Consider the following 57,671-nt stretch of genomic DNA (forward strand, 5'->3'; position numbering starts at 1 on the left):
GTGAGACGGTGAGCCGTCATCTGAAGGCGGCCGGGATCGAAGTCCGGGGGCGGCGTCAGCGGCGCCTGGAGGCCGATTCAAATGCGGCCGGTTGCCCGACCACCGACTCCGAGGCCGATTCAAATGCGGCCAGTTACCCGATCACCGACCCCGGGCCGGATCCAAGAGCGGCCAGTCAGGTGACCACCGACCTCGAGCGGGCGCCGGCTCCAGGCTGGAGTCCGATGGCGAGCCGGTGCGAGGCCTTCCGCGAGCAGATCGAAGCGGCTGTGGCGAGGGGCCGTAATGCGAAATCGATCTGGCAGGAGCTGGTGGACGAGCACGGCTTCGAGGCCGGCTACCAGAGCGTACGGCGCTTCGTGCACAAGCTACGGGGCAGCGTCGCTCGCGAAGCCCACCCCACGATCGTGACCGCGGCGGGCGAGGAAGCACAGGTGGACTACGGCACGGGCCCGATGGTGCGTCACCCCGAGACGGGCAAGTACCGCCGGACACGGCTCTTCGCGCTGACGCTCGGGTGCAGCCGCAAGGCGGTTTGGCTCTTGTGCTTCAAGTCGAGCTCGCAGACGTGGTGCGAGCTGCACGAAGACGCCTTCCGCCGTCTCGGCGGCACGACGAGGACGGTCGTGCTCGACAACCTGAAGGAAGGCGTGCTGAAGCCCGACGTGTACGACCCCGATCTGAACCCGCTATACCGCGACATGCTCGCGCACTACGGCGTCGTCGCGCTGCCTGCGCGCGTGCGGCATCCCGATCGCAAGGGCAAGGTCGAGCGCTCAGTCGGCTACGCCCAGGACACGGCGCTCAAGGGGATGCGCTTCGAGAGCTTGAAGGACGCTCAGGCTCATCTCGATCGCTGGACGGAACGCTGGGCCGACACGCGCATCCACGGTACGACCAAGCGTCAGGTCGCCGCGATGTTTGCCGAGGAGCAGCCGACGCTGCAAGCACTGCCAGTCGAGCCCTTTGGCTACTTCCAGTACGGCGCACGCACGGTCCACCTGGACGGCTGCGTCGAAGTCGATGCCGCTTACTACGGAGCGCCGCCCGGCTGGATCGGTCGCGAGGTCGCGGTGCAGTGGAGCGGTAACTGGGTGCGTCTGCTCGACCTCGGGACCGGCGAGCTCCTGCGCGAGCATCGCAAGAAGCCTCGAGGATGGCGCTCGGTCCATCCGTCGGATCGTCCGGCGAAGACGCCTGTCACGACGCTGCAACTGCTTGCCAGGTCTCGCGGCGCGGGTGCGTCCGTGGGCGCGCTGTGCGAGGAGATCCACAAGAGGCGCGAGCAGGGCGGCGTGCGCCAGATCCAGGGCGTGCTGTCCCTCGTAAAGAAGTACGGCGACGCACCGATCGAGAAGGCGTGCGCCGTCGCCCTCGAGGTCGGCGCTCCCAACTACCGCTTCGTCAAGAAGTGGATCGACCGCAAGCCACCGGCGCCGCTCTCGCTGCGGCAGGTGGATCCGCTGATCCGCGAACTCTCGCTGTACCGCGACCTGATCGACTCCAGAACCGAAACCGGAACCCAATGAACAGGATCGAGATCGACAAGGCCCTGAGGAAGCTGCGGCTCTCGGGCATGGCTAACACCCTGGAGACACGACTGCTCGAAGCCCAGACCGAGCGCATGCCTCCGATCGACTTCCTCTCCCAGCTCGTCTCGGACGAGCTCGAGCGGCGAGGGGATCGACTGATCGAGCGCCGCATCAAGTACGCCCGCTTCCGAGATGCGGATCGAAGGCTCGACGACTTCGACTTCGACTTCAACAAGAAGATGAATCGCCGGCTGGTCTTCGACCTCGCGACCGCTCGCTTCGTCTCGAAGGCTGAGGACGCTCTCTTCCTGGGCCCCCCCGGCACCGGCAAGAGCCATCTCGCCCAGGCGATCGGGCAGGCTGCGATCTTGCAAGGCTGGGCCGTCGCCTACCGCGAGGCCCACGTCCTGATCGAGGAGATGGCCGACGCGACGCTCGACGGCGCCCGCAGCGAGTACCTGGCCAAGATGGAGAAGGTCCCACTGCTCATCGTCGACGACCTGGGCATGCGCAAGCTGCCGCATACCGCGGCCGAGGATCTGCTCGAGCTCATCATCCGGCGCTACGAGCGGACCAGCACCATCCTGACCTCGAACCGGCCTGTCGACGACTGGGGCAAGCTCCTCGGAGACACCGCGGCTGTCACAGCACTGCTCGATCGGCTGCTGCACCACGCGCACGTCCTGAAGTGTGGACCCAAGAGCTGGCGCACTCAGAAGCGGGCCAGCGCAAGAACGGATCAACCCGTGCTTGCCTTGAACGACTGAAATCCGCTAAACCGACACCCGTCCCGGTCGCTCCAACTGGCCGCATTTGACCCGATCACAACTGGCCGGTTTTGACCCGATCCCCGAGGCAATGCCAAACCGGGCTATCGTCTCTCGATTTGTCGGACCGACGCTCTTCACGGCCTCCTCAACGGTGCCGCGCCATGGCCGCACTTCCCGTGCGTCAGACTTCGTGTAGCGCTTCGTCATTGCGTCGGAGGTAGCCGAAAGGCCCTGGACTCCACGTATGGTGTAAAGGGTTCGGACATCGAGATGTCGCTCCTCTTGACCATCGAAGATGCCATCAGATTGGCGCAGCGAGATGGTGACCGACAGGAGTTCGAACGGCCTTTCTATCTCAACCCGACCTGACCCAAAGCCGAGCGTTTGGCCGATCCCCTCCCAACCCACAACCTTGACGCAAACGTAAGCCGCAGCCAACGCGATCGCGCACACTGTCACGACTTTCGGATGCCGAGCAAAGAAACGCCAAAGGAGTGCAGGCCAGGACTCGGGGTCTTGGCCCGGGCCAGGTTTTGGTTTTTTAGCAGCCTTCGCCATCGGTATTGACTCGTTCGGCTAACGCCTTGCCGATCAGCGGCGGCCGAAGGCCGTCCGCTGCATCGGCTTGTTAGCCGACCAGCAGTCACTTTCTCGGACCCCACTTGTAGCGAAACGCGACGAGTTCGTCTTCTCGCACGTCACGCCAACTTGCCCAGATTGCCTCCGTTCCAGCACTCGCAACAGGCGGGCCGACGGAGGCCTTCTTATGATCGACACTTCCATCGGCTAGTACGCGAAAGGCGGGACGTTCTCCCGTGAGTTCTAGATCGTTCGTCGGCGACTCAATGATTATCGTTACCACGGGAATTGTCATTCCGTGATGGTTTGGGTAGCCCCACCAAGCCTCGCCTGGCCCGAGCGTCACGATGTCACGTATCGCCCGGCGCGTATCCCCTGCCGTGAATGGCAGATCAAAAACAACCTCGGACCCGAACACGAGGGACTTGACTTCCCCGGGCTCAATGCCAAACCGGGCTATCGTCTCTCGATTTGTCGGACCGACGCTCTTCACGGCCTCCTCAACGGTGCCGCGCCATGGCCGCACTTCCCGTGCGTCAGACTTCGTGTAGCGCTTCGTCATTGCGTCGGAGGTAGCCGAAAGGCCCTGGACTCCACGTATGGTGTAAAGGGTTCGGACATCGAGATGTCGCTCCTCTTGACCATCGAAGATGCCATCAGATTGGCGCAGCGAGATGGTGACCGACAGGAGTTCGAACGGCCTTTCTATCTCAACCCGACCTGACCCAAAGCCGAGCGTTTGGCCGATCCCCTCCCAACCCACAACCTTGACGCAAACGTAAGCCGCAGCCAACGCGATCGCGCACACTGTCACGACTTTCGGATGCCGAGCAAAGAAACGCCAAAGGAGTGCAGGCCAGGACTCGGGGTCTTGGCCCGGGCCAGGTTTTGGTTTTTTAGCAGCCTTCGCCATCGGTATTGACTCGTTCGGCTAACGTTTTGGCGATCACCTGCGGCGCGAAGCGCCGTCAGGTGCATCGCCTTGTTAGGCGCCATCACTCACCTTGGTAGGCCTCGGGTAGTAACGATATCTCGAGCATGACGACGAATCGAACGTTCCATACGTGTACGTTGAAGTCTCCACGGGGCCCTTCAAGCCCGCCAACACGATGCTGATCGGCGATCGATGCTAGCTGTTCGAACTGTCGGTTCCACTCGCCGATGCGACACCCCACAAACTGATTCACCAATAGGTCCGTTAGCGATGTCGAGTGGCGTACTGCGGATGGGCGGCAGATCTCCGATGTCTTCCCACCGGCCACCAAGCCCTTGACTGTGAGCGCCTGGATGCACGGCAGCGTCATGTGAGGGAGGGGATGATCGTAGAACAGGTAGTATGAACTCGCGATCTGGAGCAGCTCGTCCAGCTGCTTCTGGTCGATCGGAAAATCGCCGAGGGGAGTGTCTTCGCCAAAGGCGAAACCCAAGCCGGGCCAGAAGAGCCAGGGGAATCGGGATCTCCGCAGGCGGGGCGGCCGAAACGGCCCCGGGAGAAAGTGGGCCATCCCCTCGAGTTCCTCAGCTGACACTCCGAAACGGCGTTCTACTTCGCGGTTCAGGCGCCGAACGGTCCGGACGGAGAGAGGGCCGAGTCTCTTGGCCTGTACGAGAATTCCCCTCTCGCTCACGAATTCGTGGTCCCATCGCACCCGGAAGATGAATGCGAAGTCAGCTCCCAGGGCATCACCCTTCGGATCCCGCATGTCGCAGATCGAGAAGTCGAACTTGGAGACCGCAGGTTGATTGGGTCGGGACGCGGACAGATCTCGCAGGGACCCGTTCACCGTGTCAAGACGAGATTGAAGCGTCTCGATCAAGATCGTCGTGAGTATGTCTTCGGAGCGGTCAATCTCGCCTCTCCGATCGAGTCTATCGGCGAGGAGTTTCTCGGTCCCCTCGATGGCCTCCGAAAAGAGAGGCAGGAAACTCGTTCCACCGAGCCAGTGCTTGTCTTGGGTCATACGGTTTCCTCTGTGCGCCTAACGCCTTGCCGATCAGCGGCCGGCCGAAGGCCGGTCCGCTGCATCGGCATGTTAGCCGGTGTCTCCCGGTTCTTGCCGCCGCTTCACGTCGGCGACAAGTCGATCGATCTCCACGTCATCCTCACCGAGGTAGAGATGCCTCGCCTTACCTGGGAGCGGCTCACCAGCCTCGGCCGGTCTCGCCACCTCCCAAACAGGCTCTTCTGCCGAGAGAACCTCGACGACGTCGTCTTCAGTCGCGATCACGAAGTGGCGGATTCCTGGCACTACTTCATGCAGATACACCGTGCCCCAAGAGGCGAGAGGAGGCGACTCCTCGACTGTGAACGTGAACCCGAGGCGCTGACCGGAGCTGTCGATCCAGCTCCACAGATCGGTTCGGTACGCTTCGTCGATGTTGCGGTAGGCGGGGTACTGCTTGAACCGAACGCGCCAGCGCGGCCTATCAGAACCGCGACCTGACTCGAGCAACAGCACGAGCTCCCGATCGACATCAGCGAGGGAGACCATCAGCAGTCGATCCTCATCGACGACCGGGGTCTCCCACCGACAGATGCTCCAACCATCGTACATGCTTACGTCCGGCTAACGGCTCAGTCATCAGCGGCGGCGCGCAGCGCCGTCCGCTGCATGCCGTTGTTAGCCAGCCAAGGTCGCTTCATGGCTGGCCCTCAATGCGGTCGAGGAGGCGATCGGTCCAGTCGCAGTCCTCGAGCTGCTGACGAAGCGCACCGACATAGTGCGCGGCCTTCCGCCGTGCATCCGTGTTACCGGCATCGACGGCCGCCTGCACGGCGGCAATCACTCGGTGCAGCAACGCACGCACGTTGGCATTCGCTGCGCGCTCTCGAGCTGCGTCGAATCTGTGCCCCATGTAGTCTCCAATAATGAAGGAATGGGATAGCGACTTGAAGGGAAACAAGGCCGTCAACTCGCCATCACAGTGGACCATCCGAGAGAACATCTCCCGAACACATTGGTCCCCGCAGGCGTCCACATAAGATGAGACTCTACTGTCGACCTCTACGAACGGAGTGCCGCTCCTGTCAGCCACCGTCCGGAAGATGGACACCTTCTTCTCTCGGGTGACTGCCTCGTGAAAACCGGACCCGATGAAGTGGGAGTCTGTGTGATAGATCGAGCCTCTCGTGACGTATCCGCGGCACATGAGCCCCTCATTCAAGAGACGGAGCACTACGCCGTGGCAATGGGCTAACAGGTTAGCAATGCCGGCGGGAGATACCTCACATGACACCACGACGCAGTCGGATTCTTGGGTGATGCGGAAGTCGAGGTTTGTCGCAAGCCGTGGCGCTTCGGGGCAGACGGTTGGACCATGTTCGTCAAACTGCTTGCGCTGATCGGAGGAGCCCAGGAGCGCGCACAGCCGGATCAGCTCTGGAAGCGGGCGGCCGCTTCCGGCCTCGGATTCGGCGACAAGAGCCTTGAATCCAAGAATATCGACGAAGGCAATAAACTTGTCGTCGAATTGTTGGCCTCGGGTCGATCGCTGTGCCATCACACTGTTCACGCGACGTGGCGGGGAGGTGCTGCCTGGCTAACGCGAATTCGACAGACCTGCGTAGCAAAGCCAGGTGCCGTTGGACAGGTCCGTGTAGCGCGCCGCGGACCTGCCGAATGGCGCGTCCTCGAGCCTCACGACCGATTCTCGAGCGTGCTCCGGGGTGGTCGCTCTCTCCATGGACTGGTCGGTATAGCACTGCGCCCCATTGCGGGCAAGCCGCCGGCCGGGCCGCCGCTCAGGGTCCGTCGAGCCGGTCCAGGGGGCTGCGCACGCCGAGCGGGCCGCGGTTCAGGACGTGCGTGTAGATCATCGTCGTCGACACGTCCTTGTGGCCCAGGAGCTCTTGGATCGTGCGGATGTCCTGGCCGTCCTCGAGTAAGTGCGTTGCGAAGGAGTGCCGTAGGGTGTGACAGGTCGCTCTCTTGCGGATGCCGGCGCGGAGGACGGCCTCCCGCACCGCACGCTGGATGACGGTCTCGTGCAGGTGGTGGCGGCGGATCTCGCCGGTCTCGCGATGGCGGTAGGTCCGGGTCGCCGGGAAGACCCACTGCCAGGGCACGGAGCGCGCGGCAGCGGCGTACTTCTTCGCCAACGCCTGAGGGAGTTCGACCCAGCCCGCGCCGCGCTCGAGATCCCGAGCGTGCTGGGCCACGGCAGCCTCGATCGCGACGGCGAGGTCCGGACGGGTGGACTCGGGGCACAGCGCGCGCCGGTCGCGGTCGCCCTTGCCCGAGCGAATCGTCAGCATGCGCGCATCCAGATCGACGTCCTTGATGCGGAGCTGGAGCGCCTCGAGGAGCCGCAGGCCGGCGCCGTAGAGCAGGGTGGCGACGAGGCGTGGCGGTCCGTCCATGTGGCCGAGCAGGGCGCGGACCTCGGCCCGGGTGAGGACGACCGGCACGCGCTGCGGTCGCTTGGCGCGCACGATCTCGTCGAGCCAGGGGAGCTCTTGCTCGAGCACGGCGCCGTAGAGGAACAGGATCGCGGCGAGGGCCTGGTTCTGGGTCGAAGCGCTGACGCGCCCACGCGTCGCGAGATCGGAGAGGAAGCCTGTGACCTCCGTGCGGCCGAGCTCGAGCGGGTGACGCCAGTCGTGGGCCGCCAAGTAGCGACGGACCCAGCCCCGATAGGCCTTCTCCGTTCGCGGGCTCTGGTGCCGCAGCCGCGAGGCTTGATGGAACGCGCGGCCGAGCGCAGCCCCCCAGACCGACGCTGGCTGCCCGGGCGTCTTCCAATCCTGGGTTTCCATCTGCGACTCGCACCTGGGGACGTTCCGCACCGGCCCGGCCCTGGGCGTGCAGCTCCCACGAGGAGAGACGCTTCTCACCCGCGGAGGTTACGCCCCGGATCCGGCTTCTTTCGCCCGCAGCGGATGGACTACCGGGCCATCGCCAGCGCACTGAACGACGAGGGAGTCCCCTCCCCGCGGAACGCCGAGTGGGCGCACATCGACCCGGGCGCGTGGGCGGCCTCGGCCATCCGGTCCATCCTCACCAACCCGATGGACGTCGGCGACCTGGTCTGGAACCGGCGGACCGACGAGCGCTTCGTCGAGGTGTCGCATGGGCGGGCGACCCAGCGGAGATCCGTCGTCGCGCCCGAGGATGTTGCGACCCGCGTGGCCGGTGGCTTGGCAGGCCGCAGAGACCGGTGGCTCGGGACAGACCTCGTTGAGTGCGCCGGTCGCGGTGGGGTCGGCGAAGGGTCTCGGAGAGGCAGTCGGCTGAGCCGCGGGGAGGGGAGGTCGGGCGGGGGCGGTGATACGGGGCAGGCGTCGTCGTGCGGGGGGCCGCTGGGCTCGGCTGGAGAGAGCTGAGATTTATTGTTTTTCGATATTGCCGCTTGTCGATACGCACCCACCCCCTTATCGTTCCTCGATATCATCGACGCCCGTGCCCCCTCCAAACCTCGCCGCCGCCGGGCCGCGTCGCGGATCGGCAGCGTCACCGCCCAAACCCAACCCGGAGAGGACTTCGATGTCACGAAAGACCAACGACCCGCTGCTGACCACGGCCGCCCTCCTGCTGGGCCTCTTCATCGGACTCCTCTTCTTCGCGATGATCATGGTCGCGATCGGCCTGGGGGCCGTCCTGACGGTTCAGCGCAGCGAGATCGTGTCGGACATCGCAGCCGAAGGGCTGGCTGCGGGAACCTACTGGGGAATCGTTGCCGGCCTGGTCGCGGTTGTCGCGATGCTGTTCCTGGGGCTGCGCTTCACGCTCGAGCTGAGGAGCATCGTCGCCTCGGTCAAGGACGGCGACCCGTTTGTCGCCGGGAACGCAGCGCACCTTGCCCGCATGGGTTGGCTGGCGCTGGCGATCCAGTTGATCGCCATCCCGGTCGGGATCGCCGCTGCGGCTGCGGGCGAGCTGACCGATGGCGTCCCCGCCGACGTCGGCACTTCCGGCGGCGGCGTCGTGCTGGTGCTGACCCTGTTCATCCTCGCCCGTGTCTTCCGTAGGGGGACCGAGATGCGTGAGGAGCTGGAAGGGACCGTCTGATGCCGATCCTCGTGAAACTCGACGACCGGCTCCAGGAACGCGGCATGACGCTGACCGAGCTGGCCGAACGCGTCGGCATCACCCTCGCCAACCTGTCGATCCTCAAGACCGGCAAGGCCAAGGCGATCCGCTTCTCGACGCTCGAAGCCATCTGCCGCGAGCTGGAGTGCCAGCCGGGCGACCTGCTGGGCTACGACCGCGCTGACTGAGCGATCTTCCCAGCCGTTCCCGGGTCACTCCTTGCCGGCGTCCCGCCCCATCTTCTGCCCCAACGAGAAAAGAGGATCCGGCCGGGGAGGGCCAGACCCTCTCTTGGAAGTGGTAGCGGGGGCCTCCTGAGCTCGACTGGATGTGGCCGGTGGCGATCGGCAACTGCGGCGCGCGCTGTATCGAGGAGGCCCTGGACAACCCCGGCGCGAAGTTCTGCGCCTCGCGCACGCGCGACGGTCGGTACCTGCTCGACTCCTGGAACCTGGACCTGGACTGGGTCAGCGCCGGGGTCCTCCAGGACGCCGGGCCCCCGGGCAGCCCCCGCTGAGGACTCGTCGAGGGGGTGGAGGCCGGCCTGGGGCCCCTCCGGGGCCCAAGGGGCGGCCCGGAGGGGCCCGGAAGGCCTCCAGGAGCGGATTTTTGGTTGGCCATGCAATATAGTCTGCGCTACAGAGTAGTTGGACTTGCAAGGAGGTCCCATGAGCACCACCACCACCCTCGCGTCGACCGAGTCCCGTCTCTTCCGTGCCTACTGGCAGGACGGCGTGCTGGACCTGCTCGCGGGGGCCGCACTCTCGGCCATCGGGCTAGGCTGGATCGCCGGCTACCCGCTGGCCGGCGTGGTCGTGCCGCCCGTGGCGATCGCGACGTGGCCCATCCTCCGGCAGCGCATCACTCGCCCGCGGCTGGGGCAGGTGCGGTTCAACGCCCGGCGCCGCTTCGACATGAGCCTCGGCATGATCGCGGTGCTCTCGCTCGGCGTCCTGCTGTGCGGCCTGTTCGTGTCCCGGAGCAAGGAGGGCGCGAGCTACGAAGCGCTGCGCTCGCTCGCGCCGGGGATCCCGGCGCTGCTCGTGGCCGCGCTCGGGCTCTCGGCGGCCGCCGCGCTGCGCCTGGCGCGTCTCGCTGCGTACTCCGCGGTCTTCGTCGCGGCGGCGCTCGTCGTCGCGACGCTCGACGCGGAGCCGGGCTGGGCCCTGCTCGCGGGCGGGCTGGTCATGCTCGCGAGCGGGGCGCGGCTGCTCGCCGCCTTCGTGCGCGGACACCCGCGCCTTGCGGCGGCGATGGATCCGTGAGCGCGCGGGCCGAGGCGCTCGACGCGGCCGCGATCGCGTCGCTCGACCGCACGCTGCACGAGCCCGCGCGTCTGGGCGTGGTGGCGTGCCTGTACGTCGTCGACGAGGCCGACTTCGTCTTCCTGCAGAGCCAGACGGGCATCACCGGCGGCAACCTGTCCTCGCACCTCAAGCGCCTGGCGGCCGAGGGCTACGTGCAGGTGCGCAAGGAGTTCGAGGGCTCCAAGCCGCGCACCGTGCTCGCCCTGACCGAGGCCGGGCGCAGCCGCTTCGAGAGCTACCTGGCCGCGCTTGACGGCATGCTGGCGGCGCTGCGTCCGAAGTGACGCGTGGCGCGCCGCATGTGACCTGCCCCCGAAACCGGTACCAGAGTCCATTTGAGTCACCGCGGTGCCGCCAGGACGTCAGGATGCGCCGGCGAGCTCGCCCACGGACCAAAGAAAAGAGGACCCGGCCGGGAAGGGCCAGATCCTCTCTTGGAAGTGGTAGCGGGGGCAGGATTCGAATCCGCTCCAACCGCGTCAGCGGTTGGGCCGATAGCAGGCAGGCTCGAATCCTGCCCCCGCTACCACCAACCAACGAAAAGAGCCGCCCCCAAGGGGGCGGCTCTTTTCGTTGGTTGGTGGTAGCGGGGGCAGGATTCGAACCTGCGACCTCCGGGTTATGAGCCCGACGAGCTGCCAGACTGCTCCACCCCGCGACCGGGTTCCGACACGTTTCCGCGTCGAGGCGAGGAGTATAGGGCGCCCGGTTGAGGGGATGCAACACCCCCATCCGATCCCAGGCGAATCAGTCTCGATCGGCGTCGACTTCGCTCGAGCGCTCGGCGGGCGCTTCCACCGGCGGGGTCGGGCTCGGGTCTCTCGACTGGGCCGTGGAGAGTAGCTCCTGTCGTAGGGCGAGGGCGTGACCGATGACGGGGCTCGCTGCGCGCGGCCCGGTGAGGTCGCCAGTGCCAGGCGGGCCTTCACCGTCGAAGCCCGTCGCCTGCGTCAGGTTGTCCAGCGCCAACGCCGCTCGCAGCAGCACTGCTGGACCCTTTGATGCGAGCGCGGCGCGGCCGAGACGGTCGAGGTCCGCGATCCGCACCTCGTCCGGCAGGGGGCTCCAGTCCGCGCGACCCAGGAGGTCCACGCCGATGTCGACGGCCAGGACCGCCGCCGCGTGCACTGCGTCGCCGCGGGCGGGTTCGACGTCGGACGATCCCTCGGCTCCGGAAGCGCCGGTCGCCGCGTTCGCGTCTCCGGCGCGGGGCCCATCGCCCCCACCGTCCAGGACGACCAGCAGGTCGGCCAAGGCCGCGCGAGCGTCCGTCAGCTCGAGCCGTTCGAGGTTGGCGCCGCCGTCGCTGCCGGCGACCACCTCGAGCCAATCCTGCGCCGCTTCGATCGCGCGATCGGCATCGGAGCGCAGTCGCGCCCGGTCCCGGCGCAGCCGCCAACGCTCCGCATCGGCGGCGAGTTCCTCGAGGCTCGCGGCCAACTGTGCCTCGACCAGCTCCTGGGCTCGGCCTGCGGCCGCACCGAGCAGGGCCGTGGCGCGCGCGCGCTCGAGGGGCGTCAAGCCCGTAGCGCGGGGAAGGTGCCGCTCGAGCAGGACCCCGGCCGCGCGCAGGCTCGCGCCAGCATCGACCAACTCCAAGCCCCAGCGGATCGCCTCGTCCGAGTCGGTCGAGGTGTAGTTCGCCGCCGTGGCGTCGTCGGCCGAGGTGAGCAGCTCGAGGGCCAGGGTGCGCGCGCGCAGGCTGCCGATGGCCGCGATGCGCCGCGCGCCGCGGGCTCGCAGGTCGGCGCGCTCCGGCGAGCGGACTTCGATCAAGGCGGCGATGGCCTCGCCCATGGCGTCGTCGAGGGGCAGGTTCGACAGGCCCAGCACTTGGTCCACCTGCTCCGGCCCGCCGATGTGCGCGATCAGATCCAGGAGCCCGAGTCGCAGGTCGGCGATCGGCTCGATGCCCAAGCGGGCCACGAGCTGCCCGCGGCCCTGGTCGTCGATGGCCGGTTCGATCGAGGCCAGGCCCAGCAGGGTGATCGCCCGACGGCGCAGGTCGAGGGAGGGATCCCCCAGGGTCGCTAGGGCGCCGCGCGCTGCCAGGTCGAGGCCAGGGCTGCCCGCTTCGAGGGTCGCCGCCAGGCTCGTGAGCACTTCGAGGGTCTCCACGTCGATGGGCTGGCCCGGACGCACCAGGGCGCGGGCCACCTGGGCCAGATCGGCCGGCGCCGCCAGGTCGATCAGGGCGGCCGCGGCCGCGCGCGTGACCGACAGGGCGCGACCGGAGGACGCGGCCAGTTGCAGCACCGGCTCGACCAGGGCATCGGCCCCCACCAGGGCCACCAAGCGATCACGGCCGACGTCGCGGGTGACCCGTCGCAGGGCCGCGAGCAGGGCCACGGTCGCGTCGGGATCGCGCACAGGCATCGGCCCGACGCAGCGCGCGACCCCGTCCATCAGCGCTCCGGCGACCATCGCCACCGGCGAGTCCGCGTCGGCCTCGCCCATCGCGAGGGGCAGGGACGCGATGCTGTGGGCCGCACAGGGCAGGATCGCCACGGGTCCGCCACGCAGGCCGCGCTCCAGCAGGTCGCGCGCCGCCGCCACCCGCGCGTCGGTCGGGTCGGCGTCGCGCAGCAACTCGATCAACAGCTCGAGCTGGGAGCACAGGGCGATCGCGTCGACCTCGCGCACGAGCCTGCCGGTCAGGGTCTCCGCCAGCGCCTCGGGCTCGAGGCCCGCGCCGCCGCCCTTGCGCACGAGGTCCCGCAGAGCCGCGGCCGCCGCACGTCGCACATCCGGGTTGTCGGCGTCGAGGTCGCCCACCGCGCGCGAGGGCTCGACCTGCCAACGGAAGCGGCGCAGCTCGAGCTCGCGCCGCTCGCCGTCGAGCAGCGTGTCGCGGTAGCCGGCCAGGGTCGGTCCCGCCTCCAACTCCGCGAAGGGCATGAACTCCGTCGCGCTCTGGAACCAGACGCCATAGACCGCGTGCAGAGCGCGGCGCGCGACGGCGCGGCGCCGCGAGGTCTCGGGATCGTCGAGCACCTCGGCCAGGGAGGGCGCGAGCCCGACGAGCTGCAGCTCCCCCACCGCGGCGGCCGTGGCGGTCCAACGCTCCGGATCGAGTTCGGGCGACAGCAGCCAGCCCTCGAGGATGTGCCTGCGGGATCGTCCCGCGGCGCCCACCACCAGCTCGGACAGCTCGGCCAGACGTTCACTGCGCTCCGCGTCGCGCTCCGCCCGGCGCGAGGGCGTCAGCCCCGGGGGCGCGGGTGCCGCGGCGAGGACCAGGGCCTCGAGCTGCGCGACCACGGGCACGACCGTCGAACCGTCGATCTGCCCGTCGATGGCTGCCCGCTCGACGCGCACCGCCCGGCCGCCGGCGAGCAGCGCGGAGGCTCCGGCGGGCGCGATGGGCTCTTCCTGGACCCAGGCTCCGACGAGCAGGGCCAGCGAAAGGGCGACGCGCGCGAGTGCTCGACTCCCGCCGTCCGTGCCCTTCGACCTGCTGAAGTGATTCATCCGCCGCCGCGTCCGATCCTACTCCCTGTTCGACCGATCGCGCGCGCGGGGTCGAGGGTCAGTTGGAGTCGCGCGCCAGGTACGGCTCGAGCGCCTCGACGATGGCGCGGACGGTCGATTCCGGATCGAGCTTCCCCACCCGCAACCGCAGGCGCGACACCTCGGCGAACCATGTGGCCCGCCGGGCCGCGAGCTGGGGCAGCTCCGCGATCGGGTCACCGCCGAATAGCGCCGGTCGGTCGGTCGCGTCCACGCGCATGCGCTGGGCCAAGACCTCGATCGGGGCGTCGAGCCACACGGCGACAGCCTGGTGGCGAAGGATCGCGCGCGCCGCCTCGCGCTCCACGGCGCCCCCACCGGTGGCGATCACGAGCGCGGGCCGGCGCGCACAGGCGTCGGCGAGGACCTCGCCCTCGAGGTCTCGAAAGGCCTCCTGCCCCAGGGCGCGAAACACCGCGCCGGTGTCGGAGGTGCCCGGCACCAGTCCCCGGTCGACGGCCAGTCGCACGATCTCCGCGTCCGTGTCCAGGGCGGCGCGACCCAGCCGACGGGCCACACCTGCGACCAGGGTCGACTTGCCGACGGCGCGCAGACCGATCAGGGCGATGGGAAGGGTGGCTTCGGGCACGGGGGCGTTCGGTCGGGGGCGGGGGTCGCGGGCTCGAAGGCCCGCTCCCAACTCATAGGAGTCGTCCGGAGCCCGTGGAAGTACTCGAACTGGGCTCTGGCCTGGGTCAGGAACCAATCGCGTCCGTCGGCGACCGCGCCGCCCGCCGCGCGCGCCCGCCGGGCGAGGGGCGTGGGACCCGCGGCGTAGTTGGCCTCGATCAGCGCCGAACCGGCTCTCCAGGGGCCGAGGGGCGGCTCGCCGTCGGGCGCCTGGGGTCCGCCGAGGGGCGTGGTCTGGACCACGAGCGAGGCCTCGACCGAGTCCAGCGCTCCCCAGTCGACGGTCTCGCCACCGAACTCGATGGCCAATCCCTGGGCGACGTCCGAGCGCCGGGCCGACAGGATCAACCGCAGCCCGGATTCGGTGAGCGCCGCGCAGGCCGCCCGTGCGGCGCCGCCCGCCCCCAGCACCAGCGCCGTGCGGGCGGTCGGTGCGACGCGCCGCGCCAGGGTCGCGATGGCGCTGGCGTCGGTGTTCGTGGCGCGCCAGGTCGTGCCGACTCGCACCAGGGTGTTGGCGGCCCCCGCGCGCTCGGCCAGGTCCTCGCGGGTCGCGGCTCCGCGCAGGGCGTCGAGCTTGAACGGCGCGGTGACCGCCAGGCCGTGCAGGGGCGCGAAGCGCGTCGCGAGCTCCAGGAATCGCGCGAAGTCGGACGGCTCCACCGCGGCGAACACGGCGTCGACCTCGCAGGCGCGTTGGACCGCGGCGTGGGTCCTCGGCGACAGGGAGTGCGCCACCGGGCGCCCCACCACGGCCAGGGCGCGGGTGACGGGGCCCGGTCCACCGGCGGGCCAGGCGGCGCGCAGGGCGTCCAGGTCCAGCTGCCCCGGCGCGGTGGCGACGCCAGCCGAGGCGTAGGTCGCGAGGCTACCGACCAGGGGTGCGAAGAGGCGGGTGAACGTGCCCGCCGCACCCGAGCAGAAGAAGGACCGGGGACCCGTGACCGATGAGCCCGCGAGCAAGAGGCGCAGCCCGTCCTCGGCGCAGGCGGCCTGGGTCACGAGCTTGATGCGGCCGGCAGGTCCCGCACGGGCGCGCAGGCGCGCGAAGCGGCGCTCGAGTTCCCCGTCGTCGGGGGTGCCCGCGACCAGGTGCTCGGAGACGATCAGGCGCGTGCCCGGCACGGGCTCACCAAAGCGGTCCGCCAGGTCCACGTGCACGTCGACGAGGGCCGCGCCCCGCTCCGCCGCCGCGCGCAGCAGCGCGACGCGAGCGCGCCCATCGCCCTCGAACCGGCCGAAGGCCTCGGCGCCGTGGCAGGCGACCACGAGCCTCGGCCCGAACTCGCGCGCCAGGTCCCGCATTGGATCGAGCCGGCGCGGATCTCGCGCAGCCTCGGTCAACCAGGCCCCCGGCAACAGGTCCAGCCGCAGCTCGACCACGTCCGGCCGCGCGGGGTGGGCCGCGACCTCGCGCGCCCGTTGCAACAGCGCCGGGAAGTCCGTCGCCGAGAGCGACGCGATCACCTCGTGGGCGTCGCTCACTGCCCGTCCAGAAGTCGCCGCAGCGCGTCGATCCGCGCGGGCTCCAGGTCCTCGCTGACCAGCGCGAGCAGGCGCCGCGAGAGGGCGCGATAGGTCACGGCCACCTCGGGGTCGAGGGCCGCCAGGTGCGACTCGATCCGCGCCGCCTCGCCCCGGCGCAGGGGCCCGGTCAGGGCGACCGCGGGCGCCAAGCGCGCGAGGTTGTCGGTGGTACGCAGCAGGAGCGACCGCGCCGCGGTGCGCGCACCCTCGGGGCTCGCGCCGCAGCGTTCGAACTCGTCCGTGGCCTGGGCGAAGAGCCCGACCAGGCCGTTCGAGAGCAGGGCCGCCGCCGCGTGGTAGCGCGCCTGGGCCACCCCGTCGCCGTCGAGCTCGATGCCTTCGCCGCCCAGGGCGCGGACCAGCTCCCCGCCGGCCGCCTTGGCCGCGGCGCTGCCGAAGAGCCCGAAGGCCGCGCCCTCGAAGGTGCGCTCCTCGTCGACCACGATCGAGAGCAGGGGGTGGGCGACGCCCACCTCCCAGCCGACCTCGGACAGGGGCGACAGGACCGACGGCGGCTCGGCTCCGGCGGTGTGGAGCGCGACGCGACCGCGTCCCGCGCCGGCGGTGGCGCAGCGGCCGGCGACCTCGGCCAGGGCGGCGTCGGTGACGCAGAACAGCAAGAGGTCGGCCTCGCGCGCCACGGCTTCTGGACCCTCGAGCATCTCGATGCCGGGGTGCCGGGTCCAGAACTCGCGGCGCTCGTAGCTGCGCGTCCAGGCCAGAACGGCGCGTCCGCCGCCGCGCTCCGTCAGGGCCCGCGCGCAGGCGGCCCCCACCGAGCCCAAGCCGACGATTCCGATGCGCTCGTTCATTCCGCTTCCGTCCCGACCAGCTTCGCACCGTGACCGGCCGCGCGGGCGACCGTGACCAAGCGAGTCCCGAGCCCGGCGACGACAGCGGCTGCGTGCGCTCGTTCGATCGAGCGGTGCGCCGCGGCCTCGTCGGCATGGAGCGCGAACCAGCCCGACCCGCTGCCGGCGAGGTGGTACTCGCCCGGTGCAGCGTGGTCGAGAACCGTGCGCCACTGGCCGAGTTCGGGCACGGCCTCGATGGCGGCGCGCTCGAGCCCGTTGGACAGGCCCGCGCCCTTGGAGTCGAGCGCTCCGCGCAGGGGATCCTCGAGGACGTCGCCTTCGGCCGGCGAGGTCGCGAGGTTCCCCGGTGCAAGGCCCAGGGCGCCGTAGACAGCGGCAGTCGGCGACTCGACAGCCGGCACCACCAACGCGACCCAAGGCCTGGGCTGCGGCGCTTGCAGCGGCCGCACCCGTTCGCCGCGACCGAAGCACCAGCCGTAGCCGCTCGCGCGGGTCGCGTCGAAGAAGGCCACGTCCGAGCCGAGCTCGCCCAAGAGCTCGCGGCGCTCGTCGTCGCGCAACTCGAAACCCGCCGCAGCCTCGAGGGCGAGCAGCGCGGCGGCCGCGTCGGCGCTGCCGCCGCCCAGACCCGCCCGGCTGGGGATGCGTTTGAACAGAGCCAACTCGACACCCAGCTCCGCAGGGCAGCGGCCATCGGCAGCTGCGCGCTCGAGGGCTCCGGCCGCCGCGCGCCAGACCAGATTGCGCCCGTCGACGGGCACGTCCGGGCTGGCCAGGGGTCCTTCCAGTTCGAGTGACAGGCCCGGTCTCGCGCCGAGTCGAGCGGACACGCGATCGGTCAGATCCAGGGCGAGCATGGCCGTTGCAATCTCATGGAAACCGTCTGCGCGGCGACCGAGCACATCCAGGCGCAGGTTGACCTTGGCGGGCGCGATCGCGCTGCACCAACCCTCGGTTCGCTCGACGAGTGATCGAAGCTCGGTCACGGGGCTGGCACTCACGCCTGCTCCGTCGGGCCGCAAGCACCGCCGGATCGCAGACTCGCGAGCGGGGGCCCGTCGAGGCGCAGGTTGTCGATCAGTCGCACGCGTCCGAGTCGCGCCGCTACGAGGGCTTGGGCCCGATCGAGTCGGTCGACGTCGGTGGGCACGCGCTCGAAACGCTCGGGGTCGCGCAGCTCGGCGTACTCGACCTCGAGCTCCCGCAATTCGGAGTGCATCGCCGAGCGCAGGACCCCGACGCCGCGCTCACCCGCCGCGAAGAGCGATTGGGCCCGCGCCAGGGCCCGGGAGAGGGCCACCGCGAGGGGGCGCTCGGCCGGGGTCAGGAGCAGGTTGCGGGACGAGCGCGCCAGGCCATCGGATTCGCGCGAGGTCGGACAGACCACGATCTGCGGGTAGCCGAGGCGTTCGGCGACCGCGCGCACGACCAGGGTCTGCTGGAAGTCCTTCTCGCCGAAGTAGGCCCGCCGGGGCACGACCAGCTCGAACAGGCGGCGCACGATCGTCGCCACGCCGTCGAAGTGCCCGGCGCGGCAGGCGCCCTCGAGACCCTCGGCTGCGGCGCCGGCGGGCTCGCTCTCGATCCCCTCGGCGGTGGCGGACTCGGGGAAGAAGCCGGCCAGGGTCCCCGTGAAGACCATCTGGCAACCCGCGCCCTGGAGCAGCTCCGCGTCGCGCTCGAAGTCGCGCGGGTAGCGCGAGAGGTCCGCGGGGTCGTCGAACTGCAGGGGGTTCACGAAGACACTGACGCAGGCCAGGTCGTTCTCGGCCACCGCCCGCCGCACCAACTCGAGGTGGCCCTCGTGGAGCGCCCCCATGGTCGGCACAAAGCCGAGCGTGCGCCCCTCCTGGCGACGGGCCTCGCACCAGGCGCGCGCCGCCGTCGGATCGTCGTATCTATGCATGCGGGCCCGCGGAGGAAGTCCTCCGCAGGCCCGCCGATTCTGCGCCCGGTGCCGGGGCGGTCAAGCTCCGGCTGGGAGCGCTTGCCCGCGGGCCGGCTGCCCGGGGGTCGCGGTCGGCCGACTCGGCCTCCCGCAACCCCGGGATCCGGGGCTCAGACCTTCGAGGTCTGCGACGCAGGGGCCGCGGAGCCGGAGTTCGAGCCCTGGGCCGCGGTCGGGGTGATCTCGACCTGGTGCATGTGGACGTCCCGCTGCGGGAACGGGATCGAGATGCCCTCGGCGTCGAAGCGCTCCTTCACGGCGCGGGTGAGGTCCCAGTAGACCGCCCAGTAGTCGCCGGTCTTGGTCCACGGACGCACGATGAAGTTGACCGACGAGTCGCCCAGCTCGTGCACCTTGATCACCGGAGCCGGCTCGGCCAACACGAGCTCGTGGCCGGTCACGACTTCGGTCAAGACGCGCTCGGCGTGGGCCATGTCGTCGCCGTAGCCGATGCCGAAGGTCATGTCGACGCGGCGCGTGGTGTTGGCCGTGACGTTGGTGATGACGCCGCCCCAGATGCCGCCGTTGGGCACGATCAGGCGCTGGTTGTCGGGGGTCAGGATGGTGGTCGAGACCAGGCTCATCGCGTCGACCTTGCCGGTCACACCGCCGGCGCTGACCACGTCACCGATGTCGTAGGGACGGTAGAACAGGATCATCATCCCCGCGGCGAAGTTGCCCAGGGTGTCCTGCAGCGCGAAGCCCAACACGAAACCCGCGACACCGAGGCCGGCCAACAGCGGGCCGACCGCGACGCCGAGCTGGCTCAGGATGACCAGCACCCCGACGGCCATGACGGCCTTCTGGGCCATGCCGATCAGGAACTCCTTGAGCAGGCTGGAGGCCTTGATCTTCGGCGTGCTGAGCGCCTTGCGGGTCGCCTTGCCGACGACGCCGGCGATGATCTTGAAGACCATCCAGATGACCAGGATCACGATCACTTGGACCAAGAAGCCCGGGCCATCTTCGATGACCCAGTCCTTGCCGGTCTTGATCCAACCTTCCACGAGGCCGACGCCACCGGCGAACGAGACGATCTTCCCGGTCGCCTCGGTGTAACGGCTGTCGACGTTCGTCTTGCCTTCCGCGTCGCCGGCATCGGCGAGCGCATCCGCCGCCGCCTTGTGCGCAGCGTCCAGCGCGTTGCGCGCTTCGGTCAGCGCCTTCTTCGCGTCGGCGTCGTCAGGAGCCGCGGTGGCGGCTTCGCTGGCGGCATTGAAGGCGGTCAGCGAGGCATCGAAGGCGGAGACTTCGGCCTGCTGCGAGTAGCCGACCGAAGCGAAGAAGGAGCTCGCTACCAGGGCGAGCGCTGCGATGAAGGAGTTGCGGAACATGGGGGGATCTTGGATTCGATTGACTCGTCGGCCAGCGTCGTCGCTTGCCGCGTGAGGGGGGGGGCGGGACCCGGCTCGCCCGGTCAGGGCACAGGTCCTCGGCTTCGGTCGGGCCCGATCGTAGTTGCAGGAGCATCTCGGCATGCGAATCAGGACACCGAGTTGCCTTGAATCTGCCGCCGCTGACAGAACTCGCACAGCCTATCGCGCGGGGTCCTCGACCCCTCGCCCGACGCGTCCTGGAATTGTGGGGACCGAGCGAGCGGTCCCCCGGCGCACGCGCAACCCCCTGGCCCGGCCTCCCTTCCCCGCCGCCGATATCGAGACACGCCACAGCGGATGTCGACAGGCCGGATGCGTTCCGGCGACCCGCACCGCGGACGCCGGGGGGCGCGGCGCTCGCGTGGCTCCTTGGGATCCGCACGAGGGGTTCGCGTCAGACCCGACCGCCGGCGCATCCGCCCTACCGCCCTACCGCCCTACCGACCGACGGGACCGCCGTGGCTCCGTCGCGCGATCAGGGCACCATCTGCAGCGGCGCCGGGTCCGGCGGCTGGATGGCCAGGTAGGGAATCGGCCCGACCACGATGCGGATGAAGGTGTGGTTGAAGACCAGGCCGGCCAGGAACGGGTTCTGACCCCCGGGGATCGTCAACGAGGCGATCGCGCGCCCCTGCGTGTCGAAGGCCGAGAAGGTATTCGAGAAGATCCCGACGTTGGCTTGGGAGATGGTCAGGTTGGTCCAATTGTCCGGCACCAGGGGCAGGACGAAGCCGTCGAGCGACAGGCCCGGCGAAGTCCCCGAGGCGCTGCCCAGGAGCAGGTAGATGGCTCCTGCCCCACCACTTCCCGCCAGCAGCTCGAAGGTCTGCGAGCCGCCCGCCGCGAGGGAGATCTGGCCCGGCGAACCGAGGATGGCGTCGCGTTGGCCGAGAGCCAGCTCCACCGCCGCGCGCGCGCTCGGAAGTCCGTTGCCGAACTGTTCGTCGAAACCGAGGGTCCCCAAGTCGGTGGCCGTGGCGGCGAGCATCAACTCGACCCGATCCGGTTGCAGGGTCGGATCCGCGGCCATGACCAAGGCGGCCACACCAGCGACCAAGGGCGTCGCGAAGGACGTTCCGTTCAGCGTGACGTAGTCGCCGAGGCTTCCGCCGTTGAAGCCCGAGCGGTCCGTGGTGTCGATGCCCACACCGGGCCCGACGAGTCCCAGGCCGGGTCCGGTGTTGCTGAAGCTGGCCTTGGAACCTGTGGAGTCGATCGCTCCGACGGAGACGACTGAATCCAGGCTGCTGGGATACGAGACCGACGCGGCCGAGAAGTTTCCGGACGCGGCGAAGTGGATCACTCCCTGGGTCTTGGCCAGCTGGTAGCGGGCGTCGATGGCCGCCGAGGTGAAGCCGTAGGAGTTGCTATTGACGGTGACGCGCGCACCGTTGGTCACGCCCCAGTCGAGGGCGTCGACGGTCCAACTGGCGTTGGAGGACCAGGAGCCCGAACACACGGGCGGTGTGAACTCGGAGATCATCGCACGCGCCGCGAGCACCGGTGATGCCGGCGCGCTGCCCACCACACCCGTGGCGTTGTCCGCGATCGCCGAGACGCAACCGGCCACCCACGTGCCGTGGTTGTCACAGGCGTTGAACGGCAAGCCACCAGTCCCGCCGTCGTCGGTGAAGTCCTCGCCGCCGGCCACATTCAGGTCCGGGTGCATCAGGTCGACGCCTGTGTCGATCACGAGCACCGCAACCGAAGCCGAGCCGGTCGAGAGGTCCCAGGCTTCGACGGTGTCGAGGTCGACGCCGACCTGGCCACCGTTCTGGCCGGTGTTCTGGTGTGCCCACTGCTGGGGGAAGAGCGGGTCGTTGGGCGTCGAGAGCCCGCCCTGGCCGGTGATCCACCAGTCCGGCTCGACCCAGGCCAGGCGCCCGTCGGACGCCAGAAGCTCGACGGTCTCGAGCAGGGCGTAGCCATCCCGTTCCGGCGAGGACATGACCAGGGCGCCGGGGATGCCGCCCAGTTGCGCCGACTCGAGGTTCAGCTCCGGAGCGAGGTCGGCCGCCGCGGCCAGGGCCTGTTGCATCTGCGCATCGCGACCACACAGGAGTAGCCGCGGTTGGGGAGCTCCCCAGCCGGCCGCCGGATCGAGGCGAGGGTCGCCCAGGGTCGGGCCGGCGAAGAGCACCTCGGGGGAGGTCGTGAGGATCGCAACCGCCTCGCGCAGCCCCTCGTCGGTGGTGGGCTCGACCTCGACCAGGCCCCAGCCCGCACCGGGCAGGGCGCGCACGCCGCGCGGCTCCAGCCCGGCCCAGCGCGCCAGATCCGCATGGTCGCTCGATCCCGGCGCCAGCCGCACCAGGACCTGGTCGGTCCGGACCCGGGGTCTGATGACCACCCCGGGGGCGGGCGCGGGCACCAACGTGAGGACCGAGAGGCCGAGCAGAATGGAATCGAGCATGGCTGGAGGGGGGTGGGCCGTGGCAGCGGACCACCTGACCCTACCACCACCGCCGGGACCGCGCAGGTTCGGGTGCGGTAGCCCCCTCGCAGCTGCCCGAGAAGGCCCGTTGGCCGCCCGGGAGAGGGAATCAGTGACTGGCCAGGGCCGCGGACGAGCCCAACCCCGCCAGCAGCTCCGCCACCGAGCCGGACTGACTGGGGATCCGCAGGCCGGGCTCGAGGCTGGCCAGCGGACCCAGGACGAAGGTGCGCTGGTCCATGCGCGGGTGGGGAACCGTCAGGCGGGGTCCTCGGATCCGCCGCTCCCCGAACAGGAGCAGGTCCAGGTCCAGGGTCCGGGGGCCATCCGGGACCTGCCGTTCGCGCCCGAAGCGGGCCTCCACGGCCTGCAGCAGCTCGAGCAGCGCCTCGGGCTCGCCCGCCCAGCGGACCTCGGCCACACCGTTCAGGAACCGCGGCTGGCCCGGGGGGCCGCCCACGGGGTCGGTCTCGATCAGGGTCGAGACCCGCAGCAGTTCGAGGCGCGGGTCCGCGGCGAGGGATTCCAGGGCGCCGGAGATCTGCGCTTCGGGGTCGCCGATGTTCGCCCCCAGCCCGAGCCAGGCCACCTCGCTCACGCGACCCGCCCCCGCGCCTCGTCGGACCGGGCCCGCGCGAGCCGGCGACCGCGCAGGCCGTAGTTCACCAGGCCCCAGACCACGAAGCCGTTGAAGAGCAGGAACAACGACGGGACCGGCACGAGGAAGAAGCCGAAGGCGGCGAAGACCGCCACCACCAGGGTCACGAAGGACGAGCGCTCGCGGCCCAACAGGTGCCCCAGGTGGCTGTAGCGCACGCGACTGACCATCAGCAGGCCGAGGATCGGCAACTGCACCAGGAGCATCAGCGGGATCACGGCCGAGAGGACGTTCCAGTCGTGCTCGCCCAACCAACCCATGACGCCGCCGAGGGGCGTCGGGGTGCCGTCCACGGTCTCGAGCTCGGGCCGTTGCAGCACCAGGTAGACCCAGATGGTCGAGACCACCGAGCCCGCTGCGGCCGGCGAGGGCAGGCCGAAGAACACGGCGTGCTTCTGCTTGACCTCGTCGTCCGTCTCCAAGTTGAAGCGGACCAGGCGCAGGATCGCCATCAGCGCGAAGGCGGCCGCGGCCAGGAAGTGCAAACGCGGGTTGCCGGGCCAGCCGCCCAGGGCGCCCTCGTGCTCGATCAGCACCTTGGCCAAGAGGGCCGGGGCCACGCCGAACGTCAGGGCGTCGGAGTAGGAGTCGAGCTGGGCGCCGAAGGGACTCTCCGAGCGGGTCAGCCGGGCTACCCAACCGTCGAGGAGGTCGAAGACCATCCCCAGGAAGACCAGGGAGCAGGCGGTCTGCATCTTCGCGTAGAAGACGCCGCCGTCGCCGGCATAGGCCAGCGCGTCGATCCCCTTGGCGAGGGCCAACAGACCGCAGAAGGCATTGCCCAGGGTCAGTAGATTGGGGAGTAGGTGGACCTTCCGCATGTCGGTCGATCCGGGCGGTCGCGACCGGGGATCGAGCCACGCAAGATAAGTCCAAGGGCCGTCCGCCGACCAGGGTCCCCGCCGGTCCCTGACGAGATCCGTTCCGACCGCTCCCGATCGGGGCCGGAGAGCAACCAGAAGCCTGGGCTGGAGCGGGGCCCGACGCTAGTCTCTGGACCCATGGGCGAAATCGTCAGCGTTCACGGGCGGGAGATCCTCGATTCGAGGGGTAACCCCACGGTCGAAGTCGAGGTGTTGCTGGCCAGCGGTGCCATGGGCCGGGCGGCGGTCCCGTCGGGCGCCAGCACCGGGATCCACGAGGCCTGCGAGCTGCGCGACGGCGAGGGCCGCTACGGCGGCAAGGGCGTGCTCAAGGCCGTCGAGAGCGTCAACACCGAGCTGGCCCGCGAACTGCTCGACGAGGACGCCAGCGACCAGGCCGCCGTCGACCAGTTGATGATCGACCTGGACGGCACCGCCAACAAGTCGCGCCTGGGCGCCAACGCGATCCTGGGCGTGTCCCTGGCGGTCGCCAAGGCGTCGGCCGAGGAGCACGGGCTGCCGCTCTACCGCTACATCGGCGGGGCCGGCGCGCGCACGCTGCCGGTGCCGATGATGAACATTCTCAACGGCGGCGAGCACGCGGACAACAACGTCGACCTGCAGGAGTTCATGGTGATGCCCTTCGGCGGCACCGCCTTCCGGGAGGGACTGCGCATGGGCACCGAGGTGTTCCACGCGCTGAAGTCCGTCTGCAAGTCCAAGGGCTACTCCACATCGGTCGGCGACGAAGGCGGCTTCGCACCCAACCTGCGTTCCAACGAAGAGGCCATCGAGTTGATCCTCGAGGCTTCGGAGAAGCTCGGCCTGCAGCCCGGTCGCGACGTGATGATCGCCATCGACGCCGCCTCGGCCGAGTTCCTGAAGGACGGCGCCTACCACGTCGACGGCAAGGCGCACACGGCGGAGCAGTTGGTCGACCTCTACGCGAGCTGGTGCGAGAAGTACCCGATCTACTCGATCGAGGACGGCCTCGACCAGGACGACTGGGACGGTTGGGTCAAGCTGACGGATCGACTGGGCGACAAGATCCAACTGGTCGGCGACGACCTGTTCGTGACCAACGCGGCGCGACTGCGCACGGGCATCGAGAAGGGCGCCGGCAACTCGGTGCTGATCAAGGTCAACCAGATCGGCACCCTGACCGAGACCCTGGAGACGATCGACCTCGCCCACCGCAACGGCTACACGTGCGTGATCAGCCACCGCTCGGGCGAGACCGAGGACTCGACCATCGCCGACCTCGCGGTCGCGACCAACGCCGGCCAGATCAAGACCGGTGCGCCCTGCCGCTCGGATCGGGTCGCGAAATACAACCAGCTCCTGCGGATCGAGGAGGGCCTCGGCGACTACGCCGTGTACGGCGCCCGTCGACTGCAGTCGCGTGCGGGCGGAGGCGCCTGAGGGCGATCGAATCGTGGCCAACCTGTTCGAGACCGACCTCCTCGCGCCTCCGGCGGCTCTGCCGGGCGATGTCGACGCGACCGGCGACGGTCGACGCGCGGACCTCGAGCGGGGTTTCTTCGGGCGCTTGATCGGCGGAACGGCACGACTGGCCGCGCACTGCGCGCCGCTGTTCGTCGGCGGTTGCCTGTTCGCCCACATCGCCTGGTACGGCCTGCGGCCGGCCCTGGCCGAGCGCGAGCGACTCGCGGGCGCCGCCGTCGAGGTGCACCAGCGCCAGGCAGACCTCAGCGGTGAGTTCGCGACGCTGGAACGTCGCCGCGCGGCCCTGGACGATTCCTTCTACCGCGAACGCCTGCGACGGGCCGACCGCAAGGCGCGCGCCGCCCAGACTGACAGCTTGGCGGATGCGGGCCTCACGACCGGAGTCGAGATCAGCGCTGCGGAACGATCGAACGGGGCGCTGTCGAACGGGGCGCTGTCGAACGGGGCGGCGAGCCAGCGCGCGGGTATGTCGACCGTACCGCTGCGCGGGGACGCGTCGACGGCGCTGCCCGGCGGCGGCGCCGCGACCGACGGGGCCTCTCGGCGTCGCTCACTGGTCCGCTGACCGAGTGCGCCCTGCGACGGGCGCGCGGCGGCGCAGATCCCGTCGCAGTTCCAGTCCGCTCGGGACAACCCGCGAGAGCCATGGCGACCCCTCTGCATCACGGCCTTCAGCTTCACGGCGGCGCTTCGACGCGCGCGGCGGTGAGGATCGCAACGCTGGTAGTCGCGGGATCGTCGATGTCCGGGTTCTTCGCGGCGCTCGCGCTCGCCCAGCCGGCGGCGGTAGCTGCACCGGCGGCGGTGATTGCACGAACTGCGGCGATCGGGCCCCAGGGCGCAGGCACGGCCCCCACCATCGACCTCCTCGCGGGCGAGGGTCCGCTCCGCAACCAGTGCTTCGTGCCCGTCGACGAGGCGGCCGCCGAGCGCTTCCTCGAGGGTGACCGCGCCTGGGCCGAGGAGCGGGTCGCCGACGCCCTCGACGCCTGGCGCCTGGCGGTCGGCGAGAGCCAGGTCGGTGCGGTGGTGCCGTGGATCGCGGACCTCGACGCGGCCACGACCGAGGCCAGCCAGCCGCGGGCCTTCGACGGCGTCGAGGAGGCGCTGCTCGCCCGTCTGGAACTCTCCCCCATCGCCGCCGCGGCCTGGCGCGAGCGCTTCGACGAGGCCTCCGACCTCGACCTGCGCGCCGCGCTGATCGATTCGGCCCTGGCCGGCGTCGAGCGCCGCTGGCCGGGCACCTCCGGCGGACTGCGCGCGGCCCTGGCCCTCGGCGACCGGGCCCTGGAGCGCGGCTACCCGGTCGAGGCGCGGACCTGGTACGACCGCGCGGCGCGTCACGCGCGGCTGCGCGAGGAACAGGCGAGTGCCACTGCCGTCGAGCGCCGACGGACGGCCCTCGACGGCTTGCAGCCCGCCGAACTCGTCGCGCCGCGCTACGGCGGCTTTGGCACCGGGCGCCAGGTGGCCCTGGTCGACGAGGTCGGTCCGCCGCCGCCCTTTCCGAGCCAACCCCTGGGCGCGGGCATGCGCGCCGGCATGGTCGCCTGCGGCGAGGACCTGGTCGCCGTGCAGACCGCGTCGCGGGTCCACCTGGTCGATCTGGCGCGCGGCGAGGCGATCGAGACGATCGAACCCGCGGAACTGATCGCGGAGGTCTTGGGCGTCCCGCCCCAGGCTTACTCCGCCGAGGACCCTCCCGGTTGGCCCCTGCAGCCGGCCACCGATGGCGAAGCCCTGCTCGTGGTCGCCGGGCGCGCCACGCCGTCGCGGGGACGCGGCAACGCGCTGGTCCTGATCGAGCCGACCTCCGGGCGGGGCGGGGGACCGGCCCTGGCGCGGGCGCGCTGGGCGGTGGTCGACGAGCGCTGGAGCGGCCCCGACGGCGTGGGCAGCCCCGCGCTCCTGGCCGAGCTGGACAACGTCGAGTTCCAGCCGGGACCGGCCCTGGTCGGCCGCAGCGCCCTGGCCCAGACCCGGCGGGGATCGGGCGAGATCGAAGCCCACCTGGTGGCCCTCGACAGCGTCACGGGCGAGCCGCGCTGGCGCCTGCTCCTGGCCAAGGGCGGAGAGCTGGTGCCGGACATCGGGCGCTTCGCCGGCGCGACCGGACGACGCGGATCGGGTTCGCCCCTGACGGTCTGTGGTCCGCAGGTCTTCGTCGGGACCCAGCTCGGCCTGGGGTCCCTGGTCGACGCCGTCGACGGGAGGGTGCGCTGGTCGGTCCTGAACCGCCGCAAGCCGAGCGAGGACCGGGGCTGGACCGGAAGCAGGGCGGCCTGGGACCCCGATTCCGGGCTCCTGGCCTGGGCGCCGGCGGACGGAGACTATCTCTATTGGCTGGCCGTGGGCGGCCTCCCTCGAGGGCCCGAGGGGCCCTTCGTCGAGGCGCCGGCGCCGATCGGCTCGGGCCTGTCGCTCCAGGGCCTGGTCGCGGGTCCGACGGGTCCCGTGGCCCTGATCCTCGCCCGGGCCGGCAACCGCACCGCCCTGGCCGCATGGGAGGCCCGCAGCGGAGCGCGGCGCGAGGCCCTGCACCTGCTCCCGGGCGAACCCCTGCGCGAGGGCCTGGCCGAGGACGGCGCGCGGGTGCTGGTCAGCAGCGACCGCGCCCTCTACCTCTTCGACCGCACTCGGGAGCTGCTGCTCCTCGATCGCGCCACCCTGCACCCGCCTGGCGTGACCCCCGCCGGACGCTGGGCCGGGGGCGGGGCGGTGCTGCGGATCGGCAACCGCGCCGTGGTCGCGGGGCACGACCATCTGGAGCTGTTCGAACTGCGCTGAACGCGGGCCGGCCTCGCACCCGCGACCGTGGACGATCCGTCGATCGGATCCGCGCCGCAGTGCCTGGGGCCGAAACCCGGGCGCATGGACCCATTAGTAGTGCTGGACGAGCGGTCGGTTCCGATCGCGGTACCGACCCCCGCGCGCAACTCGCGCGTGGGGAGGGAAATAGCAGTCCCGTGGTCGATACCGGGGCTGTCCGGTCGTAGAACCGGACGGGCGGCCTTTCCATCGCCCGTCCCGACTGCCGGTCGAGCTGCCGAGCGCCGGCGCGCCGCCCCTGCCGGGGCCCACCACACCCACCGGCCCCCCTCCCCGGGGCCGCCACCGACGACTCTCGAGCCACCGATGACCCAGGTCGACCAGGGAACTCTCGAGCGCTTGCGCGCCGCCCACCAGAGCATCAAGTCCGAGCTGCAGCGCACGATCGTCGGCCAGGACCAGGTCGTCGATCAGCTCCTGATCGCCATCCTCTGCCGCGGCCACTGCCTGCTCGAGGGCGTCCCCGGGCTGGCCAAGACGCTGATGATCTCGAGCCTCGCGCAGACGATGCATCTGTCGTTCAACCGCATCCAGTTCACCCCGGACCTGATGCCCTCGGACATCACCGGGACCGAGCTCCTGCAGATCGACCCTGAGTCCGGCGCGCGCTCGTTCCAGTTCGCCAAGGGCCCGATCTTCGCCAACGTGGTCCTGGCCGACGAGATCAACCGCACCCCGCCCAAGACCCAGGCCGCCCTGCTGGAGTCGATGGTCGAGCGTCAGGTCTCCGCCGGGGGCAAGCGCCACGAGCTGCCGGACCCCTTCTTCGTCCTGGCGACCCAGAACCCGATCGAGCAGGAAGGCACCTACCCCCTGCCCGAGGCCCAGCTCGACCGCTTCATGTTCATGGTCCGCGTGCCCTACCCGACCATCGACGAGGAGCGCGAGATCCTGCGCCGCACCACCGGCGAGGCCCTGGCCCAGCCGGACGCGGTGCTGGCCGGCGAGGAGCTACTGGCGATCCAGCGGGCCGTGCGCGCGATGCCGGTCGCGGACCACGTCTTCGACTACGCCCTGGCCCTGACCCGCGGCACCCGCGTGCGCGGCGATGCGCCCCTGGCCTTCCTGACTGACTGGATCTCGTGGGGCGCCGGCCCGCGCGCGAGCCAGTTCCTGATCCTCGGCGCCAAGGCCCACGCGGCCGTGGCCGGGCGCGACCACGTGGCGATCGAGGACGTGCGCGCGATCGTCCACCCGGTGCTGCGGCACCGCATCGTGACCACCTTCTCGGCCGCGGCCGAGGGCATCACGTCGGACGCGATCATCGACCGCCTGCTGAAAGAGGTCGACCCAGGCGCCACCGTCGGTGCCGGGATTCCCTCCGTTCCCGCGGCGAGCTGAGCGTTCGGGACGAGATGAACGCTCGCATCCGACTCCGCTCCCATCGGCCCGGCGCTCCGAACGGCCACCGCCGTTCACGGGCGCCCCGCCGGCAACCTCCGAGGGCCTGACCCATGTCGTTGCAACGGGCCCAGGCGCTGCGGCCCACGTCGCTCGACCCGGCCGTCCTCGATCGCCTGTCGAAGCTCTCGCTGGTGGCGCGCACCGTGGTCGAAGGCTTCATGGCCGGCGGCCACGTGTCGCCCCACCGCGGTAGCTCCGTCGAGTTCGCCCAGCATCGCGAGTACGTGCCGGGGGACGACCTGCGCTTCCTGGACGAGAAGATCTACGCCAAGTCGAACCGACTGGTGGTCAAGGAGTTCGTCGAGGAGACGAACTTCGCCTGCCACATCCTGGTCGATTGCAGCGCGTCGATGCGCTACGGCTCCAGCCGCTGGAGCAAGCTCGACTACGCCCGTTGGGCCGCCGCGGCCCTGGCTTACCTGGTCCTGAACCAGCGCGACACCGCCGGCCTGGTGCTGTTCGACGAGCAGGTCCGCGACAAGGTCCCGCCCCACAACGGCGCGGCCCAGGCGGCCTCGATCCTGGCCAGTCTGGAGCGCGCCGAGGCCCAGGGCGAGACCGGCGTCGGGGACGTGCTGGACTGGATCGGCACGCGGCTGCGACACAAGGGCATCGTCGTGATCCTGTCCGACTTCTTCGACGAGCCCCAACACATCCTGGAAGGCACTCGGCGCCTGCGGATCGCCGGACACGAGCCGATCCTGATGCAGGTGGTCGACCCGCGCGAGCTCGACTTCGACTTCGACGGACACCTGCGCCTCGACGCGCTCGAGGGCGCCGAGCGCATGAAGGTCGACGCCAAGAGCCTGCGCAAGGCCTACCGCGAAGAGGTCGAGGCCCACGCCGCGGCCCTGGCCCACGGCGCGAACTCGCTCGGGATCGACCTGGTCACCCTGCGGACCGACGCCCCCCTGGACGTGGTGCTGTCGACCTACCTCGCGCGTCGCCAGGCGCGTGCTCGCGGGGGAGCGCGCGGATGATCGGCGGCTTCGTCCATCCCGCCCTGGCCCTGGGCGCGCTGCTGGCGGCGGTCCCGCTGATCATCCACCTGCTCAACCGCAGGCGCCATCGCCCCTTGGAGTGGGGCGCGATGCGTTTCGTGCTGGCTGCCTACAAGCGCACCCGGCGCCGGGCGCAGCTCGAGAACCTGTTGCTGCTGCTCTTGAGGATGCTCGGCGTGGCGCTCCTGGCCCTGGCCCTGGCGCGGCCCTTCGCCGGCGACGCCAGCCCGCTCGCGCCCCTGACCGAGAGTCGGCGCGACGTGGTGATCGTGCTCGACGTCTCCGCCTCGACCGGCTACCGCGACGGCGCCGGAACGGTGCACGCACGCATCATCGAGCGCGCGCGCGAGCTGCTCGGCGACCTGGACGGCGGTCGCGGGGACCGCGCGCGACTGGTGGTTGCCGACGATCGACCGCGCCTGCTCTCCTGGCGCACGCCGTCCGAAGCGCTGAACCTGCTCGGCGCCCTGGACCAACCGAGCGACACGTCGATGGACCTCGTCGCCGCCCTGGCCGAGGTCCTCGCGAGCCTGCAAGAGGACGGCAACGCCCTCGAGGCCAGCGAGGTCGAGGTGCGCCTGTTGACGGACCTGCAGCGCTCGAACTTCGATCCCGACCCGTCGCGGGCCGAGGGCCAGACCGACGAACTCGTCCGCGCCCTCGATCGGTTGGTCGAGCTCGAGTTGGTCTTGACGGTCGAGGACCTCGGTCCCGCGGAGCTGATCCCGCCCAACGTCGGCGTCACCGACATCGCCCCGATCAGCCCGGTGCTCGGCCCCGGCCTGCCGGTGGACATCGCCGTCGACGTCACCAACCACGGCGCCAGCGCGGTCGGTGGTGTGCGTCTGGCCCTGGCGATCGACGGTGAGCGCCTGCCGTCGCGGGTGCTCGACATGGTCGGCGGCGCGACCGCCCGCGAGATCTTCGCGGTGACCTTCGACGAGCCGGGAGCGCACGTGCTCGAAGCGTCGATCGAGGCCGACCCCCTGGCCTTCGACGACCGCCGCGCGGCCGTGATCGACGTGCCCGGTACGGTCTCGGTCCTGCTCGTCAACGGCGCCCCCGACGAGTCCGCCATCGAGCTGGACGAGGTCGGTCTGTTCGCCGCGGCCCTGGCGCCGCCGGACGACGGCGGTTTGGGTTCGCGCGGCTTCGTGCCCTTCTCGATCGAGGAGATCGACCCGGCCTTCCTGGACGCCGCGGACCTGGACCTGGCGCCCTTCGACGCCATCGTCCTGGCCAACGTCGAGGCCATCTCCGCCCGCGCGGTGGAGCGCCTCACCGAGCGCGTCTCCGCCGGCGCCGGCCTGATCGTCAGCCTCGGCGATCGCACGGTGCCCTCCGTCTACGCGCGCCGCCTGTTCGCGGCCGACGGCACGGGACTCCTGCCGGCCGAGCCGCTCGAGGTGGTCTCGGTCGCCGACCGGCGCGACGGCTACTACCGCGTCGGCGAGTTCGACGGCGAGCACCCGGCCCTGGCGTTCTTCAACGATCCGCGCTGGCGGCCGCTCCTGACCGAGATCCCGATCTACACCTTCATCGCGACCACGCCCCTGCCCCAGGCGCGGGTGCTGGCTGCGCTCGATGCGGGCAAGGCGCCGCTCCTGGTGGAACGCGCCTTCGGCGCCGGCCGTGTGCTGCTGTTCACCACCAGCCTCGACGTGGCCTGGACGCGGATACCGGAGTCCCCGCGGACCCTGGTGCCCTTCGCCCACGAACTCGTGCGCCACGCCGGTCGAGGCCCGGCGCGTCGCCTCGAAGTGCCCGTGGGCGAGCCGCTCTCGGTGATCGTGGACCGCTTCCCGCGCTCGCCGGTCGCGATCCTCCCCGACGGCGCCCGCCGCCCCGTGGACGGCGAGCCCACCGAGCTGCCCGGCGGACGCTGGCAACTCCCTCCGATCACCGAGACCGGGCGACTTGGTGTCTACCGCGTGACCTTCGACGAGGCCGACCCGGTGGTCTTCGCCGTCCAGGGTCGCGCGGACGAGGGTGATCTGGAGCGCCTGCCCGCCGAGGCCCTGGCCGAGTTGCACCCGGCCCTGCGCGCGGTTCGCGCGGAGAGCGCCGACGTCGGCGAGCAGGACGTTTCGCGCCGCGGCGAGCTGTGGCGCGGCCTGCTCTGGATCTGCCTGGCCGTCCTGATCAGCGAATCCCTCTGGGGTGCTTGGCTCGAACGACGTCGGAGGCTCTCGTGACGATTCCCCCCATGGCTCTGCACCCGCACGACGCGCTCTTCGCGCTGCAGGGAGCCCTGACCGAGGAGGGCTCCAGCGCCGCCCTGCGACTGCTCGACGCCCCGGCCCCGTGGGTCGCGGTGCTCGTGATCGCGCCGATCCTGGCCTTGATCGCCTGGGCCGGCTACGCCCGTCGCGACATCGCGCGCCCGGCTGGGATCGCCCTGGCGAGCCTGCGCTTTGGTGCCCTCGCGCTGTTGTGCGTGGCGCTGGCGCGGCCCGTGCTCGTCGAGCGGCGCGAAGAGGTCTTCCCGGCGGAGGTCGCGATCCTCGTCGACGACTCCGCGAGCATGCGTCGCGAGGACGCCTACGCGGCCGCCGATCCCGCGCGCCTCGGCCTGCGCCGGCTGGGCTTCGAGGGCGACGCCGCCCCCAGCCGCTCCGACGTGGCCGCGCGCGTGCTCGAGCGCGAGCTCTTGCCGCGACTGGCGGAGCGCGGCTACCAGGTGCGCCTGGCGCGCTTCGACGAGGCCACCAACGCCCTCTCGGTCGACGAGCGACTCGAGGGCCGCGGCCAGGGCACTCACATCGGCGACGCCTTGCTGTCCACGGTCCAGTCCGCCCGCGGTCGCAACTTGACCGAGCTGGTGATCCTCTCCGACGGTCGCAACAACGGCGGCGCCGCTCCGCTCGAAGCGGCGCGGGTGGCGGCCTCCGCCGGTCTGCCCGTGCACACCCTGGTGGTCGGCGACACGCGTCCCGAGCGCAACGCGATTCTGGAGCTGGTCGAGTCGCCCGACAGCGCCCTCGAGGGCGACGAGCTCTCGTTCGGCGTGCGAGTCACCGGGCGCGGCAGCGCCGCCGGTGAGCCGGTCGAGGTTCTGCTCGAGGAGCTCGAAGCGAGCAACTTCTCGGATGAGAGCGACGTGCGCGTGCTCGATCAGCGCGAGCTGACCCTCGACGCCGCCGGCCGCAAGGTGCTGCTGGTGGCGCCGCCCGGGCCGGCGGATCCGACCACGGGCGAGCGCCGCTTCCGGCTGCGCCTGCCGCCCCTGCAGGACGAGACCCTGCAGGACGACAACAGCGTCGAGGTCGCCGTGCGCGTCAGCCCCGAGAAGGTGCGGGTGCTGTACGTGGAGGGCTATCCGCGTTGGGAGTACCGCAAGCTCGCGCTCGACTTCCTCAAGCGCGCCGAATCGGACATCGACTTCCAGGGTTGGTTGGCCTCCGCCACGCCCGGCTTCCCCCAGGAGCACAGCCCCGGACTGTTCTCGCTCGAGCGCCTGCCGATCACCCGCGACGAGCTGCTCGACGGCTACGACGTGGTCATCCTCGGCGACGTGAACCCCCGACGCCTGTTCCCCGATCCGGCCGTGGGCGACCAGTTCCTGGGTGCCCTGCGCGAGTTCGTGGAAGCCGGCGGTGGCCTGCTGCTCCAAGCCGGCGAGTTCGACAACCCGCGCGCCTTCCTGGGCACGCCGCTGGAAGACGTGCTTCCGGTCTCGATCGACTCGACCGGCGACATCACCACACCTTGGGACGGCAGGCGCTCCTTCCGCCCGCTGTTGGAGCAGCCCCAGGACCCCCACGAGATCGTGCGGATGCTTCCCGATCCCGAGCAGAACCGGGCCCTGTGGGAGGACGCCGGCGGACTCGAGGGCGTGTACTGGTTCTCGCCGGTGACGCGCGCCAAGCCCGGCAGCCAGGTCCTGTTGCGCCACCCCACCGACGAGAACCGCTTCGGTCGGCGGCCCCTGTTGGTGGCCGGCTACTACCCCTCCGGTCGCACCCTCTTCGTCGGCATCGACTCCACCTGGCGCTGGCAGTTCCGCTACGGCCCGCGCTACTTCGAGCGCTTCTGGAAGTCCGCCCTGCGTTGGCTGGCCCTGGGTCGACTGCGCAGTGGCGACCGCCGCTATCGGATCGAGACCGCCCGCGCGAGCTACGACCTTTCCGAACGCATCGTGGTCGAAGCCCGGGTGCTCGACGAGGACTACCGCCCCAGCGAGGCAACCGACCTCGAAGTCCGCTGGGCGGGACCCGACGGGCGGCCCGAGGGCTTGACCCTGCCCGTGGTCGACGGGCGCGAGGGCGAGTACCGCGGTGGACTGCAGGTCGAGCGCCCCGGCAACTACCGCATCTGGATCGAGGTCGACGGGCGTCGTCTCAGCAGCGCCGACTTCGAGGTGCTGCTGCCCTCGCGCGAGAGCGCGGAGCCGGCGCCGGATCCCCAGACCCTGGCCGCAATCTCCGCCGCCACTCGCGGGGTCTCCGCCAGCCTGGCCGACCTCGACCTGTTGCTCTCCCCCTTCCCGGGCGGCGAGGAGCGTCGTGAACCGATCTCCTCGCGCCTGGTCGACGTCTGGGATCGCTGGGCCACCCTGCTCGTCGTCCTCGGCCTGCTCGCCGCAGAATGGTTGATCCGCAAGCGCCTCGAGTTGGTCTGACCAGCGCCGGGCTCCCCGCCCGACGTGATCGGACCCGGTCGCGGGACGCCCAAGGGGCGGCCCCGGGGACTTACGTGCGCGGGCTCCCATCGCCTCGGATCGGCCCTGGGGGCCCCCTGTGGGCCCGGTCGATCGGGCCTAAGATGCGTCTGGCCGTCGATACCGTGCTCACGATCCATCCCGCGCGACTGGTGCCGGGGGTCGTTGTCGCCCTGGCGCTCGCCCTCCCGGCTCGGTCGGCGGCAGCCCAAGTCGACGACGATCCCAGCGGACAGTGGTTCGCCCTCCCCGTCGATCGGGAGGCGGCGCGGCTCTCCGTGGAAGCGCTCGACCACCTGGACGCCCAGCGCTGGGAGCTGGCCATCGACGCCCTGATGGATCTGGTCGACGGGCGGCCCGAGAACCTCCTGCCGGACGGCTGGGCCACCGACCTGGAGCGCCCGTCCCAGATGGCCCACCACCTCGGTGCGGCCGAGTGGGCCCGCGGCACCCTCGCGAACCTGCCCCGCGCGGCACTCGAGATCTACGCCCTGCGCTTCGGACCCAAGGCGGATGAAGCCGTCGCCCACGCCCTGCGCGACGGCTCGACCGAGGAGCTGCGCGCGGTCGCCGACCACTATCCGGTGGCCCCCGCCGCCGCTCGCGCCCTGCGCGCCGGCGGAGACCTGGCCTTCGCCGCTGGCCAGTTGTCCGAGGCCAGCCTGCTCTGGGATCGCGCCAGCCTGCTCGAACGCCGACTCGGGATCCACGACGCCCAGGCGGCTCAGGTGCGCGTCGATGCCCTCGAGGCCGTCGCCACGACAGCCGAGTTCGGCCCCCCCGACTCGGGCTTCACGCTGCCCGGCCCGGGGCAAGCTCCCGGCCCCGTGCCCCGCGGCGAGCGCGAGACCTGGTCCGCCGACGTGCCCGACAACCCCTTCGCCTTCGGCGCATCGCGGTCCGACTACCCCAACCTCGTGCCCGTCGTGCACGGGGATCGGGTCTACCTCAGCACCACGCTCAACGTCCTGTGCCTGGATGCCTTCGACGGCACCGAGCTGTGGCGTTCGCCGGAGCCCCCGGGTTGGGCCCAACTCGGGTCCGATGATCGCGAGAGCCTCGAGAAGGCGATCGACAAGGAGAACCAAGTGGTCGTGCCGGCGGTCGGCTCCGGGGTCGTGGTCGCCGCCCAACAGATCCCCTACGCGGCGCTGCCCAACGACGACTACCAGAGCTTTGTGATCATGCGCGCCCTCCCCGATCGTCGGCTGTTCGCCTTCGACTCGGAGACCGGCAGGCTGCTCTGGCGCCACCTGCCGCCGCCCGCCTGGGACGGGCTGACCGGCAGCTTCAGCGAACGCATGTCCGTCGCCGGCGCACCGATAGTCGCCGGGTCGCGCGTGATCGCGCCGATGTTCCGCATGGAGGGTCGCGTGGACCTGCAGGTCGCAGCCTTCGATCTGCACAGCGGCGACCTCCTGTGGTCCACGCCGGTGATCAGCGGTCAACGCGAACTGAACATGTTCAATCGGCACGAGCGCGAGTATTCCGCGCCGCCGGTGCGCGTCGAAGGCGACCTGGTGCTGGTGGCGACCCAACTCGGCACGGTCGCCGCCCTGGATCTGTTCAACGGGGCCGTGCGCTGGCAAGCGACCTACGACCAGATTCCCCTGCCGCCCACGCGCGGGCTGATCTCGAGCGATCGTCGCCTGACCTGGAAGAATTCGCCGCCGGTCGTCTCCGAGGGAGTCGTGTTGGTCACGCCCTTGGACTCCGAGGATCTGATCGCGGTCGACATCGACCAGGGCAGCGTCCTGTGGTCCCAGCCGGCCTCGTCCCTGCGGCCCGCGCGCCAGAGCGACAGCGAGGTCGACGCCCTGATCGGCGCCGGCGAGCGCGAGGTCTACTTCTCGGGCGGCTGGGTGGCAGCCTGGCGCAAAGCGGAGGGTCTGCGCGCGCGGGCCCAGCTGGCCCCTGGCTCCCTGCGCGTGGAGTTGGATCCCGGCCCGACCACCTACAGCAGCGCCCAGCGCGCGCCGCGGGCTCTGGTCGCCGAGGGCATGGTCCTGGTCCCCGGCAGCACGGAGCTGCGCGCCTACGATTTGCGCGACGGGTCCGAGGTCGACGGCGTCGGCTTCCCGTGGGAGAAGGGCGAGCGCGGCAACCTGGCGGTCGGGCCCGGCCTGCTGGTCTCCGCCAACAACAAGACGATCACGGGCTTCCTGGATCTGGCCGTGCTGGAGAGCCGCGCCGCGGCTCGCCTGGCCGCCGCTCCCGGGGACGACGGCGCGGCCCTCGAGCTCGCGCGTCTGCTGAACCGCCGAGCGCGCAGTCAGATCGCCCTGGGCCACGCATCCGACTCCCTGGCCCTCTTGGAGCGCGCGCGCGCGACCCTGCAGGACCGGATCGAGGGCGCCGCGGCGCCCCTGGTCAGCGAGTTGGTGGCCAACCTCCAACTCGAGGCCGACCTGCGCCGCACCCTGGGACAACCGGAGCCGGCCCGCGACCTGCTCGAGCGCGGGCTCGAGATCGCGCGCGCCCCGGGTCAGGTGCGCGACCTGCTGCTGGCCCTGCTGCCCGTGGTTCGCACCTACGACGTCGACGCCTGGCTCGCTGCGCTCGAGGACCTGCGCCGCCGCTGCGGCGACCTCGACATCGGCATCGAGCACCTGATCGGCGACCCGGAGTGGATCGAATTCGCCCGCGTCGACGGCGTCTGGGCCCTGCCCGTGCCCGCCGGCGGTTGGGCCCTGGCCAAGCGCGCGCTGTGGTCGCAGGAGCGCGGTCATTTCGCTGAGGCCCTGGAGGATTGGCACGCCGTCCTGGCCGGCTACCGCAACGAGCACGTGTCCGCCGACGTGACCCTCGGGGAGCGCTCCGTGGCGCGCATCGCCGACCTGCTCGCCGCCGGTGGCCCGCACCTCTACGAGCCCTTCGAGGCCCGCGCTCGGACCCTGCTCGACGAAGCCCTGTCGCGCGGGGACGGCGACGCCCTGGATCGTTTGCCGCAGCTCTTCCCCTTCGCGGAGGCGACCCTCGAGGCGCGGCGCGAGCGCCTGAGCCTGGCCCTCGACCAGGGCGACGTGAGGGCCTTGGCCGAGGCGGTCGGCGCCCTGACCGCCGACCTCGATCCGCGCCTCGACGAGCTCGCTCGCGGCGCGCTACTCGCTCGCCTCGCCATCGGCCTGGGGCGCTCCGGCAACCGCGACTTCGAGCGCGCACTGCTCACGCGCCTGGCGGGCACGCTGCCGGACCTGCAGCTCCAGGACGAGCCCTTCGCGGGCCAACGTCTCGATGAGGTGGTCGCGCGCTTCCCCGCCAACGTGCCGCAGCCGCGCCCTACCGCTAGCTTCGACCAGCAGATCATGCTCGGCGACGAGCTGCCGGGACCCTGGCACATGCTGGGACAGCCGCCGGTCGGTGCGAACTCGGCCGGCGGCGAGGTGCCGCGTCCGCTGATCGTGGTCAGCGGCGGCGAGCTCCAGGCCTTCGACGTGGACCAACCGGACAAGCCACTGTGGACCGGGCGTCCGCCGCTCGACGAGCTGCCGGTGGAACAGGAGCAACGCTGGGTCCTGACCCCGAGCCGTGTCGTCGTGGGCTCGGACGGTCTCCTGGTCGCGATCGACGTGTCCAGCGGTCGCGCGGCGTGGATCCACGCGATCGGCCGCGGTGAGCTGCGCGCGGTCACCGCCACCGACGGAGTGGTCATCGCCCAGGTCTTCGATCTGATCGACCGGACCCACCAGCTGATGGGGATCGACGCCATCGGCGGCGACGTCCTGTGGACCACGCCCCTGCCCAGCGGACCGGGCTGGTTCTCGCCCCTGGCTGCGAACGGTCACGTGGTCGCGATCGCCTACGAGACGGTCGGACCGGCGGATGCCTGCGTGCTCGATGCCTTCACCGGCGAGCTGCGCGGCCAGATCCAGTTGCCGGACAAGCTCGGCTCGTGGATCGACCGCGCCCCTTGGATCACCGGCGACCGACTGGTGCTACCCAGCCTGTTGCGCGGCCGCGTGGCCGCCATCGACCTCGAGCGACTCGACGAGGCCTGGTCGATCGAACTCGGTGACGACCGCGACCTGCGCGCGGTGTTGACCCACGCGGGCCGCATGTTCCTCGTGGCCGAGGGCAACGGCCTCGGCGAGGGTGGCCGCCGCGGCGCGATCATCGAAGTCGATCCGCGCCTGGGCTCGCGCCGCACGGTCTACTCCCTGGACCGCGAGGACCGCGTGATCGGCGTGCGGCGTGGTGATCGCATCGAGCTCCCCATCCCCATGGTCTTCACCGTCTCGTCGCCGCGCAGCGACGAGCGGGCCCAGGTCACGGCGATCGACCTGGATCGCGGGCGACAGTGGGTCCAGGAACTCGCCGTCACCGAGACGATGCTCTACGACCCCTCATGGGCGCGGGCCGTCGTGTCCGAGACCACCGTGGCGCTCTTCTACGCCCAACGGGCGCGCCGCAACGGGACTCGCGAGCGCGTCTGGCTCGACTTGCTCTCGCGGCCCGACGGCACCCGCCTCGGTCGTCGCTTCGTGCCGAGCGAGTACGAGGCCTTCCAATCACTCACGCCCCTGGCCAGCGGTTCGACCCTCTGGCTGGGCTGCAAGAGCCCCCGCGGGACCATGGACCGCATCGACCTGTGGAGGAACGAGCGATGAGACCGACCGCAAGACTCGGCGTGCTGACCGTAGCCGCAGCCCTGCTCGCCAGCGCGGCTTCGGCCAGGCCCCAGTTGGCGTCCGTGCTGGATCCGGCTACTGCCGCGCCGGCATCGGCAACCGTGGCGGCGCCCTTCGCTGCACCTGTCGCAGTTCCGATCGCGGATCCACGCGCCCAACCGACGGGGCCCGTGGCCGCGTCGGTGCTCGGCGCACAGCAGACCGGCCCCGCGCAAACGCCGTCGATCACGCCGGAGCAGGTCCAGGCGGTGGCGCGCGGGTTGGCTTGGCTGGCGGCGCACCAGAACGGTGACGGGAGCTGGACCGGCAAGGTCGGCTACAAGCTCAACAACGGCTATCGCTACACCCGCGAGAGCGGTCACGTGGGCGTGACCTCCCTGGCCCTGATGGCCTTCCTGGCTGGCGGGCACCTGCCCGGCCGCGGGGAATACGGCGAGGTCGTCGAACGGGGGCTGAACTGGATCCTCGACGTGGCCGACGCCCAGGGCGACGGCTACATGACGTCGGGCGGTACACGCATGTACAGCCACGCCTTCGCCACCCTGGTGCTGGCGGAGATCTACGGCATGACGCACCGCGAGGACGTGCGCTCGGTGCTGCAACGCGCGGTGGACTTCATCGTGCGCGCCCAGAACGAGGAGGGTGGCTGGCGCTACGAGCCCTACGCGCCCCAGTCGGACATGTCGATCGTGGTCTGCCAGGTCCTGGCCCTGCGCGCGGCGCGCAACATCGGCATCCGCGTGCCCAAGACCACCATCGACCGGGCGGCCCAGTACATCGTCGACTCGGCGATCACCGAGCACGACCGTCGCGGCGGATTTCAGCACCACATGTTCGCGGACGAGGTCGGCGCATTCGTCTACCAGAAGGACAGTAGCAGCCGCTCGTCCTTCCCCCTCACATCGGCCGGGGTCACGGCCCTGCACGGCGTCGGGATCTACTCCGACGAGGCCATTCGCCAGGGGCTCGACTACCTCAACGCCAACCTCAGCCACTTCAACGACCGCTACGGCACCCGCGACAACGGCCATTACTTCTTCTGGTACGGGCACTACTACGGCGTGCAGGCCATGTTCACGGCCGGCACCCAGAACGGCGTCGACTACTGGAACCCCTACTACACCGAAGTGCGCGAAGTGATCCTCGACCTGCAGCAGCCGGACGGCTCGTGGCCCAACAGCGTCGGCCCCGGCCCTGAGTTCGGCACTGCGGTAGCGCTGCTGGTGCTCGAGATCCCCTACCGCTACCTGCCCATCTTCCAACGCTAGTGCCGGCATCGAACGACCGAACGAATCAGGCGCGCACGGATGCGCCGCTGACACGCACGCCGCGCCTCGAGGCGCGGCTGGTGGCCCTGCGTGGGCGCCTGGTGCGTTCGGTCCTGCTGCACGCCGCCGGCTCGGTGCTGCTGGTGGCCAGCGGCTGGATCCTCTTCGCGTTCCTGGCCGACTGGGGCCTGCAGGTCCCGCGCCTCGTGCGACTGTTGCACCTGGGTGTGCTCGCGGCCCTGCCCCTGGCGGCCGCCTGGCGCGAAGGCTATCGGCACCTGCGACGCATCCCCGACCGCAGCGGACTGGCCGTGCTGGCCGAGCGCGGCACGCCCGGCTCCGATCAACTATTGGTCAGCGCGGTCCAGTTCCAGTCCAGAGCCGCCGACTCCTCGGTCGGTGGCAAGACCGGACCGGGCGGTGGCGTAACCGGATCGGGCGGCGAGAGCGGACTCGAGTCCGAACTGATCGGCCGCGTGCTGGCGCAAGCCGAGCACCGCGCCGACGAGATCGACTTCGACGCGGCCCTCGACGCGCGCGGACCCCACAGGCGCTTCGCTCTGGGCTCGGTCGCCGCCCTGGCCGTGAGCGTCGGCCTGTTCGCCCTACCCGGGAACTACGCTTCGATCTTCATCGGTCGACTGTTGGGTGGGAATCAGCCCTGGCCACAGCGCACGTTCCTGGCCCTCGAGCTGCCGGTCGCCGAACGGGACGGCATGGTGCGGATCGAAGGTGAAGTGCTGCGCGCGCAGATCGCCCGCGGTACCGACCTCAACGTCATCGTCACCGCCGAGGGTGTGATCCCGGGCGAGGTGCGGCTGGTCTTCGACGACGGCCGCCGCACGACCCTGGCTGGGGGCGCGCGCGGCGTCTTCCGCACGCGCCTGCCCGCCATGCGTGAGAGCGTGGGTTTCTACGTAGTGGGCGGTGACGATCGCGACGGCCTGCCCCGCGCCGAGGTCGAGGTGCTGCGGCCGCCGGACGTCACGGCCGTGGCGATCGCGGTCGAGCCTCCGCCCTACAGTGGACTGCCCCGGGAGGTCTTCACCGACGGCGGCGCGCGCGCCCTGCGCGGGTCGCGGGTCACCGTGGCGGTGCGCGTGGATCCGCCCGAGGTGCAGGGCCGCGTGGTGCTCTTGCCCGAGAACCGCACCATCGAACTGACCTCGCAACCGATGCCGGGCTCCGAGAACGACGACAGCTTCGGCCTCGGCTTCGAGTTCCTGGCCGAGCGCGACGTGCGCCTGCGCTTCGAGCTGACCGACGCCAACGGCCTGTCGAATCCCGATCCGGGCCTGTTCGCGATCGACGTGGTCGAAGACCGCGCGCCGGAGGTCCAGTTGGCGGCACCGGGTCGTTCTAACGTGGAGACGATCGCCGGAGGCGCGCTGCCCCTGCGAGCGAGAATCGACGACGACTTCGGGGTGATCGACGTGAGCTGGCGCGGGCGGCGCTCGAGCGAGGACGACTGGAGCCTGGGCGCGCCCCTGGCGGCAGTGGTCCTGGACGAATCGCCCCTGCCCGGCCGGCCGCCGCGCGCGGTGCGGGTGCATCAGTTGCTCGAGGTCAACGACCTGCTCGGCGAAGGCGACGTGGACGGCGCGCAGTTGGTGATCGAGGTCGCCGCCACCGACAACGGTCAGCCGCCCCACGAGGGCGTCACGCCGCCGGTGCGCCTGCGCGTGCTGCGCGCGGACGAGATGCTGCGGCGGGTGCAGGACCGCCTGGCCGCGGCCCGGGTCGACGCCGCCGCGCTGGCCGAGTTGCAGCGCGAGCGTCGCGGGCGGGTGGAGGACCTGCTCGACGGGCTGACCGACGACGGCCTGGGCAGCGCCAACCTCGGCGCCGCCGACGAACGGGCCGTGCGTAGCGCCATCAACGGCCAGCGCCGTGTCCGCACCGACTCCCAGGGCCTGATGCGCTCACTCGCGGCGGTGACCGAGATGGTGCTCTACGCCCGCCTCGACCCGAAGGCCGAGGAGCTGCTCACCGAGCTCGACCGGGCCCAGGCCGAACGCGTCGAGCGCGCCTTCGTCGAGGAACCCTGGCGCGACCTGGTCGCGTTCCGCGCGTCCTCCACCGTGGGTCAGGGAGGCTTTGCCGGGCACCTGGTCGACCTGGTGGAGCTCGGCCTCGCGGTCGAGGGCGGGGTCGACGAGGGCTTGGCAGCGCTCGATCGCGCCGAGCTGGCGACCAGCGACAGCGCGCGTCGCGTGGCCCTGGTCGAGGCGGTAGAGGCGCAGTCGGCGACCTTGACTCGCATCGAGGATCTGCTCGACCGACTGGCCGAGTGGGACAACTTCCAGTCGGTCCTGACCCTGGCCCGCGATCTGCTCGAGCGGCAGAAGGCGGTTCGCGATCGCGCCCGGCGCTTGGCAACGGAGGAACGGTGATGACCATTCGAACAGCGGCCCTGCTCATCCTGGCGGGTTCCCTGGGAACTCCTCTCGCAGCGGCAGGTCCTGGTGCGACTTCGCCTGCGGCGCTGAACCTGGCGATGGTTCCTTCGATCGCTCCGGCGGCATTTCCGGCGGTAATCCCCGCACCGCCGTGGCACCAGGAGGCGCGAACCCTGGACGGACGTGAGTTGGCCGGTATCCGCGAGGAACAGGCGCTCCTGCGGCGGCAACTGGTGCGACTCGAGGAGACGATGAAGGTGCTCCTGGCGCGGCTCGAGAGCGAGGGTAGCTCGCGCACCCTGGAGTTGCTGCAGACCGCTGTGGTCCAGTTGGAAGAGCGCAAGCTCGAGTCCAAGACCCTCGACGAGTGGCTCGGCGACACCGAGTCGGCCCTGGAGCAGGGCCAGATCCTGCGCGCGATCGAACAACAGGACACGGCCATCGCGGAGCTCGAGCGCCTGCTGACGGTGCTGCTCGACCGTCGCGACATGGACGAGATCGAGGACAAGCTCGAGGAGCTGCGCGATCTGCGTCAGGGCATCGAGAGCGTGGCGCGCGAGGAAGGGAGCATCGCCCAGGAGTCGGCGCAGATCGCCGAGCAATCGGCGAGTGAGGGCCAGAAGGCCCTGGACCAGGGCATTCAGGAGCTGTCCGAAGCCCAGATGGAACTGGCCCGCCAGGCGGAGCAGGCGGCGCGCGAGTCGCGCGACCTCGAACTCCAGGGCTTGGCTCGGGAGCTCGACCGTCTGCTCGAGCGGCAGAGCGGCGATTCGGACCTGCTCTCCAAGCTCCGCGCGGGCGAGGCCCAGACCCTGCGAGCCGCCGCGACCGAACTGGAAGCCACCCGCCGCGCCGAGAGCCGCGCCGCGCGCCTCGAGCAGGCGGCCCGCGACCTCGAAGAGGCGGCGAGCGAGCTCGAGCGCTCCGGGACCTCCGCCGACCAGGTCGCCGAACAGCTTGCGGAGGCCGCTCGCGGCCAGCGCATGGCGGCCGACTCCGCACTGGACGAGAGCACCACCCGGGCGGCACGCGAGGCCGCCGACGCCCTGGACGCGGCGACGGATCAGGCCCGCGCGTCCGGGCAGGATTCGAAGGTCCGCGAGGCCGCCGCCGCCCAAGCCCGCGCGGCGGCGCAGGAGCTTCAGCAGCTCGCGGAGCAGGAGCGCGCCGGAGCTGCCGAGGGACCCCAGCGCGCCGCCGAGCAGTTGGCCGAGAATCTCGACCCCGAGGGACTGGCGGCGGAGGTCGGCGAGCGAGTGCAGGCGGCCCTCGAGAGCGCTCAGGAAGCGCGGACCGCGGCCGAGGCAGCCACGACCCCGGAAGAGCGTCGCGCTCGCCAGGCGGCCGCTGCGCGCGCGGTCGAACAGGCCGCGACGGAAGCGGCCCGCGCAGCGGATTCGCTCGAGCGCAGCGCCGATGGCGCGGCCCGCTCGCAACGCAACCAGGCCGAGGCCACCGAAGCGCTACGGGCCAGCGCGTCCCAGCCGGGCCGCGACGGACTCACCCCCCGCTCCCGTGAGGCCGTTGGCGAGGCCCTGGAACGCGCGGCGCAGTCCATGCGGAGTGCGGCGGAACAGTCCGCCACCGATCCCGGCCGCGCCGCGGAGTCGGCCGAGGAGGCCCGTGCGGCCCTCGAGGAGGCAGCGGCTGCCGTGGGCGAGGCCCGCGCCGAGCGCGGCGCGCAAGAGGCGGCCGCCCAGGAGGGCGCGGCCATGGCCCAAGCCCAGCGGGAGTTGGCCGAGCGTGCCCGCGAGTTGGCCGCCGAGGCCAGCGCCGGGGACCTCTCGCCCGACGCCGCTCAGCGGGTGCGCGAGGCGCTCGAACAGGCCAGTGAGTCGATGCAGGAAGCGGGCGCCGAGCTGGAGGCTGGACGGCCCGCGGGCGGCGCCGAGCCACAAGAGTCCGCGCGAGAAGCACTCGAGCGAGCGGCCGCCGAGTCGCGCATCGGGCGCGAGTTGCGCGATCCCGAGGGTCGCGACCAGGCGGCGGAGCTGGCGGAGCGACAGAAGAAGGCGGCCGAGGAGATCCTGCGTCTCGCCGAGCTCAACCGCGAGCGCGAGGAGGGCCAGCCCCTGCCGAGCCTGGAACGGGCGCAGGAGGCCGCGCAGCAGTCCGAGGAGGCCCTGCAGCAGGGCGACATGGACCAGGCTCAGCAGCAGGCGGAGCGGGCCGAGCGCGAACTCGATCGCGCGGCGCGCGAGCTGGAACAAGAAGAGCAACAGTACGAGGACCTGCGCCAGGAAGAGTTGCTGTTCCGCATCGAGGAGGAGGCGCGCGAAATCCGCGAAGTCCACGCCGAGCAGAGCCGCCAGACGCTCGAAATCGACGGCGGTCGCCAGCCCGGCGACAGGCCGGGGCGGGCCGACCGACTGCGCCTGCGACGCATTGCGCGGGAGGAAGCGGCCCTGGGGGAACGGCTGGCGATGATCGCCGCCGAGTTGGTAGCCGAGGGCAGCGTCGTCTTCGCCGAAGTGGCCGAGCAGTCGCGCATCGACCTGGAGCGCATCGCGCGGGACATGGACGAGGCCGGCGGCTACGACAGCGGCACGCGGGTGCAGAGTGCCCAGGCCGACGTGGACGAGCGTCTGGGCTGGCTGCTCGAAGCGCTCACTGAAGAGCGCGAGCGCAAGGGTCGAGAGGAGCAGCAGCCGCAGCAGGGTCAACAGGACCAGCAGGGGGGAGGAGGCCAGAACTCGCAGGAGCTGGTTCCCGACGAGGCGGAGCTGAAGCTGCTGCGTCGATTGGAGCTCGAGGTGCGTTCGGCGGTCGAGCAGATCCGCAGGCTCTACCCCGAGCTCTCCGACGGCGAGGTCGATCCCCTGATCTTCGAGGACATCGCGCGCATCGCCGCGCGCCACGAACGCCTGTCCGAGCTGTTCGGTCAGTTCCGCGAGGGGCTCGGGTTGCCGAGTCCGGATGAAGCCGACGAGGCTGCGACCACGACGGGCAAGAACGAGGACGAATCGCGATGAGATCGAACCGTCGACCCCTGCTGGCGATCGCCGCCCTCGCGCTCTCAGCCACCGCGCTGGGCGCGATGGCACGCTCGAACTCGGTTCAGGAGCCCGACCCGGGGCGTCCCGAGCTGCCCCCCGAGCTGCTGCCGCCGCCGCCCGGTCAGGGCGACGACCTGCAACAGCGCATGCGGGAGTTGTTCGCGAAGGTCGAACGCGATCTGCGCTCTGTCGATGACCTCTTGTTCGAGGCAGCGGCGGGCGAGGGCGACTTGTTCGCTCCGGAGGTCGACATCGATCAACTGCTCAACGACACCGATCGGCGCAGCCGCGAGGTGTCGGATGGGATCGACGAGATCCTCGATCTCGCCCGGCAGATGAACGAACAGCAGCAGCAGGGCCAGAGCCAAGGGCAGAGCCAGGGTCAGAGCGAGAGCCAGAACGGCGGTCAGAGTCCGCTCGACAGCCGCCCCCGCAACGAGCAGCAGAGCCAGCTCCCCACCCCGGAGGGCAACGACCCGGGCACCGACCTCTCCCAAGGTGACCAGCCGCAGCCCGGACAGGGCGAGCAGCCCGAGGGCGCGGAGGACTCCGAAGACCAGGGTCAGAACCAACAGGGCGCGGGCGCCCAGGACGAGGCCACCGGACCCCAGTCCCCCGCCGGCGCCGCCGGTCGTTGGGGGGACCTGCCGCCGCGGGTGCAGTCGATCTTCCGCAACCAGGTCAGCGACGACATGCCGGTGCAGTACCGCGATTGGATCGACGGCTACTACCGCCGCCTGAACAAGGACGGCTGAGGTGAAGGCGGACGCAGGGCAGAGCGCGGGGGGCGGTTGGCGATCCGCTCGGAGCGCCGGCGTGGCGACCCTGCTGCTGGCCCAGGCGCTGGTCTCCATCGCGGCGTCGGACGACCGCTCGAGCGTCCTGCCCGAGGACAAGCCCGCCGGGAGTGGGGTCCCCCACGCCCAGGACGTGACCCCCACCGATCCGAACGCGAGCCCACCGCCCACCGCTGCCGGTGTCGGACCGAGGCTGGGCCCGGCCGCGGACGAGGCGCGACGCGCGGCACTCGAAGGGGCGCTCGACTGGCTGGCGAAGTCCCAGGCCGAGTCGGCCGACGGTTCGTGGCCCGACGACGACGCGCGCCTGCGCGCGCCGGAAGCCGTCGCCGCACTCTGCTCCCTGGCCCTGATGGCCGGTGGCAGCACGCCCGAGCGCGGTCCCCACGGTGCCGCCGTGGCCCGGGGCACCGACTACCTGCTGGGTCGCATCCACTTGGATCCCGGAGCCGACGAGCGCGGCTTCATCGGCAGCCTCGAAGCCAGCGACTCGCGCATGCATGGGCACGGCCTGGCGACCCTGGCCCTGGCCGAGGCCTTCTCCACCTCGCCCACCTCGCGCCGCGGTCAACGCTTGCTCGAGGCCCTACAGCTCGCAGTGGGCCTGATCGAGCGCACCCAGGGAGCCGAGGGCGGTTGGTGGTACGAGCCCCACCGGGTGGCCAGCCACGAGGGCTCGGTCACGATCACGCTGGTGCAGGCCCTGCGCTCGGCCCGCAACACCGGCATCGCCGTGGACGCGGGGGTGATCACGCGCGCGGAGGACTACGTGCTGCGCTCGCAGGCTCCCGACGGGAGCTTCCGCTACACCCTGGGATCACCGGTCACGACGGTCGCCCTCACCGGCGCCGCGATCAGCACCCTCAACGCCGCCGGCCGCTACGACGACGAGGTCGTGCGGCGGGGCGTGGACGCCATCTGGCGCGGGCTGGAGAGTCGCGAGTTGGAGGGGTCGTCCGAGCGTCCGCCCCACCCCTACTACGAGCGCTTCTACCTCAGCCAGGCCTTCTGGAACCTGGCCGACCCGACCCACTTCGAGAAGTGGTACGAGCGCGAACTCGAACGCGTGCTCTCGCGCCAGGCCGACGACGGGTCCTGGTCCGGCGAGGAACAGGGCTCCGGCTACGGCGCCGCCTACGCGACCTCGATCAACGCGCTGTTCCTGGCGCTTCCCGACGGTCTGCTACCGATCTTCCAGCGCTGACGCGAGCGCGCAGGGGCCAGCCGGAGCGCCGCTTCGCGAGAGTTGCCGCGGCCCGACGCACACGCGAACGACAACGGGGCCACCTCGGCGGGAGGCGGCCCCGGCGATCGATCACCGCTCCGCGCTCAGAATGCTACGGCCGCGGACCCCACGAGGACGCCGTCGATGTACACCTCGAGGGCGCCGGTGGCCTTGGTCAAGTCTTCGGTCAGGCGCTCGATCACGAACAGGAACGAGCCCTCCTCGCGCGGGCGATCCTCGACGCCCTCCACCAGGCGCAGGTACACCGGCTTCGCGCCACCAGTGGACCCGGGAGCCGCGCCCTGCCCCGGCGTGATGGCCGAGCTCGAGGCCTGGGCCGGAGCGGTGGGATGGGCAGTGCCCCGCGCGCGCCCGATGGTCGTGGTGTCGATCGTCTGCTCCACTCCCACGAGCTTCGCCTCGACCGACGCCCCACTGCCCAACCGGCGCCCGGCCGCGTCGCGCGGCGTGATCTTGACCTTGATCTGGCGCGGCTCGGCCGCCTGGGGCTTGAGCGGTACGAACAGCTCGACGTCCGACTTGGCCGCCGTGGCCGGTCCGGCGACGTCCACCCGCGGCGGTGTGGTCTGGGCCACGCCGTCGATCTGCATCGCGCTCGTGATGATCCCGGGAACAGCCGGGGCGCAGAAGGCGCGCTGGTAGCGACCGTCGCCCAGATCGGCTACCGGACCCATGGCGAGGAAGCCGGGCAGGTCGATATCGACCGCGCGACCGGCGCCCAAGGTCACCCCGTGCGTGTCGCGGGGCGTGAGCGTGATCGCGACCTGATCCGTGGTGCCCGCCCGCACCGCTTCGGTGCTGCGGTGGATGATCGTCATCGACGGATCCACGGCTCCGACGGCGTGGACCACCGGGGCGATGGCCGGCACCCAGCCATCGATGGAGACCTGGGCCCGGTAGGCGCCCGAAACGCTCGGCGCATCGAAGGTGCGCGCGAAGGCGTTGCCGCCCTCCGATACGACGGGTCCCGTCGCCGTCGCCCCGGGCAGGTCGATCGAGACCTGTGCCGACGCGTCCAGGACGATGCCCGCGGCGTCGTGGGCGAAGACACGCAGGGTCACCTGGGTCGGCAGGGTGTCCGGTCCACCGCTGGCGGCCACCTTGGTCGTCGAGAGCTCGTACAACTGGGGCTCGACCACCGTCAGGTGCGTGTCCGCCGGGACCTGGGGGACGGTCAGGGTCATGCCCGAGGGCAGGGCCACCTGCACGTCGCCCGCGGGCACGAGGCCCAGGCCGAAGTGGGCGAAGGACTGGTCCTGGGAGGCGGTGGGACCGGAGCCGCCGATGGCGCGCACGTGCTGGTACTGGTCCGGACCGATCCAACGCACCTGGGAGCCCAGGCCCTGGGAACCGGAGGTCCCGGCGTCGACCTTGACCGTCAGGAAGCCGCGCCCCTCACGCTCGAGCTGGTTCTCGAAGTAGCGCAGGCGACCGGTCGTGGCCACCACGCAGATGTCCATGTCCCCGTCGCCGTCGACGTCGCCGACGGCGCTGGCGCGGTCGTCGATCTCATCGAAGAGCCCCAGACTCTTGGTGGCCTTCTCGTACTTGAACAGGAAATCCGGTCCCTTCGAGCGGTACAGGGAGTTGGCCTGGTTGCGCGGCACGCCGCTCGACGCGGGGTTCTTGCCGGCCACGTGGCCGTTGACGACCCACAGGTCGAGCCAGCGGTCGAGGTCCACGTCGAGGAAGCTCGCGGCCCAGCCCACCGACTGCCCCCAGGGCAGGGGCGACTCGGGGAAGGGCAGCAGGGTGTCCGCGACCCCGTAGAAATTGGCCTGCTCGACCCAGGGTTGGCCACTCGCGGGCCAACCGTGGTTCACGACCAGCCAGTTGTTGCCGATGTCGGTCTTGTAGACGTCGAGGCTCCCGTCGTGGTTCACGTCGCCGATGGCCAGGCCCATGATCGCGCTGACCTGGTCGGCCCCGGAGCCGACGGTGACGTCCGTGAAGGCGCCCGGCCCCGTGCCTGCGCGCAGGGAGTCCCCGTAGTTGGGCGTCAGGCCCAGCACGCCGCCGAGCCAGAAGTCGTTGCCGACGACGAGGTCGGGCCAACCGTTGCCGTCGGCGTCGAACAGGGTGCTGGCGTGGGACGAGCCCGGATCGTCCATGCCCCACGTCGCGGTCACGTCCGTGAAGCTGCCGTCCGCGTTGTTGACGTAGGTGCGGTTGGGGCTGAGCGAGAACTCGGACAGGTACAGGTCCAGCCAGCCGTCCAGGTCGAGGTCGTACCAGATGGCGTGGACCGTGCGACCGCCGCCGCGCGTGCCCGAGCGCGCGCTGACGTCGGCGAAGCGACCGGTGCCATCGTTGTCGTAGAGGCGGCTGCGCCCCTCCGTCGTGCCGACGCCCGCGGACGTTCCGGAACCCTCCATGGAGCCGAGGAACAGATCCAGGTCGCCGTCGCGGTCGTAGTCACCCAAGGACGGAGCCCGGTCCAACTCACCCGAGCGGATGTCGTCGCTGCCCGGCCCCGGGAGGAAGGTCCCGTCCGGCTGCTGCAGGAAGATGTGGTTGGGGAGCACCCCTCCACACAGCACCACGTCCACATCGCCGTCGCCGTCGACGTCGCCGAGGGTCAGGCCGGTCTGGACCCAGTCGTGGATCGAGTTGGGCGGGGTTCCGATCTGGTCGAAGCCGGAGATGACTTCGTGGTCGAGGCCCAACTCCAGGGCCCGCTCCACGAAGCGGTCGGGCCCTTGGGGTCGGACCGGCGAGACGGCCGGGGAAGCGATCGTCGGCGGGCTCGGCAGGGCGGCGGCACCGGAGGCCGCCGCCATCAAGACCGAGACCGCGGGGACGAAGGTCAGACGTACAGAACGGTCCATGAGGGGCTCCATGGGCAGTTGGGCCGGTGGCTCGCCGCAAGTTGGCGAAGGACTCGAAGATCAAACGGACGGGGGGGTCTCGAAATTTAGCCTGGAGAGGTCCGAACGGGGCCGATTCGTCCGCCCGTCCAAGGAAAACGGAAAAGGTTAGGTTTGGGGGCGGGCCCCGGGGACGCCTGGGCGGTTCGCATGGGGTTCCCCCGATTGAGGTGCAACCTCGGGGCCGCTGCAGCAGTCCTAGCCCCTCAGAGCCTTCCCCCATGATCTCGATCGCAGTCTTGGCCCTCGTAGTGCCGTCGGCCCCAGTTGTCGGACCCACCGCCCTCCAATGGCCGTCCGCGGTGGACCAGACTCCGGAGCTTCCCCCTACGGCGAAGGTGCCGAGATTCGTCGACGTCGCCCCACAGATGGCGAGCGCCGGCAGCGCTTCCCCCTACGACAACATCGGAACGGCTCGGGGCCAGGCCTGGGTCGACATCGTCGGGCCGGGCCTGACCGACCCGAGCCTGCCGGGCCCCCCCGACGGCCTGTTGGACCTGGTCCAGCTCAACTCCAACTCGCCGGCCTTCCCAGCCGGAGCCGGCCCGGGAGCTTGGACCATCGGTCCGGTGGGCACCATCCAACATCCCTGCCTGGTCTTCCGCCGTGAGGCGGACGGGAGCCTGACCGAGATGGCCGCCGCGATGTCGGCGCCGACTGGAACGGGATTCGGACTCGAGTATCCGGGGGGCTCGCCCTGGGGCATCGCCGCCGGGGACACCGATGCGGACGGGGACACGGACCTGATGATCGCCTGCGGCGGGTTCAACATGGACGCGCCCAACGCGGTATTGCGAAACAACGGCGACGGCACCTTCACCTACAACACGCCCCCAGGCGCCCCACGCCAGGCCAGCTTCGTGTCGGTTCTGTTCGACCCGGATCGGGACGGCGATCTGGATCTCTACGTCGGCAACGGTGGCGACAAGCTGAGTCAGCTCTACGGCGGCACGCCCAATCCGAACACCGTCGACCGCTTCTACTTGAACGACGGCACGGGCAACTACTCCGAGAACACCGAGGCCGCCGGTCTGGCGCTCAAGAGCAGCACCTTCACGGCAGTGACTGCGGACCTGGACCTCGACGGTGACCAGGACCTGGTCGTGTCCTGCTTCAAGCAGCTCAACAAGGTCTTCTACAGCAACGGCGACGGGACCTTCTCGTTCATGCGGCCCGAGGGCAGCGCCGCGGGCTCGCCCCTCAACATCGCCGACCTCTCACCAGATCCGGACTTCGCCGGGTCCGAGGAGTTCCCCCCCGGCTACCTCTCGAGCCTCGTGGGCACACCGATCCTCGGCAAGTGGTCGATGCCGGTGGAGGCCGCGGACTTCAACGGCGACGGCTGGATCGACCTGTTCTTCGGGAGCTGGTCCTACCAGATCCCGGACACATCACCGCTGACCGCCGAGGGGTCGTTCTTCGGCCCGTACGAACGGGCGCACTTGTATCTCAACATCGGTGACGTCGACGGGGACGGCACGGGTGAGGGCATCTTCAACGAGGTCGCTACGGAGGTCGGCATCGACCACGTGGGCGGCACCATGGGCGCGGTGGCCGGGGACTTCAACGCCGACGGCTGGGTCGACCTCTTCGTCGGCGGCGGAGGACCGGACCTCGACGCCCACGTCGAAGAGGACTACCTCTACATCAACGAGCCCAGCGCCTGGCCGGACAACTTCCTGAGCAACCCCTTCCAGCCCCTCGGCAAGGCCTTCTACGAGGTTGGCGCCGTGGCGGGGACCTACCTGAACCGGGAGATGTCCCACGGGGTCAACATCTGGCGCTCGGACAGCGGCCGCATCGACCTCTCGGTCGGCAACGGCGGGCCGGCGCTGTTCGACCTGGGCCAGATCAACCGCTACTTCCGCAACGACGGCAACGGCGACGGTTCGTTCGACCAGACCTTCGGCGTCACCGTCAACGAGACGAGCGGCGCGCCGGCCGCCTTCGGGACGCGGGTCGAGTTGATCCGCGACGGTGGCGGTGGCGTGGGCCAGACCCTGGTGCTCGAGAAGGCCGCGAACCACGGCTTCTCGTCCCAGACCATGGGGCCGATGGCCGTGGGCGGCGGCGGAGCGAAGCTGCTGGCGAGCAACGTCCATTGGGCCAGCGGGCGGCACAGCGGCCGGCTGCATTGGCCCGCCGGCCCGACCTCGGGCGACCTCGAGTTCGACGAGCCCGAGATCTCCGTGCATCTGACCCGCCGGCCGCAGACCGACGGCAAGACGAGCCTGGGAGCCGAGGTCGTCAACTACTCCTCCACGACGACGAACTCGTCGCTGCTCCTGGCAGCCCTGCTGCCCCAGGCCCAGTCGGTGGCGCTCGGGCCCGTGGCGGTTGTCGTGCCTTTCTTCGCCCTGCAGCCGGGTGAAGACCTCTCCCTGGCCGGGACGGTGCCCAACCTGCCCACCGGTCTCTACGTCCTGGTCCTCGCCAGTTGGGCCGACGGGTCGATCCAAGGCGTTTCGTCCATCTGGCACGAGCCGATGACCGCACCAGGGCCGCCCCAGGGCCTGATGGACATCGCGGCTCTCGAGCCCGAGCGGCGTTTCGAGGCCCGCGGCGAGCTGACCGTCCAGGCACAGCGCTTGCGCTTGGCGGCCCAGTCCGACAAGGAGCCCGGCCGTGAACTGACCGCGAGCGATCGCGCGACCATCGAGCTGCCCGGCGGCGACCGACTGACCTGGGACGAGGGAAGACTGACTCTCGAGGTCTTCGGTCACCAGGCAGCCTCGCTACAGGTCGAGCCCGACGGGAAGCTCTTCATGATCGTGGGTGGGCCAACGAGTTGCTGCGAAATCGTTCGCCTCGACTGGATCTCACAAGTCGTCCTGGAGGGCGTCGACGAGTCCACCTTGAGAGTCGACGGGCGCTCGGTCATGGTCGAACAGGCGCAGGCCGCTGAACCATCGACCGAGAGCAGTACGGACGCCGATTCCGCCGCGCTCCCCGAGTAGAACGGGGTGCGAGGGCGGGTTGGACGCTGCCGCCCGCTTGATCGCCGGACGGGTGTTCGCCGGTCGTGCGTACTCGCTTGCCCGGCTCCTGGCGGGGCCTTGGCGCTGCGGTCCCCGGAGGCGGCCCTGATCGGGTCGTCGAGGTCGACCGTCGTGCCAAGGTCCCGCCAGGGTCCGAAGGGCCGCCGATGTTTGCCGGTTGACGGGCGAGTCGTGGTCACGAACCCGGTCCAGCGTCGCCGCTCGACTGTCAGTCGTACTGCGGCGTCGGATCGACCGGGCGCGCCGGACGTAGCCCGATGAATTCGGCTCCGAAGTCCGGTGTCACGTAGAGGCGGAAGGCCGAGCGGGCGATCGCCGCGGGACTGTTGAAGCTGCCTCCGCGGCACACGCGCTCGAGCACCCCACGCTCCACCACGACAGGGTCCGGTCCCGATCGTTCCTCGCCGTAGGCGCCCTCGACGTACTCGTCCAAGCACCACTCCCACACGTTCCCCAGGGTGTCGTGCAGCCCGAAGCCGTTGGCGGCATAGCTCCCGACGCGGGCGTGCAGGGCATTGCCGTCGTCCACCGACGCCTCCCAGGCAGAGAAGTGCTCGCCGCCGTTGGCCTTGGCGAAGGCGTCGGCGATGTTCGCGGCATTCGACAGGGACTCGACCTCGTCCCCCGGCCAGAAGACCGTTTCGGTCCCGCCGCGGCAGGCGTACTCCCACTGGGCCTCGGTTGGCAGGGTCAGGCCCAAGAGGTCGACGGTTCGCTTGGCGTCACGCCAGGAGACCTGCTCCACCGGGTGCATGGTGGACCAGTCGAGGTTGTGCCGATTGAGACGCCGGTCGTACTGCGCCGCGCCGACACCGCTGGGGTTGATGCCCGCGATGCGCTGCCACTGCCCTTGGGTCATCTCGTACTTGGAGATGAAGAAGGCCGACAACTCCACGTCGCGCAGCGGCCCCTCGTTGGGGCGCGCGGCAGGATCGTAGTTGGGCGCGAGCTCGTCGATCGACTGGGCCCCCATCGCGAAGGTCCCGGCGGGAATCAGCACGAAGACGAGCGCCGACTCCTCGGTGATCGCCAGCCGACCGTCACGATCGCGACGGGGCACGGTCCCGGTCTGTAGGTGCGCGAACTCCCACAGGCCCGAGTCGGGGTCGGCGCCAATCGGAACCAGCCCCTGTTGGGGCGCGAGCTCCATGCCGGCGTATTGGGGTGAAGCGGCGATGCCCTCGACAGCCAGCTCCCAGCGCCGGCGGACCGAATCCGAGCTGATGCTGGCCTCCACCAGGTTGCTGGCGAAGTCGCGGCGACGGGCGATGCCCCAGCCGAACTCCTCGGTCAAGGTGTCGCCCGCCAAGCCGTTCTTGGGGTCGTGCAGCGCCTCGATCCCGCGCACCAGCCCGCTCAGTTGACGGTGCCACCAGGCCTCCTCGGGACTGGCGAAGACGCGCAGCCCCATGCCGATCTCGAGTTCGGCGATGGCCGCTTCAACCTGGCCGAGCTCGATCCGTGCCGCTTCCGGATCGGCGGCGGAGCCGGCCTCGAGCTCCGTTTCCAATCCGCTCCGGTAGCCGCGCAGGGCTGCCAGCTCAGTCCCCTCGGCAAGCTCCTCGGCCCGCGCGAGGCGCTCGGGGTCTTCCACAGGTACCGCTCGCGAGCGCAGGTCCGCCAGCCTCGCGCGGTGCTGATCGAGGCTTGGCCGGGCCTTCAAGTCGTGGTCCGGATCGGCCCCGCGCCCCTCGAGCAACTGCCGCGCATCACTCAACCAGGCCTCGTAGCGCGGCAACATCTGCGGCCTCGCAGGCCAGAGCTTCTGCGCGCCAGCGATCAGCCCAGCCAGGTCCTGGGACGCCGAGAGGGACAACACGTCGTCCAGCCGGCGCGTCGCCAGGCTGGTCTGCGCGGAGATCTCCTCGGCACGCTCGTTGGCCAGGACCGCCAGCCGGGCGTTCGACTCGCTGGTCCGCAAGGTTCGAACCAGCAACAGGCTGACCACCACCAACGCCAACAGGGAGACGGAGGTCGCCGCGCTCACCGCGGGGTTGCGCTTGGACCACTTGACCAGCCTAGCCCAGCGACCCGGGGGCTGGGCCACGATCGGCTCGTTGGCCAGGTGCCGGCGCAGGTCGTCGGCCAGCTCGCGCATCGACTGGTAGCGGCGGCCGGGGGCCTTGTCGATCGCCTTGCTGCAGATCACCGCCAACTCCGAGGGACACTGGGACCGAAAGCGCGAGACCAGCGGCGGGTCGACGACCACGATCTTCTCCGCGATCTGGTGCGTCGTGTCACCCTCGAAGGGCCGTCGCAGGGCCAGGGTCTCGTAGAGCATCACCCCCAGACTGAAGATGTCCGTGCGGTGGTCCAGGCCCATGCGCTTGGCCGCGACCTGCTCGGGGCTCATGTAGTAGAAGGTGCCCGCGAAGTCCCCGGTCTGCGAGAGCACGGGGTCGTCCTGGACCCGCGCCAGGCCGAAGTCGGTGACCTTGGGCACGTCCCCCGTCGCCAGCAGGATGTTGGCCGGCTTGATGTCACGGTGGATCACCCCGGCGTCGTGGGCTGCCTGCAGGCCGTCGGCGATCGCGGCGAAGGTCTCCGCCGTCCAACGGTAGTGCGCCGGCTCGACCCCATCCGCGGCGCGCAGGGCGTCGATGCGATCCTTGAGCGTGTAGGAACCAGCGACGAACTCCTGGGCGATCCAGGCCAGGCCCTCGTTGACGCCGGTCGCGATGGTGCCGACCAGGTTGGGGTGGCTGAGTCGCCCCCCGGCGCGGGCCTCGCGGGCGAAGAGGTCGAGGCTCTTGCGGTCCACGCGCTCGGGCAGCACCAACTTGAGCGCGACCGTGCGACCCAGGCTCTCCTGCCTGGCCTCCCAGACGACGCCCATGCCCCCGCGACCGACCTCGCGCACGAGCTTGAAGTCGCCCACCTGCGACTTCGATCGTAGGTCGCCACCGATGCCGGGGCTGGACCGGCCGGGGCTGGAATGGCCGGGGCTGGAAGGAATCGCGTAGCGGGTGAAGCCGGCGCCGTCCGGTTCATCGGTCCCGCGCTCCAACGCGCCCCCGATCCGCATCATCTCCTCGAAGATCTGCGCGGCGACCTTCATCAAGTCGCTGTCGGAACGGCACTCGTCCTGCTGTGCCAGCCAGCTGCGCCAGTGGTCACTGGCGTTGGACTCGC

At 70.7% G+C, this 57,671-nt stretch carries 39 protein-coding genes and 1 tRNA gene (2 of these 40 cut by a window edge); 22 read left to right on the forward strand and 18 right to left on the reverse strand.

Annotated features, from left to right (window positions below; all coding sequences use genetic code 11):
* Nucleotides 1-1,529, forward strand: partial view of an IS21 family transposase gene (gene istA / locus Pla133_RS16010; protein WP_145061410.1) — the 3' portion only. It extends 100 nt beyond the left edge of the window; only the last 1,529 of its 1,629 coding nucleotides appear in the window; its start codon lies off the left edge, out of view; its stop codon occupies nt 1,527-1,529.
* Nucleotides 1,526-2,299: an IS21-like element helper ATPase IstB gene (gene istB / locus Pla133_RS16015; RefSeq protein ID WP_145061753.1), complete on the forward strand. Its 774-nt coding sequence runs from the start codon at nt 1,526-1,528 to the stop codon at nt 2,297-2,299. Before istA ends, istB begins: the two co-directional genes overlap by 4 nt.
* Nucleotides 2,300-2,945: 646 nt before the next feature.
* Here the strand turns inward: istB and Pla133_RS16020 are convergent.
* From Pla133_RS16020 to Pla133_RS16040, 5 genes are all read right to left on the reverse strand, one after another.
* Complete coding sequence (locus tag Pla133_RS16020) at nt 2,946-3,689, reverse strand: hypothetical protein (protein WP_145067014.1); 744 nt, start codon at nt 3,687-3,689, stop codon at nt 2,946-2,948.
* Nucleotides 3,690-3,876: 187 nt separating this feature from the next.
* Nucleotides 3,877-4,842 (reverse strand): hypothetical protein, encoded by a 966-nt coding sequence (locus Pla133_RS16025; protein WP_145067016.1) that lies wholly within the window; start codon nt 4,840-4,842, stop codon nt 3,877-3,879.
* Nucleotides 4,843-4,914: 72 nt separating this feature from the next.
* Entirely contained in the window at nt 4,915-5,373 is a 459-nt protein-coding gene (locus tag Pla133_RS16030) for a hypothetical protein (protein ID WP_145067018.1), read from the reverse strand.
* 148 nt (nt 5,374-5,521) lie between these two features.
* Nucleotides 5,522-6,382 (reverse strand): hypothetical protein, encoded by an 861-nt coding sequence (locus tag Pla133_RS26390; RefSeq protein ID WP_419191595.1) that lies wholly within the window; start codon nt 6,380-6,382, stop codon nt 5,522-5,524.
* 241 nt (nt 6,383-6,623) lie between these two features.
* Nucleotides 6,624-7,637, reverse strand: coding sequence for an integron integrase (locus tag Pla133_RS16040; RefSeq protein WP_145067020.1), 1,014 nt, complete (start codon nt 7,635-7,637; stop codon nt 6,624-6,626).
* A 123-nt stretch (nt 7,638-7,760) separates the two neighbouring features.
* Between Pla133_RS16040 and Pla133_RS16045 the strand changes: the two genes are divergently transcribed.
* From Pla133_RS16045 to Pla133_RS26400, 6 genes are all read left to right on the forward strand, one after another.
* Nucleotides 7,761-8,204 (forward strand): recombinase family protein, encoded by a 444-nt coding sequence (locus Pla133_RS16045; RefSeq protein WP_419191596.1) that lies wholly within the window; start codon nt 7,761-7,763, stop codon nt 8,202-8,204.
* 160 nt (nt 8,205-8,364) lie between these two features.
* Nucleotides 8,365-8,889, forward strand: coding sequence for a DUF2975 domain-containing protein (locus Pla133_RS16050; RefSeq protein WP_145067024.1), 525 nt, complete (start codon nt 8,365-8,367; stop codon nt 8,887-8,889).
* Nucleotides 8,889-9,098, forward strand: coding sequence for a helix-turn-helix domain-containing protein (locus tag Pla133_RS16055; RefSeq protein WP_145067026.1), 210 nt, complete (start codon nt 8,889-8,891; stop codon nt 9,096-9,098). Before Pla133_RS16050 ends, Pla133_RS16055 begins: the two co-directional genes overlap by 1 nt.
* A gap of 149 nt (nt 9,099-9,247) precedes the next feature.
* Nucleotides 9,248-9,427: a hypothetical protein gene (locus Pla133_RS16060; RefSeq protein WP_145067028.1), complete on the forward strand. Its 180-nt coding sequence runs from the start codon at nt 9,248-9,250 to the stop codon at nt 9,425-9,427.
* A gap of 151 nt (nt 9,428-9,578) precedes the next feature.
* Nucleotides 9,579-10,175, forward strand: a complete 597-nt coding sequence (locus tag Pla133_RS26395) for a hypothetical protein (protein ID WP_419191597.1) — start codon at nt 9,579-9,581, stop codon at nt 10,173-10,175.
* Nucleotides 10,172-10,501, forward strand: a complete 330-nt coding sequence (locus tag Pla133_RS26400) for a winged helix-turn-helix domain-containing protein (protein WP_419191598.1) — start codon at nt 10,172-10,174, stop codon at nt 10,499-10,501. The genes Pla133_RS26395 and Pla133_RS26400 overlap by 4 nt, the downstream gene beginning before the upstream one ends.
* A 297-nt stretch (nt 10,502-10,798) precedes the next feature.
* On the opposite strand, the gene Pla133_RS16070 is transcribed toward Pla133_RS26400, so the two are convergent.
* From Pla133_RS16070 to Pla133_RS16120, 11 genes are all read right to left on the reverse strand, one after another.
* Nucleotides 10,799-10,875, reverse strand: a tRNA-Met gene (locus tag Pla133_RS16070).
* Between the two features lie 89 nt (nt 10,876-10,964).
* A complete protein-coding gene (locus Pla133_RS16075) occupies nt 10,965-13,688 on the reverse strand; it encodes a hypothetical protein (protein WP_145067030.1) in 2,724 nt (907 codons plus the stop codon).
* 58 nt (nt 13,689-13,746) lie between these two features.
* On the reverse strand, nt 13,747-14,316 hold the full coding sequence (locus Pla133_RS26405) for a shikimate kinase (protein ID WP_419191599.1): 570 nt from the start codon (nt 14,314-14,316) through the stop codon (nt 13,747-13,749).
* Complete coding sequence (locus Pla133_RS16085; RefSeq protein ID WP_145067034.1) at nt 14,286-15,842, reverse strand: type I 3-dehydroquinate dehydratase; 1,557 nt, start codon at nt 15,840-15,842, stop codon at nt 14,286-14,288. Before Pla133_RS16085 ends, Pla133_RS26405 begins: the two co-directional genes overlap by 31 nt.
* Complete coding sequence (locus tag Pla133_RS16090; protein WP_145067036.1) at nt 15,839-16,696, reverse strand: Rossmann-like and DUF2520 domain-containing protein; 858 nt, start codon at nt 16,694-16,696, stop codon at nt 15,839-15,841. The genes Pla133_RS16085 and Pla133_RS16090 overlap by 4 nt, the downstream gene beginning before the upstream one ends.
* Entirely contained in the window at nt 16,693-17,685 is a 993-nt protein-coding gene (gene ispE / locus Pla133_RS16095; protein ID WP_145067038.1) for a 4-(cytidine 5'-diphospho)-2-C-methyl-D-erythritol kinase, read from the reverse strand. The genes Pla133_RS16090 and ispE overlap by 4 nt, the downstream gene beginning before the upstream one ends.
* 11 nt (nt 17,686-17,696) lie before the next feature.
* Entirely contained in the window at nt 17,697-18,605 is a 909-nt protein-coding gene (gene panC, locus Pla133_RS16100) for a pantoate--beta-alanine ligase (protein WP_145067041.1), read from the reverse strand.
* Nucleotides 18,606-18,757: 152 nt separating this feature from the next.
* Nucleotides 18,758-19,981, reverse strand: a complete 1,224-nt coding sequence (locus Pla133_RS16105; RefSeq protein ID WP_419191600.1) for a mechanosensitive ion channel family protein — start codon at nt 19,979-19,981, stop codon at nt 18,758-18,760.
* Between the two features lie 517 nt (nt 19,982-20,498).
* On the reverse strand, nt 20,499-22,436 hold the full coding sequence (locus Pla133_RS16110; RefSeq protein ID WP_145067045.1) for a S8 family peptidase: 1,938 nt from the start codon (nt 22,434-22,436) through the stop codon (nt 20,499-20,501).
* Nucleotides 22,437-22,566: 130 nt separating this feature from the next.
* Complete coding sequence (gene folK / locus Pla133_RS16115) at nt 22,567-23,055, reverse strand: 2-amino-4-hydroxy-6-hydroxymethyldihydropteridine diphosphokinase (protein ID WP_145067047.1); 489 nt, start codon at nt 23,053-23,055, stop codon at nt 22,567-22,569.
* On the reverse strand, nt 23,052-23,936 hold the full coding sequence (locus Pla133_RS16120) for a CDP-alcohol phosphatidyltransferase family protein (RefSeq protein WP_145067049.1): 885 nt from the start codon (nt 23,934-23,936) through the stop codon (nt 23,052-23,054). Before Pla133_RS16120 ends, folK begins: the two co-directional genes overlap by 4 nt.
* Before the next feature lie 180 nt (nt 23,937-24,116).
* Here Pla133_RS16120 and eno point away from each other — a divergent pair, with 180 nt between their 5' ends.
* The 13 genes from eno (at nt 24,117) to Pla133_RS16185 (ending at nt 48,631) form a co-directional block, all read left to right on the forward strand.
* Complete coding sequence (gene eno, locus Pla133_RS16125; protein ID WP_145067051.1) at nt 24,117-25,400, forward strand: phosphopyruvate hydratase; 1,284 nt, start codon at nt 24,117-24,119, stop codon at nt 25,398-25,400.
* A 13-nt stretch (nt 25,401-25,413) separates the two neighbouring features.
* The gene (locus Pla133_RS16130; RefSeq protein WP_145067054.1) at nt 25,414-26,010 is read left to right on the forward strand and encodes a hypothetical protein; all 597 of its coding nucleotides are present in this window, start codon (nt 25,414-25,416) and stop codon (nt 26,008-26,010) included.
* A 176-nt stretch (nt 26,011-26,186) separates the two neighbouring features.
* Nucleotides 26,187-28,232, forward strand: coding sequence for a hypothetical protein (locus tag Pla133_RS16135; RefSeq protein WP_145067056.1), 2,046 nt, complete (start codon nt 26,187-26,189; stop codon nt 28,230-28,232).
* A 348-nt stretch (nt 28,233-28,580) separates the two neighbouring features.
* Entirely contained in the window at nt 28,581-29,615 is a 1,035-nt protein-coding gene (locus Pla133_RS16140) for an AAA family ATPase (protein WP_145067058.1), read from the forward strand.
* 113 nt (nt 29,616-29,728) lie between these two features.
* Nucleotides 29,729-30,658, forward strand: a complete 930-nt coding sequence (locus Pla133_RS16145) for a DUF58 domain-containing protein (RefSeq protein WP_145067060.1) — start codon at nt 29,729-29,731, stop codon at nt 30,656-30,658.
* Nucleotides 30,655-32,874: a BatA domain-containing protein gene (locus tag Pla133_RS16150; protein ID WP_145067062.1), complete on the forward strand. Its 2,220-nt coding sequence runs from the start codon at nt 30,655-30,657 to the stop codon at nt 32,872-32,874. Before Pla133_RS16145 ends, Pla133_RS16150 begins: the two co-directional genes overlap by 4 nt.
* Nucleotides 32,875-32,885: 11 nt before the next feature.
* Complete coding sequence (locus Pla133_RS16155; RefSeq protein ID WP_145067064.1) at nt 32,886-35,300, forward strand: glutamine amidotransferase; 2,415 nt, start codon at nt 32,886-32,888, stop codon at nt 35,298-35,300.
* Nucleotides 35,301-35,443: 143 nt separating this feature from the next.
* A complete protein-coding gene (locus tag Pla133_RS16160; RefSeq protein ID WP_419191601.1) occupies nt 35,444-39,946 on the forward strand; it encodes an outer membrane protein assembly factor BamB family protein in 4,503 nt (1,500 codons plus the stop codon).
* Nucleotides 39,943-41,235: a prenyltransferase/squalene oxidase repeat-containing protein gene (locus tag Pla133_RS16165; protein WP_145067068.1), complete on the forward strand. Its 1,293-nt coding sequence runs from the start codon at nt 39,943-39,945 to the stop codon at nt 41,233-41,235. The genes Pla133_RS16160 and Pla133_RS16165 overlap by 4 nt, the downstream gene beginning before the upstream one ends.
* On the forward strand, nt 41,235-43,628 hold the full coding sequence (locus Pla133_RS16170) for a DUF4175 domain-containing protein (RefSeq protein ID WP_145067070.1): 2,394 nt from the start codon (nt 41,235-41,237) through the stop codon (nt 43,626-43,628). The genes Pla133_RS16165 and Pla133_RS16170 overlap by 1 nt, the downstream gene beginning before the upstream one ends.
* Nucleotides 43,628-46,606, forward strand: coding sequence for a coiled-coil domain-containing protein (locus Pla133_RS16175; RefSeq protein ID WP_145067073.1), 2,979 nt, complete (start codon nt 43,628-43,630; stop codon nt 46,604-46,606). The genes Pla133_RS16170 and Pla133_RS16175 overlap by 1 nt, the downstream gene beginning before the upstream one ends.
* Nucleotides 46,603-47,385: a hypothetical protein gene (locus tag Pla133_RS16180; RefSeq protein WP_145067075.1), complete on the forward strand. Its 783-nt coding sequence runs from the start codon at nt 46,603-46,605 to the stop codon at nt 47,383-47,385. Before Pla133_RS16175 ends, Pla133_RS16180 begins: the two co-directional genes overlap by 4 nt.
* A 61-nt stretch (nt 47,386-47,446) precedes the next feature.
* Nucleotides 47,447-48,631, forward strand: a complete 1,185-nt coding sequence (locus Pla133_RS16185) for a prenyltransferase/squalene oxidase repeat-containing protein (RefSeq protein ID WP_145067077.1) — start codon at nt 47,447-47,449, stop codon at nt 48,629-48,631.
* A gap of 125 nt (nt 48,632-48,756) precedes the next feature.
* Here the strand turns inward: Pla133_RS16185 and Pla133_RS16190 are convergent, their stop codons facing one another.
* The gene (locus tag Pla133_RS16190) at nt 48,757-51,513 is read right to left on the reverse strand and encodes a CRTAC1 family protein (RefSeq protein ID WP_145067079.1); all 2,757 of its coding nucleotides are present in this window, start codon (nt 51,511-51,513) and stop codon (nt 48,757-48,759) included.
* 395 nt (nt 51,514-51,908) lie between these two features.
* Here Pla133_RS16190 and Pla133_RS16195 point away from each other — a divergent pair, with 395 nt between their 5' ends.
* Entirely contained in the window at nt 51,909-54,497 is a 2,589-nt protein-coding gene (locus Pla133_RS16195) for an FG-GAP repeat domain-containing protein (protein ID WP_419191602.1), read from the forward strand.
* 250 nt (nt 54,498-54,747) lie between these two features.
* Here Pla133_RS16195 and Pla133_RS16200 read toward each other — a convergent pair whose 3' ends face one another.
* On the reverse strand, nt 54,748-57,671 hold the 3' portion of the coding sequence (locus tag Pla133_RS16200) for a bifunctional serine/threonine-protein kinase/formylglycine-generating enzyme family protein (protein WP_145067083.1). The gene runs 58 nt beyond the window's last position; 2,924 of the gene's 2,982 nt are visible here — the last part of the coding sequence; its start codon lies off the right edge, out of view; it ends in the stop codon at nt 54,748-54,750.

The sequence above is a fragment of the Engelhardtia mirabilis genome (assembly GCF_007748095.1).
Taxonomy (GTDB): domain Bacteria; phylum Planctomycetota; class UBA1135; order UBA1135.

Excerpts from the sequence above, each read along its gene's own strand:
- istB (WP_145061753.1), top strand. The coding sequence starts at position 1,526 with ATGAACAGGATCGAGATCGACAAGGCCCTGAGGAAGCTGCGGCTCTCG.
- Pla133_RS16025 (WP_145067016.1), bottom strand. The coding sequence starts at position 4,842 with ATGACCCAAGACAAGCACTGGCTCGGTGGAACGAGTTTCCTGCCTCTC.
- Pla133_RS16030 (WP_145067018.1), bottom strand. The coding sequence starts at position 5,373 with ATGGTCTCCCTCGCTGATGTCGATCGGGAGCTCGTGCTGTTGCTCGAG.
- Pla133_RS26390 (WP_419191595.1), bottom strand. The coding sequence starts at position 6,382 with ATGGCACAGCGATCGACCCGAGGCCAACAATTCGACGACAAGTTTATT.
- Pla133_RS16040 (WP_145067020.1), bottom strand. The coding sequence starts at position 7,637 with ATGGAAACCCAGGATTGGAAGACGCCCGGGCAGCCAGCGTCGGTCTGG.
- Pla133_RS16045 (WP_419191596.1), top strand. The coding sequence starts at position 7,761 with ATGGACTACCGGGCCATCGCCAGCGCACTGAACGACGAGGGAGTCCCC.
- Pla133_RS16050 (WP_145067024.1), top strand. The coding sequence starts at position 8,365 with ATGTCACGAAAGACCAACGACCCGCTGCTGACCACGGCCGCCCTCCTG.
- Pla133_RS16055 (WP_145067026.1), top strand. The coding sequence starts at position 8,889 with ATGCCGATCCTCGTGAAACTCGACGACCGGCTCCAGGAACGCGGCATG.
- Pla133_RS26395 (WP_419191597.1), top strand. The coding sequence starts at position 9,579 with ATGAGCACCACCACCACCCTCGCGTCGACCGAGTCCCGTCTCTTCCGT.
- Pla133_RS16075 (WP_145067030.1), bottom strand. The coding sequence starts at position 13,688 with ATGAATCACTTCAGCAGGTCGAAGGGCACGGACGGCGGGAGTCGAGCA.
- Pla133_RS16090 (WP_145067036.1), bottom strand. The coding sequence starts at position 16,696 with ATGAACGAGCGCATCGGAATCGTCGGCTTGGGCTCGGTGGGGGCCGCC.
- panC (WP_145067041.1), bottom strand. The coding sequence starts at position 18,605 with ATGCATAGATACGACGATCCGACGGCGGCGCGCGCCTGGTGCGAGGCC.
- Pla133_RS16105 (WP_419191600.1), bottom strand. The coding sequence starts at position 19,981 with ATGTTCCGCAACTCCTTCATCGCAGCGCTCGCCCTGGTAGCGAGCTCC.
- Pla133_RS16110 (WP_145067045.1), bottom strand. The coding sequence starts at position 22,436 with ATGCTCGATTCCATTCTGCTCGGCCTCTCGGTCCTCACGTTGGTGCCC.
- Pla133_RS16120 (WP_145067049.1), bottom strand. The coding sequence starts at position 23,936 with ATGCGGAAGGTCCACCTACTCCCCAATCTACTGACCCTGGGCAATGCC.
- eno (WP_145067051.1), top strand. The coding sequence starts at position 24,117 with ATGGGCGAAATCGTCAGCGTTCACGGGCGGGAGATCCTCGATTCGAGG.
- Pla133_RS16135 (WP_145067056.1), top strand. The coding sequence starts at position 26,187 with ATGTCCGGGTTCTTCGCGGCGCTCGCGCTCGCCCAGCCGGCGGCGGTA.
- Pla133_RS16140 (WP_145067058.1), top strand. The coding sequence starts at position 28,581 with ATGACCCAGGTCGACCAGGGAACTCTCGAGCGCTTGCGCGCCGCCCAC.
- Pla133_RS16145 (WP_145067060.1), top strand. The coding sequence starts at position 29,729 with ATGTCGTTGCAACGGGCCCAGGCGCTGCGGCCCACGTCGCTCGACCCG.
- Pla133_RS16150 (WP_145067062.1), top strand. The coding sequence starts at position 30,655 with ATGATCGGCGGCTTCGTCCATCCCGCCCTGGCCCTGGGCGCGCTGCTG.
- Pla133_RS16155 (WP_145067064.1), top strand. The coding sequence starts at position 32,886 with ATGGCTCTGCACCCGCACGACGCGCTCTTCGCGCTGCAGGGAGCCCTG.
- Pla133_RS16160 (WP_419191601.1), top strand. The coding sequence starts at position 35,444 with ATGCGTCTGGCCGTCGATACCGTGCTCACGATCCATCCCGCGCGACTG.
- Pla133_RS16165 (WP_145067068.1), top strand. The coding sequence starts at position 39,943 with ATGAGACCGACCGCAAGACTCGGCGTGCTGACCGTAGCCGCAGCCCTG.
- Pla133_RS16175 (WP_145067073.1), top strand. The coding sequence starts at position 43,628 with ATGACCATTCGAACAGCGGCCCTGCTCATCCTGGCGGGTTCCCTGGGA.
- Pla133_RS16180 (WP_145067075.1), top strand. The coding sequence starts at position 46,603 with ATGAGATCGAACCGTCGACCCCTGCTGGCGATCGCCGCCCTCGCGCTC.
- Pla133_RS16190 (WP_145067079.1), bottom strand. The coding sequence starts at position 51,513 with ATGGAGCCCCTCATGGACCGTTCTGTACGTCTGACCTTCGTCCCCGCG.
- Pla133_RS16195 (WP_419191602.1), top strand. The coding sequence starts at position 51,909 with ATGGCGAGCGCCGGCAGCGCTTCCCCCTACGACAACATCGGAACGGCT.